Source organism: Komagataeibacter rhaeticus, assembly GCF_003207855.1.
Taxonomy (GTDB): Bacteria; Pseudomonadota; Alphaproteobacteria; order Acetobacterales; family Acetobacteraceae; genus Komagataeibacter; species Komagataeibacter rhaeticus.
The window spans coordinates 56,831-114,501 of sequence record NZ_NKTZ01000007.1; the positions used below are offsets into that span (position 1 = coordinate 56,831).

47 protein-coding genes and 1 tRNA gene (2 of these 48 running past the window's edge) are annotated in these 57,671 nt (G+C 63.6%); 19 read left to right on the plus strand and 29 right to left on the minus strand.

Annotated elements, in window-relative coordinates; all coding sequences use genetic code 11:
* From gyrB to mutM, 6 genes are all read right to left on the minus strand, one after another.
* Positions 1–1,148, minus strand: partial view of a DNA topoisomerase (ATP-hydrolyzing) subunit B gene (gyrB, locus tag CFR78_RS09090; RefSeq protein ID WP_408884603.1) — the beginning only. It extends 1,321 nt beyond the left edge of the window; 1,148 of the gene's 2,469 nt are visible here — the first part of the coding sequence; its start codon is at positions 1,146–1,148; the stop codon falls past the left edge of the window.
* 90 nt (positions 1,149–1,238) lie between these two features.
* On the minus strand, positions 1,239–2,363 hold the full coding sequence (recF, locus tag CFR78_RS09095) for a DNA replication/repair protein RecF (protein ID WP_034932449.1): 1,125 nt from the start codon (positions 2,361–2,363) through the stop codon (positions 1,239–1,241).
* Positions 2,364–2,388: 25 nt separating this feature from the next.
* The gene (gene dnaN / locus CFR78_RS09100; RefSeq protein WP_034932448.1) at positions 2,389–3,513 is read right to left on the minus strand and encodes a DNA polymerase III subunit beta; all 1,125 of its coding nucleotides are present in this window, start codon (positions 3,511–3,513) and stop codon (positions 2,389–2,391) included.
* Positions 3,514–3,628: 115 nt separating this feature from the next.
* The gene (gene dnaA / locus CFR78_RS09105) at positions 3,629–5,089 is read right to left on the minus strand and encodes a chromosomal replication initiator protein DnaA (RefSeq protein WP_034932447.1); all 1,461 of its coding nucleotides are present in this window, start codon (positions 5,087–5,089) and stop codon (positions 3,629–3,631) included.
* 356 nt (positions 5,090–5,445) lie between these two features.
* Positions 5,446–5,715, minus strand: a complete 270-nt coding sequence (gene rpsT / locus CFR78_RS09110) for a 30S ribosomal protein S20 (protein WP_034932446.1) — start codon at positions 5,713–5,715, stop codon at positions 5,446–5,448.
* A 105-nt stretch (positions 5,716–5,820) separates the two neighbouring features.
* Entirely contained in the window at positions 5,821–6,693 is an 873-nt protein-coding gene (gene mutM / locus CFR78_RS09115; protein ID WP_110581086.1) for a bifunctional DNA-formamidopyrimidine glycosylase/DNA-(apurinic or apyrimidinic site) lyase, read from the minus strand.
* Positions 6,694–6,722: 29 nt separating this feature from the next.
* Here mutM and CFR78_RS09120 point away from each other — a divergent pair, with 29 nt between their 5' ends.
* From CFR78_RS09120 to CFR78_RS09140, 5 genes are read left to right on the plus strand one after another with little or no spacing between them, the layout of a single operon-like run.
* Entirely contained in the window at positions 6,723–7,520 is a 798-nt protein-coding gene (locus tag CFR78_RS09120) for a class I SAM-dependent methyltransferase (protein WP_034932441.1), read from the plus strand.
* Entirely contained in the window at positions 7,520–8,755 is a 1,236-nt protein-coding gene (gene coaBC / locus CFR78_RS09125; protein ID WP_110581087.1) for a bifunctional phosphopantothenoylcysteine decarboxylase/phosphopantothenate--cysteine ligase CoaBC, read from the plus strand. The genes CFR78_RS09120 and coaBC overlap by 1 nt, the downstream gene beginning before the upstream one ends.
* Positions 8,752–9,216 carry a dUTP diphosphatase gene (gene dut, locus CFR78_RS09130; RefSeq protein ID WP_034932437.1) on the plus strand — a complete coding sequence of 155 codons (465 nt, stop codon included), beginning with the start codon at positions 8,752–8,754 and terminating at the stop codon, positions 9,214–9,216. The genes coaBC and dut overlap by 4 nt, the downstream gene beginning before the upstream one ends.
* Positions 9,217–9,269: 53 nt before the next feature.
* Entirely contained in the window at positions 9,270–10,931 is a 1,662-nt protein-coding gene (locus CFR78_RS09135) for an ABC transporter permease (protein ID WP_371440470.1), read from the plus strand.
* Between the two features lie 6 nt (positions 10,932–10,937).
* Positions 10,938–12,293, plus strand: coding sequence for an ABC transporter ATP-binding protein (locus CFR78_RS09140; protein ID WP_007400021.1), 1,356 nt, complete (start codon positions 10,938–10,940; stop codon positions 12,291–12,293).
* 110 nt (positions 12,294–12,403) lie between these two features.
* Here CFR78_RS09140 and msrA read toward each other — a convergent pair whose 3' ends face one another.
* The 4 genes from msrA to CFR78_RS09160 form a co-directional block, all read right to left on the minus strand.
* Positions 12,404–12,958 carry a peptide-methionine (S)-S-oxide reductase MsrA gene (gene msrA / locus CFR78_RS09145; protein WP_007400020.1) on the minus strand — a complete coding sequence of 185 codons (555 nt, stop codon included), beginning with the start codon at positions 12,956–12,958 and terminating at the stop codon, positions 12,404–12,406.
* A 39-nt stretch (positions 12,959–12,997) separates the two neighbouring features.
* Positions 12,998–15,691 (minus strand): valine--tRNA ligase, encoded by a 2,694-nt coding sequence (locus CFR78_RS09150; protein WP_034932434.1) that lies wholly within the window; start codon positions 15,689–15,691, stop codon positions 12,998–13,000.
* A gap of 304 nt (positions 15,692–15,995) precedes the next feature.
* A complete protein-coding gene (locus tag CFR78_RS09155) occupies positions 15,996–17,429 on the minus strand; it encodes a TolC family outer membrane protein (RefSeq protein WP_034932432.1) in 1,434 nt (477 codons plus the stop codon).
* 97 nt (positions 17,430–17,526) lie between these two features.
* Complete coding sequence (locus CFR78_RS09160) at positions 17,527–18,213, minus strand: protein-L-isoaspartate O-methyltransferase family protein (protein ID WP_034932510.1); 687 nt, start codon at positions 18,211–18,213, stop codon at positions 17,527–17,529.
* A gap of 182 nt (positions 18,214–18,395) precedes the next feature.
* Here CFR78_RS09160 and CFR78_RS09165 point away from each other — a divergent pair.
* The 4 genes from CFR78_RS09165 to CFR78_RS09185 all read left to right on the plus strand — a co-directional run bounded on the left by CFR78_RS09165 (position 18,396) and on the right by CFR78_RS09185 (position 22,007).
* Positions 18,396–18,469: transfer RNA gene (locus tag CFR78_RS09165), tRNA-Cys, on the plus strand.
* Between the two features lie 334 nt (positions 18,470–18,803).
* On the plus strand, positions 18,804–19,481 hold the full coding sequence (locus CFR78_RS16005) for a hypothetical protein (RefSeq protein ID WP_146221273.1): 678 nt from the start codon (positions 18,804–18,806) through the stop codon (positions 19,479–19,481).
* Between the two features lie 478 nt (positions 19,482–19,959).
* Positions 19,960–20,559 (plus strand): hypothetical protein, encoded by a 600-nt coding sequence (locus CFR78_RS09180; RefSeq protein ID WP_034932425.1) that lies wholly within the window; start codon positions 19,960–19,962, stop codon positions 20,557–20,559.
* 95 nt (positions 20,560–20,654) lie between these two features.
* On the plus strand, positions 20,655–22,007 hold the full coding sequence (locus CFR78_RS09185; protein ID WP_034932508.1) for a purine-cytosine permease family protein: 1,353 nt from the start codon (positions 20,655–20,657) through the stop codon (positions 22,005–22,007).
* Here the strand turns inward: CFR78_RS09185 and CFR78_RS09190 are convergent.
* Complete coding sequence (locus CFR78_RS09190) at positions 22,004–24,193, minus strand: beta-N-acetylhexosaminidase (protein WP_084149770.1); 2,190 nt, start codon at positions 24,191–24,193, stop codon at positions 22,004–22,006. The two genes, CFR78_RS09185 and CFR78_RS09190, sit on opposite strands and share 4 nt — an antisense overlap.
* Positions 24,194–24,202: 9 nt before the next feature.
* Positions 24,203–25,492, minus strand: coding sequence for an MFS transporter (locus CFR78_RS09195; protein ID WP_225063238.1), 1,290 nt, complete (start codon positions 25,490–25,492; stop codon positions 24,203–24,205).
* A 155-nt stretch (positions 25,493–25,647) separates the two neighbouring features.
* On the opposite strand from CFR78_RS09195, the gene CFR78_RS09200 reads away from it, so the two are divergent.
* The 5 genes from CFR78_RS09200 to CFR78_RS09220 all read left to right on the plus strand — a co-directional run bounded on the left by CFR78_RS09200 (position 25,648) and on the right by CFR78_RS09220 (position 30,583).
* Positions 25,648–27,009, plus strand: coding sequence for an aminotransferase-like domain-containing protein (locus CFR78_RS09200; protein ID WP_034932423.1), 1,362 nt, complete (start codon positions 25,648–25,650; stop codon positions 27,007–27,009).
* Between the two features lie 75 nt (positions 27,010–27,084).
* Entirely contained in the window at positions 27,085–27,381 is a 297-nt protein-coding gene (locus CFR78_RS09205) for a putative quinol monooxygenase (protein ID WP_007400008.1), read from the plus strand.
* On the plus strand, positions 27,356–28,546 hold the full coding sequence (locus CFR78_RS09210; RefSeq protein ID WP_034932422.1) for an arabinose transporter: 1,191 nt from the start codon (positions 27,356–27,358) through the stop codon (positions 28,544–28,546). Before CFR78_RS09205 ends, CFR78_RS09210 begins: the two co-directional genes overlap by 26 nt.
* Positions 28,543–29,775, plus strand: a complete 1,233-nt coding sequence (locus CFR78_RS09215) for a Tm-1-like ATP-binding domain-containing protein (protein WP_034932420.1) — start codon at positions 28,543–28,545, stop codon at positions 29,773–29,775. The genes CFR78_RS09210 and CFR78_RS09215 overlap by 4 nt, the downstream gene beginning before the upstream one ends.
* Entirely contained in the window at positions 29,753–30,583 is an 831-nt protein-coding gene (locus CFR78_RS09220) for a phosphoenolpyruvate hydrolase family protein (RefSeq protein WP_007400005.1), read from the plus strand. The genes CFR78_RS09215 and CFR78_RS09220 overlap by 23 nt, the downstream gene beginning before the upstream one ends.
* 117 nt (positions 30,584–30,700) lie before the next feature.
* Here CFR78_RS09220 and CFR78_RS09225 read toward each other — a convergent pair whose 3' ends face one another.
* On the minus strand, positions 30,701–31,246 hold the full coding sequence (locus CFR78_RS09225; protein ID WP_110581088.1) for a Dps family protein: 546 nt from the start codon (positions 31,244–31,246) through the stop codon (positions 30,701–30,703).
* A 328-nt stretch (positions 31,247–31,574) separates the two neighbouring features.
* Here CFR78_RS09225 and CFR78_RS09230 point away from each other — a divergent pair, with 328 nt between their 5' ends.
* Positions 31,575–32,552 carry a hypothetical protein gene (locus CFR78_RS09230; RefSeq protein WP_110581095.1) on the plus strand — a complete coding sequence of 326 codons (978 nt, stop codon included), beginning with the start codon at positions 31,575–31,577 and terminating at the stop codon, positions 32,550–32,552.
* A gap of 104 nt (positions 32,553–32,656) precedes the next feature.
* Here CFR78_RS09230 and CFR78_RS09235 read toward each other — a convergent pair whose 3' ends face one another.
* The 12 genes from CFR78_RS09235 to CFR78_RS09295 form a co-directional block, all read right to left on the minus strand.
* Positions 32,657–33,427, minus strand: a complete 771-nt coding sequence (locus tag CFR78_RS09235) for a glucose 1-dehydrogenase (protein WP_034932307.1) — start codon at positions 33,425–33,427, stop codon at positions 32,657–32,659.
* A 144-nt stretch (positions 33,428–33,571) separates the two neighbouring features.
* Entirely contained in the window at positions 33,572–34,471 is a 900-nt protein-coding gene (gene rfbA, locus CFR78_RS09240) for a glucose-1-phosphate thymidylyltransferase RfbA (RefSeq protein ID WP_007400000.1), read from the minus strand.
* Positions 34,468–35,544 (minus strand): dTDP-glucose 4,6-dehydratase, encoded by a 1,077-nt coding sequence (rfbB, locus tag CFR78_RS09245; RefSeq protein ID WP_110581089.1) that lies wholly within the window; start codon positions 35,542–35,544, stop codon positions 34,468–34,470. Before rfbB ends, rfbA begins: the two co-directional genes overlap by 4 nt.
* 229 nt (positions 35,545–35,773) lie before the next feature.
* Positions 35,774–36,925, minus strand: a complete 1,152-nt coding sequence (locus CFR78_RS09255; RefSeq protein ID WP_110581090.1) for an acyltransferase family protein — start codon at positions 36,923–36,925, stop codon at positions 35,774–35,776.
* A 30-nt stretch (positions 36,926–36,955) separates the two neighbouring features.
* Positions 36,956–37,510: a polysaccharide biosynthesis/export family protein gene (locus CFR78_RS09260; RefSeq protein ID WP_034932314.1), complete on the minus strand. Its 555-nt coding sequence runs from the start codon at positions 37,508–37,510 to the stop codon at positions 36,956–36,958.
* 96 nt (positions 37,511–37,606) lie between these two features.
* Positions 37,607–38,980: an outer membrane beta-barrel protein gene (locus tag CFR78_RS09265; RefSeq protein WP_099963188.1), complete on the minus strand. Its 1,374-nt coding sequence runs from the start codon at positions 38,978–38,980 to the stop codon at positions 37,607–37,609.
* An 8-nt stretch (positions 38,981–38,988) separates the two neighbouring features.
* The gene (locus tag CFR78_RS09270; protein ID WP_007399994.1) at positions 38,989–40,467 is read right to left on the minus strand and encodes a flippase; all 1,479 of its coding nucleotides are present in this window, start codon (positions 40,465–40,467) and stop codon (positions 38,989–38,991) included.
* On the minus strand, positions 40,467–41,618 hold the full coding sequence (locus CFR78_RS09275; RefSeq protein WP_007399993.1) for a glycosyltransferase family 4 protein: 1,152 nt from the start codon (positions 41,616–41,618) through the stop codon (positions 40,467–40,469). The genes CFR78_RS09270 and CFR78_RS09275 overlap by 1 nt, the downstream gene beginning before the upstream one ends.
* 18 nt (positions 41,619–41,636) lie before the next feature.
* The gene (locus CFR78_RS09280) at positions 41,637–43,811 is read right to left on the minus strand and encodes a GumC family protein (protein ID WP_034932316.1); all 2,175 of its coding nucleotides are present in this window, start codon (positions 43,809–43,811) and stop codon (positions 41,637–41,639) included.
* 41 nt (positions 43,812–43,852) lie between these two features.
* Positions 43,853–44,668 carry a WecB/TagA/CpsF family glycosyltransferase gene (locus CFR78_RS09285; RefSeq protein ID WP_181417517.1) on the minus strand — a complete coding sequence of 272 codons (816 nt, stop codon included), beginning with the start codon at positions 44,666–44,668 and terminating at the stop codon, positions 43,853–43,855.
* A gap of 38 nt (positions 44,669–44,706) precedes the next feature.
* On the minus strand, positions 44,707–46,206 hold the full coding sequence (locus CFR78_RS09290) for an exopolysaccharide biosynthesis polyprenyl glycosylphosphotransferase (RefSeq protein WP_240471465.1): 1,500 nt from the start codon (positions 46,204–46,206) through the stop codon (positions 44,707–44,709).
* Between the two features lie 353 nt (positions 46,207–46,559).
* Positions 46,560–48,038: a mannose-1-phosphate guanylyltransferase/mannose-6-phosphate isomerase gene (locus CFR78_RS09295; protein WP_034932322.1), complete on the minus strand. Its 1,479-nt coding sequence runs from the start codon at positions 48,036–48,038 to the stop codon at positions 46,560–46,562.
* Between the two features lie 315 nt (positions 48,039–48,353).
* Here CFR78_RS09295 and CFR78_RS09300 point away from each other — a divergent pair, with 315 nt between their 5' ends.
* Positions 48,354–49,685, plus strand: coding sequence for a UDP-glucose dehydrogenase family protein (locus CFR78_RS09300; RefSeq protein WP_034932324.1), 1,332 nt, complete (start codon positions 48,354–48,356; stop codon positions 49,683–49,685).
* Between the two features lie 196 nt (positions 49,686–49,881).
* Here CFR78_RS09300 and CFR78_RS09305 read toward each other — a convergent pair whose 3' ends face one another.
* From CFR78_RS09305 to CFR78_RS09320, 4 genes are read right to left on the minus strand one after another with little or no spacing between them, the layout of a single operon-like run.
* Positions 49,882–50,847, minus strand: a complete 966-nt coding sequence (locus CFR78_RS09305) for a glycosyltransferase family 2 protein (RefSeq protein ID WP_034932326.1) — start codon at positions 50,845–50,847, stop codon at positions 49,882–49,884.
* On the minus strand, positions 50,844–52,049 hold the full coding sequence (locus CFR78_RS09310; protein WP_034932341.1) for a glycosyltransferase: 1,206 nt from the start codon (positions 52,047–52,049) through the stop codon (positions 50,844–50,846). Before CFR78_RS09310 ends, CFR78_RS09305 begins: the two co-directional genes overlap by 4 nt.
* Positions 52,046–53,191: a glycosyltransferase gene (locus CFR78_RS09315; RefSeq protein WP_007399983.1), complete on the minus strand. Its 1,146-nt coding sequence runs from the start codon at positions 53,189–53,191 to the stop codon at positions 52,046–52,048. Before CFR78_RS09315 ends, CFR78_RS09310 begins: the two co-directional genes overlap by 4 nt.
* 43 nt (positions 53,192–53,234) lie before the next feature.
* Positions 53,235–54,344 carry a GumK N-terminal domain-containing glycosyltransferase gene (locus tag CFR78_RS09320; protein ID WP_034932328.1) on the minus strand — a complete coding sequence of 370 codons (1,110 nt, stop codon included), beginning with the start codon at positions 54,342–54,344 and terminating at the stop codon, positions 53,235–53,237.
* Between the two features lie 366 nt (positions 54,345–54,710).
* Here CFR78_RS09320 and CFR78_RS09325 point away from each other — a divergent pair, with 366 nt between their 5' ends.
* The 3 genes in view from CFR78_RS09325 to CFR78_RS09335 are tightly spaced (each overlapping or abutting the next) and all read left to right on the plus strand, a layout consistent with a single transcriptional unit that may run on beyond the window.
* On the plus strand, positions 54,711–55,841 hold the full coding sequence (locus tag CFR78_RS09325) for an acyltransferase family protein (RefSeq protein ID WP_258366032.1): 1,131 nt from the start codon (positions 54,711–54,713) through the stop codon (positions 55,839–55,841).
* A complete protein-coding gene (locus CFR78_RS09330) occupies positions 55,825–57,180 on the plus strand; it encodes a hypothetical protein (protein WP_034932332.1) in 1,356 nt (451 codons plus the stop codon). Before CFR78_RS09325 ends, CFR78_RS09330 begins: the two co-directional genes overlap by 17 nt.
* Positions 57,177–57,671, plus strand: partial view of a glycoside hydrolase family 5 protein gene (locus CFR78_RS09335; RefSeq protein ID WP_034932334.1) — the beginning only. The gene runs 528 nt beyond the window's last position; the window shows 495 of its 1,023 coding nt (coding positions 1–495); it begins with the start codon at positions 57,177–57,179; its stop codon lies beyond the right edge, outside the window. The genes CFR78_RS09330 and CFR78_RS09335 overlap by 4 nt, the downstream gene beginning before the upstream one ends.

The following is a 57,671-nucleotide window of genomic DNA, read 5'->3' on the forward strand; positions in this document are numbered from 1 at the left end:
CAGTGGGAGATCATGTCGGCTGCGGCCGCATGCACTACCGGCTGCACTTCGGAGGAGACCAGCTTGTCCTTGGTCTGGGATGAGAATTTGGGATCGGGCACCTTGACCGACAGCACGGCGGTCAGGCCCTCGCGCATGTCCTCACCATTCAGGGCGTGGCTGTCCTTCTTGGTGGCGTTCGCTTCGGCATACCGACCCACAACACGGGTCAGCGCCTGACGGAAACCGGCCAGGTGCGAGCCGCCGTCACGCTGCGGAATATTGTTGGTGAAGCACAGCATGGTTTCATGGAAGCTGTCGTTCCATGTCAGCGCGAATTCGACCTTGATGCCATTTTCATCATTCTGCAGGCTGCCGGTGATCGGCGGCTCGACAATGGCGGTCTTGCCTTGGTCCAGCCATTCCACGAAGGCGCACAGGCCGCCTTCGTAATGGAAGTTTTCCTCCCGCGCGGGCTCATGGCGCTCATCGCGCAGGACAATCTTCAGCCCGGAATTGAGGAAGGCCAGCTCACGCAGGCGGCGCTCAAGGATCGGGAACTCGAATTCGACCTTGGCAAAGGTCTGGGCGCTGGGCTTGAAGGTGACCTGCGTGCCGCGTGGCTCGGCACTTTCCCCCACCACGCGCAGCGCCTCGTCACGCTCGCCATGGCGGAAACGGATCACATGCTCCCGGCCTTCACGCCAGATGCGCACTTCCATCCATTCGGACAGCGCGTTGACCACCGCCGCCCCCACGCCGTGCAACCCGCCCGAGACCTTGTAGGAGTTCTGGTTGAACTTGCCCCCTGCATGCAGCTTGGTCAGCACGACTTCGGCGGCACTTACCCCTTCCTCGTGATGCATGTCGGTCGGGATGCCACGCCCGTCATCGCGCACGGTCACGCTGCCATCGCCATTGAGCGTCACGATACAGGTGGTTGCAAACCCGGCCTGTGCCTCATCCACGGCGTTATCAATGATCTCGAAGGCCATGTGATGCAGGCCCGAACCATCATCGGTATCACCAATATACATGCCGGGGCGCTTGCGTACCGCATCAAGCCCGCGCAGAACCGAGATGGATGCCGCATCGTAATCCGCAGCGGGAGGGATGCTGCCTGCGACCTCGGCATCGTGTTTCTGGTCGGGACTGGATTGATCGGACATGCCGGCAGATGCTCCACAGCGGATAACAACAAAACAACAGAATGCATTATAGCCCGAACCGGCCCCCGTAACCAGCATTCCCGGCCGAAATCATGCACCGTGTGCAAGATTGCCCTCACCCGGCGTCACGAATTCGGCGCTCTGGCGGAGCGGGTCAAACTGTTCCCTGTCCGTTCCGGTCAGCATCACCCCGGTCCGCATGCGGCCCATGGCATGGAACAGGGCATCACGCCGCGCCGCATCCAGATGCACCAGCGGTTCATCCAGCAGCAGCAGCGGGGCCTGCCCCCGGCAGGCGGTCAGGATCCGGGCATGCGAGAGTATGATGCCCACCAGCAGCGCCTTCTGCTGGCCCGTGCTGGACTGGCCGGCCGGTCGGTCCGTCAGCCGGTCGGCCATGTGCAGGTCGGCTCGGTGGGCGCCAAAACGGCTGCCACCGCGCTGCCGGTCCACCGCGCGCGTGCCGGCCAGGCATTCGGCCAGCCAGTCTTCCACCGCCAGCGCGGGTTCGTGTGCCAGACGCCGTGCGATCACACAGTCCAGCGCAAGCCGGGCAGCGGGAAAACCATCAAGCAGGGCCTGCCCGTCGGCATTGAGGCGCGCCACCATGTCCGCCCGTGCCGCCGTGGCCGCCACCGCATGCCGGGCCATGGTCCGCTCCAGCGCGGCCAGCCAGTGCGGGTCCGCCCCGTACTGCGCCAGCACGCGGCCGCGTTGCAGCATGGCCCGGTCATGCGCCGCCACTTCCCGCGCGTGGCCGGGTTCCAGCGCCAGGACCAGCCGGTCCAGAAAGCGGCGACGTCCGGCAGCGCCTTCCTGAAACAGGCGGTCCATCTGCGGCGTCAGCCATACGGCGGCAAAATATCCGGAAATACCATCGCGGTTACGCAGGGTCTGGCCATCTACCCGGAACGTCCGACGCTCGGGCCGGAGCGGGTCCGCCCCCGTGGCCAGCGATACCGGCAGGCCATCCGGCCCCGGCAAGTCCGCCACGTCGGCCGCGACCCCCCACAAGGCCGCGCCATGCCGGGGCAGTTCATCCATGCGTGCCCCACGCAGGCCACGACCCGGCGCCAGCAGGGACAGCGCTTCAAGCAGATTGGTCTTGCCGCTGCCATTCGGTCCGGTAATGACCGTGACCGCCCGCTGCGGCCGCCATGAAAGATGGCGGTAATTACGGAAATCCGTCAGCACCAGCCGGTTGACAAAGGCCATGCCGGGGCAGCCTGGCCCGGCGCGCTTACACGCGCATCGGCATCAGCACGTACAGCGCGGAAGGACTGTCCACGTCGCGCACGATGGTCGGGGCCGAACTGTCGGAAAACGCGAATTCGACCTCACGCTCCACCTGATCGGTAATATCGTTGAGGTAGCGGGCCTGGAAACCGATCTCGATTGGACTGGCCGCATAGGAGACGTGGTTTTCATCCAGTTCCTCGGTGGCCGTGCCCTGGTCCTGGCTGGCGGCGGACAGCGTAAGCAGGTTGTGCCCCATGCTCAGCTTGACCGGGCGCGAACGCTCCTGGCTGATCGCGGCCACGCGCGATACGGCATCGGAGAAGATCTTCTTGCCCACACGCAGGATCTTGTCATTGCCGTGCGGAATCACACGCTCGTATTCGGGAAAGGTCCCGTCGATCAGTTTCGAGGTCAGCGTGATGTTGCCGATCGAGAACTGGATGCGCGTGTCGGACAGCGCCACGGCCACCTGCTCCGGGCCTTCATCCAGCAGCTTGCGCAGTTCGGCCACGGTCTTGCGCGGCACGATCACGCCGGGCATGCCCGCGCTGCCCGCGGGCAGTTCGGTCTCGACCCGGGCCAGACGGTGGCCATCGGTCGCAACCGCGCGCAGGACCGGCCCCGTCTCGCCTTCCGCCACATGCAGGAAGATGCCGTTGAGGTAGTAGCGCGTCTCCTCGGTGGAGATGGCAAAGCGCGTGCGGTCGATCAGGCCGCGCAGCACCTGGGCCGGCATACTGAATTCATGCGGCAGCGCCCCGGCCATCATGGAAGGGAAATCATCCACGTCCAGCACGTTCAGGCTGGTGGCGAACCGCCCGGCCCGCAGCCCCAGCGGCGCGTCACCGCCCGCATGGTCAAGTTCCACCTGCGCGCCATCAGGCAGCTTGCGCACGATCTCGTACAGGACCGCAGCCGGCGCCGTCACCGCGCCATCGCGCTGTGTTTCGGCCGCAACGCCCTCCACCACCGCAATTTCCATGTCGGTTGCGGTCAGCGTCATCGCCCCGTCCACGACATTGATCAGCACGTTGGCCAGAATGGGGATGGTATTGCGCTTCTCGGCAACGCTCTGGATATGGGCCAGTGCCTTGAGCAGCGTTACGCGGTCGGCCTTCAACTTCATCGGTACGATATCCTCCACCCCGCGCCACGATCGGGCAACGCCATGACGGGGCCGACATGTCTAGCAGGCGTGCACGACACAGGTAAAGGGGCGCGGGTGCCCCTGTAGCCCGGCATCAGCTTTCCAGCATGCGGCGCAGCAGTTCCACATCCTCGGCAAAGGCCGGGTCTTCCGCCATGAGGCCCGTCACGCGGGAGACGGCATGGATGACGGTGGTGTGGTCACGATTGCCGAACTTGCGCCCGATTTCCGGCAGGGAGCGGCTGGTCAGCTGCTTGGCCAGGTACATCGCCACCTGCCGGGGGCGGGCCACCGCCCGCGCACGGCGCGCGGAAGACATGTCGGTCAGGCGGATGTTCCAGTGCTCGGCCACCTTGCGCTGGATTTCCTCGATCGTGACACGACGGTCATGCGCCTTGAGGATGTCGTGCAGCACATCCTGCGTCGCCTCCAGCGTTACGGGGCGGCCGAACAGGTTGGCATGGGCGATCAGGCGGTTGAGCGCGCCCTCAAGTTCGCGCACGTTCGACGTGATCTTGTGCGCAAGGAATTCCAGCACCTTGGCGGGCACCACCACGCCGGATGCGGTGGCCTTGGCCTCAAGGATGGAAATGCGCAGTTCGAACGTGGTGGCGTGGATATCGGCCACCATGCCGCAGCCAAGGCGGGTGCGCAGCCTGTCCTCCAGCCCCGACAGGTCGGAAGGCGACTTGTCGGCCGAGACCACGATCTGCCGCCCCGCATCCACCAGTGCATTGAACGTGTGGAAGAATTCTTCCTGCGTGTTGTCCTTGCCGATCAGGAACTGCAGGTCATCGATCATCAGCACGTCAACGGAACGCAGTTGCTCCTTGAATTCCATGGTGGACTGGGAGCGGATGGCGGCGATGAAGCGGTACATGAACTTCTCGGCCGACATGTACGCCACCGAAACCCGCCCCTCCCGCACCAGTTCGGCGCCGATGGAATGCATGAGATGGGTCTTGCCCAGCCCAACCCCGCCGTACAGGAACAGCGGATTGAAGCCGGGGCTGGAGGGCTGCTCGGCCACGCGGCGGGCGCAGGCATAGGCGAATTCGTTGGGTTTGCCCACGACGAAAGTGTCAAACGTGAAGCGCTGGTCCAGCGGGGCGGCCAGATCGGTACGCACCTCGGCAGGGCGCGGCTCCTCGGCCACCGGCGCGGATGCCGCCGGACGGGGGGCCGCCCTGTCGGGCGACGGGGCGGCGGGTACGGGGGGCGTATCCTCCCGCCCTGCGGGCGCGGCATCGGTGGCAGGGCGGGCAACCTGCAGTTCCACGCGCCGGATGGCGGGCACTTCCGCGTTCCACAGCGTGCCCAGCCGGTCACCATACTGCCCGCGCACCCAGTCCCGCAGGAAGCGGGTGGGCAGGTAGAGGGTAATCTCATCCTCATCCACCGGGCCGACCGTGATCTGGCGCAGCCATGTGCGGTATTCGACTTCCCCCACCTCGACCTTCAGCCGTTCGCAAATGCGCGACCAGTGAATGGCGAGCACACTTTTCTGCGCGTTGGCTTCCGCCACAGCGTCATAGCCTCCCAGTCCACCCGTCATATCCGCTCCCGGCCATATGGGGCACGGCCGCCATGCGCCCCCGCGCATGCCCCCTGCCCCCTTATTCAACCTGTTCCCCAACGCCATCCGCCCCGCACAGGGCAGGCGGACGGCCGTGCCCCCGACACGACCCACAATCCGGCCCGAACGGGCCGGATCAACGATGACGCTGGAGTTATCCACACAAGCTAGAGCACGGGATGGTACGAAGCAACGGGAATCTGCCGCCCCACCATCAAAACCCGATTACACCTGGCAACAGAAATACAAAAAGGGCTGCAACCGCCAATATTGACGGCGCGCAGCCCCTTTTGTTACTTCCGGAATTCTTTCAGGCGAAAGAAAACGGCCGTATATTACGCGGCAGCAAGCGACTTGATACGTGCGGACAGACGCGAAATACGGCGTGCAACCGTGTTGGCATGCATAACACCCTTGCCAACGGCGCGCTGCAGTTCCGGCTGGGCCTCACGCAGGGCGACAGCGGCCTCGTCCTTCTTGCCGGCCAGAATAGCGGTCTCCACCTTCTTGACAAAGGTGCGCACGCGCGACATGCGCGCCGTGTTGCGGGCGTTGCGGACTTCGTTCTGACGGATGCGCTTGCGCGCGGATGCTGTATTGGCCATTGCTCTCAGTTCATCTGCATAAATCAGGTTACGGCGGTCCGCCACCCGATCGTTGCGGACATCCCCATATCAGGCAGGCGGTCTAGTCCACCCGGAGCCTGTTCGTCAAGACAAGTCTTTGCCCCCATCGTTTTTCATCCCCTGCCGGCGGGGGCAGAAAAAGGTCGAACGCCCGGACTGGGTGATGCGCACCACCCCGTCACACACGGGCGGGCCGGGGCAGTCAGGGCAACCCTGCCCCGCGCGCCCATATACACGCCATGCATGCTGGAAATAACCCAGCTCCCCATCGGGTTGCACATAATCACGCAGGCTTGAGCCGCCAGCGGCGATCGCCTCTTCCAGCACGGCACGGATTTCGGTGGCAAGGCGGTTATATTCCGCCCCGCTCACGTCACCTGCGGCGCGCGCGGGGTGGATGCGGGCACGGAACAGGGCTTCAGACACATATATATTGCCCAGGCCCGCCACCACGCGCTGGTCCAGCAGCAGCGCCTTGATGCTGCTGCGCCGCCCCCTGCCGCGCGCGGCAAGCCATGCGCCATCAAAGCGGTTGCCCAGCGGCTCCGGCCCCATGCCCGCCAGCAGGCGATGGCCTTCCACCGCACTGGCGGGCACCAGGTCGACCATGCCGAAGCGGCGCGGGTCAACCAGCCCGCAGCGCGCGCTCTCGGCCGTTTCAATCACCAGATGTTCGTGCAGCGCGGGGGAAACAGTCCCTGCCGGCGTCGAGAGCAGCACGCGCCCCGACATGCCCAGATGCACGACCAGCACCATGCCACCCGAAAGGGTGATGAGGATATATTTTCCCCGCCGGGCGAATCCATCCACCCCGCGCCCCGCGAGCGCATCAGCCAGACCGGGGGGAAACGGCCATCGCAGCCCGGTATGGTGCGTGCTGGCGCGTGAAATAGTGTGGCCTTCAAGATGCACTCGCATCCCGCGCATCACAGTTTCGACTTCAGGGAGTTCCGGCATGGCCTCATCTGGGGTTATACCTGTGCATCATGACCGACAATAGCCAGCCACACCACCCCTCCCCTTCCGCAGGCCGTCCCGGTGACCGCCCGGCGGATACCACCGATTTCGGCTTCCGCGATGTGCCATTGCGCGAGAAGAAATCCCTGGTCCGCAACGTCTTTGACAGCGTGGCCTCCAAATACGACATCATGAATGACGTCATGTCGCTTGGAATTCACCGCGCGTGGAAGAAGATATTCGTCAACGAACTCGCCCCGCATCCCGACCTGTCGCTGCTCGACCTGGCCGGCGGCACGGGTGACATCTCGTTCGGCTGGCTGCGCGGTGGCGGTGGCCCCGCCATCCTGTCCGACATCAATGTCAGCATGCTGAGCGTGGGCCGCAACCGCGCGCTGGAGCGCGGGCTTGTGTCCGGCCTCAACTTCGTGGCCGTCGATGCCGAGGCCATTCCCCTGGCCGACAATTCGGTGGACCGCGTCTCCATCGCCTTCGGCCTGCGCAACTGCACCGACAAGCTGCAGGTACTGCGTGAGGCACGGCGCATCCTGCGTCCCGGCGGGCGGTTCCTGTGCCTTGAATTCTCCCGCGTGCAGGTCGCGGCCTTCGCCCCGGTCTACGATGCGTGGTCCTTTCACGTACTGCCCCGCATGGGGGCTGCAATCGCGGGCGACCGGGAAAGCTACCAGTACCTGGCCGAGAGCATCCGCATGTTCCCCGATCAGGAAACGCTGGCCGACATGATGCGCGAGGCCGGGCTTGAGCGTGTCTCCTACCAGAACCTGTCGGGCGGGATTGCCGCAATCCACTCCGGCTGGAAGATCTGATGGGGGCACCGGCGGAACGCTCTGTCCTGCTGGTGGTATGCGGGGGCATTGCCGCCTACAAGGCGCTGGAGCTTGCCCGCAGGCTGCGTGAGCACGGCATGCGCGTCCGCCCGGTGCTGACGGCGGCGGGTGCCCGATTCGTCACCCCCATGGCGCTGCAGGCGCTGTGCGGGGAGCGGGTATCGGGTGACCTGTTTTCCCTGACCGAGGAAAGCGAAATGGGCCATATCGCCCTTTCGCGCAGCAGCGACCTGATCGTGGTCTGCCCCGCCACGGCCGACATCCTTGCCCGCATGGCGGCAGGGCTTGCCGATGATCTGGCCACCACCCTGCTGCTGGCCACCGATACCCCCGTGCTTGTTGCCCCCGCCATGAACGTACGGATGTGGGAACACCCTGCCACGCAGGCGAATGTCGCCACCCTGCGCGCGCGTGGCGTGGCCTTCGTGGGGCCGGAGCACGGGCTTATGGCATGCAACGAGACCGGCCCGGGCCGCCTGGCCGAGCCGGAAGCCATACTGGCCGCCATCCTACGTCAACTGGATGGGGATAAACCCCTGTCCGGATACACCGCGCTGGTAACCGCCGGGCCAACCCATGAACCTGTTGATCCGGTGCGCTACCTGGCCAACCGCTCATCGGGCACGCAGGGCTATGCCATCGCCACGGCACTGGCGCAGGCGGGGGCCACGGTCACGCTGGTCAGCGGGCCGACCACGCTGCCCGACCCGCCCGGCGTCACCACCATACGGGTGGAGACAGCGCGTGACATGCTGGATGCCTGCCAGCAGGCGCTGCCGTGTGACATCGCCATCTGCGCCGCCGCCGTGGCCGACTGGCATGTCGCCCCCAGCGCCCAGAAGATCAAGAAAACGGCAGACAGTACGCCACCCGTGCTGCATCTGGTCCCGAACCTGGACATTCTGGCCACCCTGAGCCAGCCCTCGGCGCTGCGCCCCCGTCTGGTCATCGGCTTTGCGGCGGAAACCGAGCATGTCCTGGCCCACGCCACCGCCAAGCGCCTGCGCAAGGGATGTGACTGGATGGTGGCCAATGATGTCAGTCCCGCCACCGGCATCATGGGCGGGAGGGAAAACGAGATCATCCTGATTGACGATGCGGGATCCGCACACTGGCCCCGACTGGACAAGCTTCAGGTCGCCCATCGGCTGGTCGCGCGGATCGCAGCCTTCCTTCACCCAGCCCAAGCGAAACCTGACGGACTCCAGACATGACCACGACCGCCCCCCTTCCCATCCAGGTCCGCCGCCTGCCCCACGCGCACGGCCTGCCCCTGCCATCCTACGCCACGGACGGAGCGGCGGGGATGGACCTGCTGGCCGCCGTGAGCGAACCCGTGACCATACAGCCCGGTGGCCGCGCGCTGGTGCCCACGGGGCTGTGCGTGGCCCTGCCCCGGGGCTTCGAGCTACAGGTGCGCCCCCGCTCGGGCCTGGCGCTGAAGCATGGCATTACGCTACCCAATGCGCCCGGCACGATCGATGAGGATTACCGCGGCGAGATCGGCATCATCATCCTCAATGCCGGCAGCGCGCCCTTTGTCATCGAACGCGGCATGCGCATCGCGCAGGGCGTGCTGGCCCCGGTCGTGCGCGGGACATGGGTCGAATATGCGGAACTGGAAGAAACGGCACGCGGCGCGGGCGGCTTTGGCAGTACGGGCACCGCAGGGTGAGTGAAACCGGACTGCCGGGCAACCTGCGTGTCCGCCCCAACCTGGCGGACCTGATGGGGCTGCTGGCGATCATGGCGGGGGCGGCTGTCATTGCCACTGCCGGCCGCCACATGCTGGTGCCCATTCCCGCCAGCGAGACGGGCACCATACACCTCAGCCCCGCATGGCTGCCCGCCTATGCCGTGCGGACCACGCTGCGCATGTTCGCAGCCCTTGCGGCATCGCTGGTCTTTACCTTCACCTATGCGGTCTGGGCGGCCAAGAGCAGGCGGGCGGCACAGGTGCTCATTCCCCTGCTCGACATCCTGCAATCCGTGCCCATCCTGGGGTTCCTGACCTTTACGGTCGTGTTCTTCCTTGGCCTGTTTCCGGGCCGGATGATGGGGGCGGAACTGGCCGCCATCTTCACCATCTTTACCAGCCAGGCCTGGAACATGGCCTTTGCCATGTACCAGGCGCTACGCACCGTCCCGCCCGATCTGGAGGAAGCGGCGCGCTGCTTCGGCCTGACACCATGGCAGCGTTTCTGGCGGCTGGAAGTGCCCTTTGCCATTCCATCACTGGTCTGGAACACCATGATTTCCATGTCCGGCGGATGGTTCATGGTCGTGTATTCCGAAACGATCACGGTGGGCAGTACCGACATCGCCCTGCCCGGAATTGGTTCCTATGTTGGCGTGGCCATAGAACAGCGCAACATAGGGGCGATTTTCTACGCCATCATCGCCATGCTGGCGGTCATCACCATCTATGACCAGTTGCTGTTCCGCCCGCTGGTGGCATGGTCCGCCCGGTTCAGCACCGATGATGGCGCGACCGTGGCCGCCCCCGACCCGTGGGTGCTGACCCTGCTGCGCCGGACCCACCTGCTGCGTCAGTTCTGCCTGCGGCTGGGTGACACCATGACGCGCATCGGCTGGCTGGCCATAGGCCCGCGCCCCTCGCAGCCCGTCCGCGCCATCATTCCTTCCCGCCTGATGGACGGGGCATGGGGCATGGCACTGGCGGTCTGTGCGCTGACCATCGGCTGGAAGACGTGGACCTACGGCAGTTCCCATTACAGCGTGGCGCAGGTGCTGCATGTGGTCATGCTGGGCGGGATCACGCTGCTGCGGGTCATGGGCACGGTTATCGTGGCCTCACTGGTGTGGGTACCGCTTGGCATATGGCTGGGCCTGTCCCCCCGCCGGGCACGGCATGCGCAGATGGCGGCACAGTTCATGGCGGCCTTTCCGGCCAACCTGTTCTTCCCGCTTGTGGTGATCGGGATCGTGCACTGGCATCTGAACAGCAATATCTGGCTGACCCCGCTCATGCTGCTGGGCACGCAGTGGTATATCCTGTTCAATATCGTGGCGGGTGCCTCTTCCTATCCCGGTGACCTGCTGGAAGCCGCCAGGAACTTCCATGTCAGGGGCTGGCTGTGGTGGCGGCGCATCATGCTGCCGGGCATCATGCCCTATTTCATTACCGGGGCGCTGACCGCATCGGGCGGGGCATGGAACGCGGCCATCGCAACCGAAGTGGCAAGCTGGGGTGACACCACGCTCAGCGCGCAGGGCCTGGGCGCCTATATCGCGCATGCCACCGTGGCGGGTGCGACCGACCGGGTGGGGCTGGGCATGGCCATCATGGCGGGCTTCGTGCTGCTGCTTAACCGCGTACTCTGGCGCCCGCTCGCCAATTATGCCGCCCGGCACTATACCTTTGACTGAGAGTTCATGATGCAGCCCAACACCGCCGCCCCCACCACGGCAAAGACCGGGACGGAGCTTGTCCGGATCGTCAACTGCCGCCAGGCCTATCACAAGGAAAGTGCCACCGACCTTGTGGTGCTGGACGGGGTCAACCTGTCCATACGCAGCGGGGAAATCGTGGGGCTGCTAGGCCGGTCGGGTTCGGGCAAGTCCACGCTTCTGCGCATCATCGCGGGGCTGCTGCCGCCCACGTCGGGCGAGGTGATCTGGAAGGGCAGGAAGCTGGAAGGCCCGGCGGATGGCATTTCCATGGTGTTCCAGTCCTTTGCCCTGTTCCCGTGGCTGACGGTACAGAAGAATGTGGAACTGGGGCTGGAAGCACAGGGTGTGGCGCCCGCCGAACGTGAGAAGCTGGCGGAAGATGCCATTCACCTGATCGGCCTTGGCGGGTACGAGAACGCCTACCCCAAGGAACTGTCGGGCGGGATGCGCCAGCGCGTTGGGCTGGCGCGTGCGCTGGTGGTGCGACCCGACCTGCTTTTGATGGACGAGCCCTTTTCCGCGCTGGACGTGCTGACGGCAGAGAACCTGCGCACCGACCTGGTGGAACTGTGGGCGGAAAAGAAACTGCCCATCCAGTCCATCCTGCTTGTTACCCATAATATCGAGGAAGCGGTGCTGATGTGTGATCGCATCCTCATCTTCTCCTCCAATCCCGGAAGGGTGGCGTACGAACTGCAGGTTCCCTTCGAACACCCCCGCAACCGCGAGGACATGGCCTTCCGCCAGTTCGTGGACCGGATTTACGCACTTATGACCCGTCGCGCGCCGGTCGTGTCGGAAGCGGACATGGCCGATCCCGAGATGCGGCATGTGCAGATCACCGCCGATGCCGTGGCCCTGCCCGCGCTGCCGATCAACACCATTGTGGGCATGATGGAAACCCTGGCGGCGGACCCGCTGCATGGCCGCGCCGACCTGCCGCTGCTGGCCAGCCGGCTGCAGCTTGAACTCGATGACCTGTTCCCCCTGGGCGAATCCCTGCAACTGCTGGGCTTTGCCGAACTGGAGGACGGGGACATCCTGCTGACCCCCGAGGGCTTGCGTTTTGTCCAGAGCGAGCATGACACGCGCAAGACGATCCTGCGCGCCAGCATGCTGCACAACCTGCCCATGGTACGCACCATCCGCGCGGTGCTGGACGAACGGCCCAACCACCGTGCCTCCGCCGAGCGCTTCCGTGACGAACTGGAGGACAGCATGTCCCCCGACTATGCCCGCCAGACATTGCAGACCCTGATCGGCTGGGCACGCTATGCGGAACTGTTCGACTTTGATGAGGAAGCCGACCAGCTTTTCCTTGAGGACGAAACCGAGTAGACGCGTTTGAAAAAATAGAAGTCTTTGGTGAAGCTTTTTTCAAAAAGCTTCAAGGAACGCCGCCTTTTTGAAAAAAGGCGGCACCCGGAAACTTTTATTCCCTTTTCATACTAACCCGCCGTATCCACCAGCCGGTCACGGAACAGGCGGCGCATCTTGGCGATCTTGGGCGGGATGACCGCGTTGCAATACGGATTGCCGGGATTACGGGCAAAGTAGTCCCGGTGATAATCCTCCGCCGGCCAGAAATGATCCAGTTTTACAATCTCGGTCACCAGCGGGTTCGGCCATACGCCTGCCGCCGCGATCTCGTCACGAATGGCGCAGGCAGTCTTTTCCTGCTGCGCATCCTGCCAGAAAATGGCGGACCGGTACTGCGTGCCCACATCATTGCCCTGCCGGTTGAGCGTGGTGGGGTCATGCATGACAAAGAAGATACGCAGCAGGTCGGCGCAGGACAGTTCGGCGGGGTCGAACGTCACGCGCACGACCTCCGCATGGCCGGTGCGGCCCGTGCAGACCTGCTCGTAGGTCGGGTTGGGGGTCTGGCCGCCCGCATAGCCGGGTTCGATCGCCTGCACGCCGCGCAGTTCCCTGAACGGGGCTTCAATGCACCAGAAGCAGCCCCCGCCCAGCACCAGTGTTTCCAATGCCTGTCCGGTCATGTCTGCGTCTCTCCCTGTTCCATGCGGTTGTAGCGGGCCTCAGCCGATACGGGCCAGGGCCGCCTGCAGGCGCGTGCGTTCCGCCATGAACGCATCCAGCCGCTCGCGGTTTTCCGCCACCACTTCCGGCTTGGCACGGGCAACGAAATCCGCATTGCCCAGCTTGCGCTCGACCTTGGTGATCTCGCCCTCCACCTTGGCGCATTCCTTTTCCAGACGCAGGCGTTCCTGCGCGATGTCAATGATGCCCGCAAGCGGGATGACCAGCGTCGCCTCATCCACCACAAGCTGGGCCGCGCCCTGCGGCATGTCGCCTTCCAGCGGCAGCACTTCGGATACGCGGGCCATGCGGCCAATGGCTTCCGACCACTGGGCCGCGCGCACTACGGTGGCAGGTGACGCATCACGCAGCAGCACCGGGGCAAGGCGGGATGGTGGCACGTTCATTTCCGAGCGCACGGTGCGGATGGCGCTGATGAAGCGGATCAGCCACTCCATCTCGTCACGGGCTGCCGCCGCCCCTTCCAGATGTTCGGGCTGCGGCCACGGCGCGGTCATGAGCGTGCCTTCCGCCCCGAAGCCGAAATGCTGCCACAGCGTATCGGTCATGAAGGGGGTCACGGGCTGCATCAGGCGCAGGATGGTACCCAGCACATGGGCCGCCACCGCCCGCGTCTCAACCGCTTCCGCCGTCTCGCCCGCGCCAAAGACCGGCTTGGCGAATTCAAGGAACCAGTCACAGAAGCAGTTCCACACAAAGCGGTAGCAGGTCGCGGCATATTCATCAAAACGGAAGGATTCGAGCGCCTTCGTGGCGTCTTCCACCGCCTGGGCCAGTTCGGCCAGAATCCACCGCCCCAGCGGGGACCGGACGCTGGCGGGGCTGAACCCTTCAACCGGCGCCACGCCGTTCATTTCGCAAAACCGCGCGGCGTTCCAGATCTTGGTCATGAAGGAACGGTATTCCTCCACCCGCTTGCGGCCCAGCTTGACGTCACGCCCCAGCCCGGTCAGCGCGCAGATGCAAAAGCGCGTGGCATCCGCGCCATAGGTGTCGATCATTTCCAGCGGGTCAATGCCGTTACCCTTGGACTTGGACATCTTCTGCCCACGCTCATCGCGCACCAGCCCGTGGATGAACACCTTGCGAAACGGCACATCCTTCATGAAGTGCAGGCCCATCATCATCATCCGCGCAACCCAGAAGAAGATGATGTCAAAACCCGTAACCAGAACATCGGTCGGGTAGTAGCGTGCAAGGTCCGCCGTCCGCTCCGGCCAGCCAAGGGTGGAGAACGGCCACAGGGCGGAGGAGAACCATGTGTCCAGCACGTCCTCGTCCCGTGTCAGCGCCGTGTCCTGCCCGTAATGGCTGCGGGCCTGTGCTGTCGCATCGGCCTCGTCATGGGCTACGAACACATGTCCGTCCGGGCCGTACCATGCCGGGATGCGGTGCCCCCACCACAACTGGCGGCTGATGCACCAGGGCTGGATGTCGCGCATCCAGGCGTAGAAGGTGTTTTCCCACTGCCGGGGCACGAATTCGATCTGGCCACTTTCAACCGCTTCGATCGCGGGACCGGCCAGGGTCTTGGCATCACAGTACCACTGGGTGGTCAGGCGCGGCTCGACCACGGCACCGCTGCGTTCGGCATGGGGTACCTGGTTGGTGTGGGGCTCGATCTTTTCCAGCCATTCCAGGCGTTCCAGCTCGGCCACCATCGCCTTGCGCGCCGCATCCCGCGGCATGCCCTCCAGCGTGCGGACGAAGGCGGGATCGGCCAGCCCTTCCTCCGCCCGCAGTTCGCCCTCGATCTCGGCCAGCGTGATGCGCGCTTCCTCATCCAGCACGCTGGGCATGTCCAGCCTGTGGCGGCGGCCGACCTCAAAATCGTTGAAGTCATGGGCGGGCGTGATCTTGACCGCGCCGCTGCCCTTGGTCGGGTCGGAATGTTCATCGGCCACAATGGGAATGCGGCGACCGGTCAGCGGCAGGATGACGTTCCTGCCCACAAGATCGGCATAACGCGCGTCATCGGGGTGGACGGCCACGGCCATGTCGCCCAGCATGGTCTCGGGCCGGGTGGTGGCGACCGTGATGGTGCGGCCCGGCTGCCCCTCGACAGGGTAGCGGATATACCACAGGCTGCCACGCGTCTCGCGGTTGTCCACTTCCAGGTCCGAAATGGCGGAACGGAAAGCCGGGTCCCAGTTGACCAGACGGCGGTCGCGGTAGATCAGCCCCTCACGGTAGAGGGTGACGAACACCTCTTTCACCGCGTCCGACAGGCCATCATCCATGGTGAAGCGTTCGCGCTTCCAGTCCAGCGAACTGCCAAGGCGGCGCAGCTGTTTCGTAATGCCGCCGCCGGATTCGGCCTTCCACTCCCACACACGCTCGACAAAGGCGTCGCGGCCCATTTCCTGGCGGGACGTACCCTCCTTCTGCAGCATCCGCTCGACCACAAGCTGGGTGGCGATACCGGCATGGTCGGTGCCCGGCTGCCACAGCACGTCGCGCCCCTGCATGCGGCGCCAGCGGATGAGCGTGTCCTGCAGCGTCATGGTCAGGGCGTGACCGATATGCAGCGTGCCCGTCACGTTGGGCGGCGGGATCATGATGGTATAGGGCGCGGCCGTGCTGGCTGGCTGTGCGCCAAAGGCGCCGCTGGCCTCCCACAGGGCATAGAGGGAAGTTTCTGTCCCGTCGGGGGAGAACGACTTGTCAAGCATCACGAAAAACCAGATCCACCATAATCAGACGCAGGGCCGGACAAGATGCCCGACCAAGGGCAGATATACCCCAAACCGACGCGAAGGGAACGCCACTGCCGCAATCTTTATGCGCGCCTGCCGGATGGACGGGTATCGTGCGCTGCAAGGAACCGTTTCCCATCGTCCTGCCAGAAATTGCCGGGTAAATCAGGCAGGCGCTTCCGGGAAAACCTTTTTCATAATGCTTCCGGTTACGTCTTTGAAGAAAGGCGACACCCAGAAACTTTTATCTGTCACCGATTGTCTGTTTTTAAAGACTTCCCTAGCGGCCGGGCTGGCTGGTGGCGTAGTCACTTATCCCCCACAGCCGGTCATGCACGGCATGATAATAGGCACGCTCATCATATAGCGGCACATCAAGGTTGAGATCACGCGCCGTCAGGCGGCCAATGGCCGCCGTGGCCTGATAGGTGGACTGGACAAGGTTGCCCGCGCTGCGGACCAGCGCGATCTGGGCCTGCAGCAGGGTTTCCTGCTGCTGGAGCACGGACAGCGTGGTGGTGGTGCCCACAATGGCCTGACGCTGCATGCCGTGCAGGGCGGTGGCATCGGCGGCCACGGCCTCGCGGTTGCTGTCGATGGCCGCCCGGTTGGCCTGCATGCGCTGCCAGCTTGCCGCGGCCAGCTGCACCGCGGTCCGGCGCTGCACGTCCACCGCCTGTGCGGCTTCCGCCGCCTGCTGGCGGGCCATGCGCACGGCGGCATATTCCCCACCCCCCTGATAAAGGGGCAGGGATGCGGTTACGACGGCATATTTATTGTCCGCCAGCGAACGCCCTTCATCCTGGTTGATGCCGTGCATGTAGGCCGCCTGTGCATTGATGGTGGGCATGAGGGCGGCAAAGGCCACACCGACCGCATCCTTCTTCGCGGCTTCATCAAACAGGGCGGCGATGACCTGCGGGTTGTTCTGAACCGCCTGTGTCATGATTTCCTGTTCGGTACGCAGCGGCAGCACCAGCGGCTGGGGCGGGGTCAGGTCGTCGGGCGCGTCGGTTCCCACGACCTGGCGGTAGGTGGCGCGGTCGGCCTGCAACGTGCCCTCGGCCAGCTGCCGCACCGCCCGCGCATTGGCCAGCGCGCCCTGCGCCTGCGCGACATCGGTATGGGTAATCTCACCACCATGGGCGCGCAGTTCGGTGGCGCGCAGCTGGGCGGCGTAGACCTGTTCGTTATTGATGTCGATGCTCAGGATCTGTTCGTCCTCGACCACGTTGATGTAGGCATTGACCACATCGGTAAAGACCAGCTGCTCCGCCGCGATCAGCCGGGCGCGTTCGGCCATGACCGCATGGCGGGCCTTGTGCGTGGAGGCCGTGGTCTTGCCACCGGTATAGATGGGCTGGGCGATGCTGACGCCACCGGAATAGCCGGGTGTGTCGTACTGGCGGGCATACCCGTCTTCCCCCGCCGTGGGGGCCATGCGGGTCACACCGGAATAATAGGACATGGAGGCGGTACCGGTAATGGTCGGCCGCCAGCCCCCCAGCGCCTGAGGCACCTGTTCATCGGTTGCGCGCAGGCTGGCACGCTCCTGACGCAGGACCGGATTGCTCAGGTAAGCCGCCGCCAGAGCCGCACTGAGGGTATGCGGCACCTCCGTGCCGGGTGTGTCCATATGGGGCGCACGCGCCAGTGCCGTGCCGCAGCACAGGATGGCCGCGCTCCCCGTTCCGATTACCCACTGACCCTTCATTGCCTCACCTGCCACCTGACATGCCATGCAGGGCCCTGGCCCTGACGGCACGTCTAGCAGCAGGATATTGCCCCCACGTTAACCGGGGACACGGGCATCAGAACACGAAGGCCGGGGCCGGTTCCAGTTCGGGCAGGAGGGGAACCGCCGCGTCGAACAGCGGCTGCGCCGCACTACCCTGCGGGGTGGGCAGCACAAGGCTGACCGATGTCACCCCCCCATCGGCACATATGGGCGCGATGATCCGTCCCCCTTCGGCCAGTTGCGCCACCAGTGCCGGGGGCACCTGACGCACCGCGCCATCGATCAGGATCAGGTCATAGGGGCCATCAGCCGCATCCCCCTTTACCAGCGCGCCTTCGTGCCAGTGAACGTCCGGCGCCCATTGCCGGCACAGGTCCCGGCCAGCTGCCGCCAGCCGTGCATCCGATTCCAGTGCCGTGACCACAAGCCCCTGCCTCATGCCGGCCAGCAGCGCGGCCACATAACCCGTGCCCGCGCCCACGACCAGAACCCGTGCCCCGGGTTGGATGTCGGCCACCTGCAGCATGCGGCCGGTCACGCGTGGTTCGGTCAGGTAGCGCCCCTCGCCCAGCGGCAGGTTTTGGTCGGCATAGGCGAAGGCCCGCAATGCGGGCGGTACCGCCAGTTCACGCGGCAGAGCGCGCATGGCGGCGATCACCGCCGGGTTGCTGACCTGCGCGGGACGGATCTGCGCATCCACCATGCGCTGGCGGGCGGCTACGGGATCAAGCGGGGCGTAATCGGGGTCTGTCCTGTCCATAACGTTTCCTTGAAGCATGGCACCCAGGCCCTGGGTATCGCGCTGCGGCCCGGCCGGACGGGCGGGAAGTTCCCGGCTTTTTTCATATTTATGCGCCCCTTTTACACGGAAACAACGCCCGACCCGCACACAACGGCTTGACCTGCACCACATTTCGGCAGATATACCCCCTGTGCCGCTGAGGTCTGGTGGCAGAATGGTGATGCAGCGGACTGCAAATCCGCGTACGTGGGTTCGATTCCCGCCCAGACCTCCAACCATATCCTTAAAGCCCGGATAACCGGGATTTAAGAGCGGACAAAGTGTAAAACATTCTGGAAGTTTTACACTCCCTTCCTGCACCGCACTTCCGACCTTGATTGAAGCGATTGCCGAGCACACGCTAATGGGCATCCATGAACTCCGTAGTGCCGGGAAACCGGCGCGCAAAGCCGTAGGAAACCCCGTATATCCGGCACTGCCGGAGCGGTAAAAGCGTGCCAAGGGGAACTTGTCATGGTGGCCAAGGGACAGAGTCTGTAATCCGCCATGTCAAACTTGACCACTCCAAAACAAAATGCTCGTTCTTTGTCCAAAGAAGGTCAACAGCGATGCAAAATTTATCTGAAGAAGCAAAAAATATTTGTCAGAACATCTACGAAGAAACTCGCAAATACTATTCTGAAATTACTGAAACGCTTGGCGAACATGCGCTCGGCTTTCGTATCCTGTATGGCCCGCCTGTAGTTGATGCTCCGTTTTTGTTCATCGGGTATCAACCGGGCGGCCGAGGAATTGATTGTGCGGCACACCACAATACATGGCCAGAGGTCAGCGACTATGTGACCCAAAATTGGCCTCTCGCTAAGCAAGTCCGTTCTATTTGGGGCCTTGATGTTGTCGAGCGCTGCACCGGGCTCAACGTAATCTTTTTCCGTGCGCCCAGTGTTGCCGCATGGAATAAAATAGCCAAGCCTCTTCGGCAGAAACTTGAGAATTTCAGTCGACAGCATACCGAGCAAATAGTGCGGGCACTCCGACCGAAATGTTTAATTGTCATTGGTCTGGGAACATTCGATTGGCTGACTGAAGGTAAGCCGTCGCTATATGGAGAGAAGGGCCGGGTGCTGACACGCAAAGGCACCCTGTGGAACTGTGAAGCGATTGGAACAGTTCATCTTAGCGGTTCCAGAATAAGCAGGGCAGACCGAGAGCACCTGAGAGCATACTTTGCGGCCATCCAGACACCTCAAGCCCTGCGGCAGACACAGGAAGGATATGCACCGTAAGACGCTACCCTCTTGCCGATGAGTTCCCCAAGTGGCCGGTAATAGATCGGAATTGCTTCCATGAGAGCCTCTTCAGCAAGGTAGGGATCATGATCCCATACCGAGGCTGACAGGATATTAGAGTAGAACGGCCAGCACATCATCCGTATCTATGACCGATACGGGTTTCTGACACAGGATTGGGTACCCCAGCTCACAGCTTCCGCGCCTTTCCACTGACCCTGCAACCGATACGGCGCCAAGGCGTTCTTCGTCATGGCCGTCATGCTGCAGGGCGGCCGTGCGGATGGTGCCCGCCAATAACCAGCATGACGAGGACGTCCTGTCATGCCTGCATGTTGTTCCCTTCTGCCGGAAACGCATTCCCCTGTTCTGCGACTTTTAATGAATTTGAAAATTTTAACCGCGACCATGGTCCCGGATTCATATCAGACAGGAATCATTACAGACATGACGACAAACATATGACAGGAATATCATGAAAAAGATGATCCTGTGCCTGGGCATGCTGGGTATGGCAGGCTGTGCCGCGCAGCCTTCGGCGGTCACTGCGCAATACGTCAATCCCGAACCCTTCATGCGCCGGACCTGCGCACAACTGGCCTGGCTGGACGAGACGGACACACAGGCCCTTGCCACGGCGGGCACCCGCGCACCGGCATATGCCCGCCCTTCAACACCTGGCCAGATCAGGGGGGAACTGGAAGCCGTCCATACCGCCGAACGGGGCAAGAACTGCGTCGGCCGCTATAACGCTACGGATTATGACAGCAGCGGCGTGGTCTATCCCGACCGGATACTGCCAGACAGCACCGCCCCGGCCGCCACGGCCCTGCCACGCTCCCTGCCCGCCCGGCCCGACGTGAATGCAGACACAGGCACAGGCACAGGCACAGGCACAGGCACAGGCACAGGCACAGGCAGCATCACAGCCCATTCCTCGGTCGCACAGCAGAAACTCTCCACGCCGGGCTACACGTCCCCTGCCAGCCGCCCCGCCAGCTACCCCACCCCCACCATGCCGGTACCGGCCGCGGGCTATACATCCCCTTCCTATTCCACCAGTCCGTTCCAGTAACCGCGCCCGCTGCCTGGCCACCGGAACCGGCCGCCTCCGTTCCCGGCCATACGGTGGATATATCCATCACAGGGTTCATCAGGCATACAGTCCTGATGAGCACGGCGTTTGAAAACCATACCATCTACCAGATCCCCCATGACCAGCGGCATGGGCGGATACGTGACCTGTTTGCCGTATGGTTCAGCACGAACCTGACGCTGCTGACCGTCGTGACCGGGACGCTGGGCACCGACCTGTTCGGGCTGTCGCTGCCGCTGGCCATGCTGGCCATCGTGCTGGGCAACCTGGTGGGTGGCGTGGTCATGGCGCTGCATGCGGCGCAGGGTCCGATGCTGGGCGTGCCCCAGATGGTGCAGAGCCGGGGGCAGTTCGGCTCCTTCGGGGCAATGCCCATCATCTGCCTTGTCGTGCTGATGTATATCGGGTTCGTGGCCTCCAACTTTGTGGTGGGGGGAGAGGCGCTGTATACCGCCCTGCCCGCCACCGGACGCACCCGTGCGATCCTGCTTATCGCGCTGCTCAGTTTCGTGCCCTGCTGCATGGGCTACCGTATCATCCATGCGTGGTCCAAGGTGGTGACGTGGGTAGCAGGCAGCGTGATCCTGTATTGCCTGTGGCTGGGCTGCACGGCGCTTCCACCGGGTACCATGGTGGACATGCACGGTTCCGTTGCCGGGTTCTGCAGCACGTTTACCGCTGCCGCCCTGTGGCAGATCGCCTATGCGCCCTATGTTTCCGACTCGTCACGTTACCTGCCCGCCAATGAATCCGGCAGCCGCGCCGCCTTTCTGACCACCTATGCCGGATCAGTCACCGGCACCGTCCTGCCCATGATCCTGGGCGGCATGATCGGGCTGCTGGCCCATGGTGCCCCGGTCGCCACGGTCATGGCCCGTCTGGCGGGAGCATGGGCGACGCCCGTGCTGGTTGTCCTGTCGCTTTCCATTGCACTTGGCAATGCCATGAGCCTGTATGGCGGGGCCCTGTCCGCCATAACCGTGATCCAGACCTTTATGCCCGACTGGCGCGCGGCATTGCGCGAACGCACGCTGGTCACCCTGCTGCTGGTCGGGGCGGCACTGGCCATGGGGCTGGGCATGGCTGACAGTTTCCTGAAATCCTATGCCGCCTTTCTGGACCTGCTCATGGCGGTGATGGTGCCCTGGACCGCCATCAACCTGGCGGATTACTACCTGCTGCGCCGGGGCCGGTATGATGTACCCTCGTTTTTCCGTCAGGACGGCGGGGTGTATGGCTACTGCAACCTTCCCGCCCTGTGGGCATATGCCATCGGGGTGGCGGTGGAACTGCCCTTCATGCAGAACGGGTTTCACAGCGGCTTTCTGGCGCGCGCCCTGCATGGGGTGGACATATCGTGGGCCGTGGGGCTGCCGGTCACCACATGGCTGTATGTCCGCGCGGCCCCGCATCGCAACCGGGACTAGCCCCCGGGCCGGGCCGCCGCCACCAGCGCGGCAATGCCCGGGGTTACGGCCTGCAGCAGGTCACCCGCGGGCTGGGGCATGGTCCTGACGGCCAGAATGGACTGGCTGGCCGCAAACTGGGCCCGGGCCGTGGCCAGCACATCGCGCGCACGGGGCTGCCAGCCGGTATGCGCATTCTCCAGCGCATCCAGCCCCGCCTGCGCCAGTTGCGCCAGCAGGGCCGATGCGGGCAGGGCTTCATCAAGGGCCGTATCAACCCGCGCGGCCTGCCGCAGCCGTCCGTCGTTGTCACGCCACAGCTCCAGCCGGACACGCAGGGTGGCGGCCAGATCACGCCGCCCGGCCAGATAGGCCCGCACGTCGCGCATGAATGCGGCTGCCGCAAAACTGTCAGGCGTTGCGATGTCAGCCACCCGGTCAAGTGGCTGCGGGGCCTCGGTGGGGGGAATACGGCCCGGACCAAAAACGTGGTTAAGGGCGTAATTGCGCACGGGGCTTACGACTGAAAGCAGGGTTGCAAGGGGGGCCGTACCGTGCGGCGCAAGGCGGTCCATCATGCGCTGTCGGTCCAGCGTGGCATGGTTGCCCAGTTTTTCCAGTTCCGCCTGCACCACGGGCAGGCGCATGGCCAGACTGTCCGCATCCGGCACGGATGCCGGTGACCAGAACCGCTCCGCCAGGGCTGCGCTACGCGGCCACAGGCGGGAATCCAGCATATCCTCCGTCACGATTTCGGTCCACAGCGCGGCTTCGGCGCCCATTACGCGCCGGTCCTGTGCCGGGGTCATGCGGGCCGTGGGGTCAAGCGCGAAGGCATCAAGAAAGGACGCATGCGCCTGCGCCACCTGATCTGGCGGCAGGCCATTGCCCTGCGGGTCCAGCGGATCGACGCGGTAGTACTCCTGCGCGGGCAGCAGCAGGTCGAGATAATACCCCGCCGAAACCACAACCGGATGCCCCGCCGCCGTGGCCTGCGCCGTATAGCGTGACCCCCGCCACGGCTCGATCACGATGGAGGCGGGCACCGGGGCCTGGATCAGTTCATCCCACCCCATCATGACCTTGCCCGCCTGCGCCAGCATGGCCTGTATGCGCTGCGTGAAGGCCGCCTGGAGTGCTGGCGCGTCGGCATAGCCATGCTGCTTCATGAAAGCGCTGATCTTCGGGTTGGCGGTCCATTCATCGGGCCGGACTTCATCCCCGCCTACATGGAAATAGGCATCGGGGAACAGCCCCGCCATTTCATGGTACAACTGCGCCAGGAAAACATAGGTCTGCGGGTTGGAAGGATCGAGTGCGGCGCGCACCACCCGTCTGGGGTCCATGGGGCTGGTAACGGGCTGGGCGGCATACTGGGGGTAGGCGCGCAGCAGGGCATAGCTGTGGCCCGGCGCATCAAACTCCGGCACGATGCGGATACCCCGATCGGCCGCGTATCCGACCAGCGCACGGACCTGCTGCCGGGTATAATACCCGCCTGCCCCCGCAACCTGCTGCAGGCGGGGGAACAGCCTGCTTTCCACCCGGAAGCCCTGCCCATCGGACAGATGCAGGTGCAGGACGTTGAGCTTGGTCAGCTCCATCATGTCCATCTGCCGCTCCAGCGCCGTGACCGACATGAAATGGCGGCTGACATCAACCAGCAGCCCCCGCCATGCAAAACGCGGGCTGTCATCCACAACGGCACCCGACAGCACGGCCCCGGTGTCACGCGGCTCCACCAGTTGCAGCAGCGTGCTCAGGCCACGCAGCACGCCCGCCGGACCATCCGCCACCAGGGTTACGCCCTGCGGCCCCGTGCGCAACTGATAGTGCTCGCGCATGTGGATGGTAAGCCAGTCCGGGTCGGGGCTGCGGCAGGTAATGCGCAGGATCAGTCCCGGCCTGCCATCCGGCACGGCATTCCAGCCGGACAGTGCCGTCAGCCGTGCGGCAAAACGCACCACCGCCCTGTCCAGTACGGTCGGGTGGGCGCCCTGCCATTCCACTTTCATGCCGCCGGTCAGGGCCAGCGTGCCGCCCCGCTGGTGATAGTCCATGGGCTGCGGCATGAGCACGGGTGCCGCGCGTCCCCGCCCCATTGCGGCAAACACCCCCATCGCCAGCAGCAGTGGCAGGCGGGACCGGATGCAGCGGGCACGAAACATGGGCGTACTCTTTTCCACGATCAGATGAACAGGGGCCATGCTGCCCCATTACGCCCCGCTTCCCAACCCTTTCGTCACCGGATGCGCCGCCCACGCGGACAGAACGAGCGCATACAGCCCGATCAGCAGGTAGGAGCCGGTCATAAGCCCGATAAACGCCACCTTCATCCCCACGGGACCGATCAGCAGCGCAAAGACCTGCGGCATGACCGCCCCGCCGGAAAAGGCCATGACCAGCAGGGCCGCTGCCCGGTCCTGCCTGTCCCCCGCCGCGTGCAGCACCAGCGGGAACACGATGGGCATCATCATGGCATTGGCCAGCCCGAGCAGGGCGATACACGCAACCGACCCCGCGCCCTGCAGGCAGGCCGCCACAAGGCACAGCACGATGCCCAGCGCCGCGCTCCCTGCCAGATAACGCACCGCACCGCACCGCGCCGGCACGACCAGCGTGCCCACCCCGTAACCCGCCAGCATGGCCCCAAGGGTAAGGGATGTCAGGAACCGCACGCTTCCCAGCGAAAGCCCCATTCCGCGCCCATACAGGCCAATGCCATCCCCCGCCATGACTTCCACACCCACATAGACAAACACGATACCCACCCCCACCCATGCCCGCACGGGCATGCGGCGCATGGCCGCCGGCATACGTGGCGCGGGCAGGCACAGGGCGGGCAGCCCCGCATGACGCAGCCCCACGGCGGCCAGCAGCAGCACCAGCGCCAGACCACGATAGGGCACCACCACGGCCCGGGCGAACGCCGCCAGCACCCCCGCGCGCTGCCCGCCGTCCACCGCCGCAGCCAGTCGGGCCACCACGCCGCCGATATCTGGCATGACAAGGAGTGAAAATACAACAGGTGCGATAATACCAGATACCTTATTGGCAATCCCCATGATTGCAATACGCCCCGCCGCCCGGCCCGGCGCGCCCAGCAACGTGACATACGGGTTGACCGTAACCTGCAGCAGCGTCAGCCCCGCCCCCAGTACGGACAGGCCACCCAGCGCGCCCGGATACCACAACCGCCCCACACATTCGCCAAACAGCAGCGTCCCGCCCGCCATGATGGCCAGCGCCAGGCTGATCCCGCCACGCAGGCCCGTCCACCGCGCCACCGCCATGGCGGGAAAGGCACAGACCAGATAGGACAGATAGAAACACAGCGGCACCAGAAACGCGCCCACCGGCCCCAGCCCGAAGGCGACCTGTACGAACGTGATCAGCGGGCCGTTGAGCCATGTCACGAACCCGATCACGAAAAACAGCCCGCCCATGACCATAAGCGGCCGCCTGCCATATGTTCCCTGCCCCACCGATGCCTGATCCCCGCCCACAGCAGCCTCCTGTCGTTCCCACGCGCCCCCGCACGACGCCGGTTATGACGATATCGTAACATGCGGCCCCGAAACCTGTCCCACCCGCCGGTTCCGTAACGGGGGCCGGGCTGCTATGGCTTGGGCGCCCCATCAACAGGACAGGCTGGCCCGCGATGCGCCTGCGCTCCCCATGGACCCCCCATCTGCCCGCCGGTGACACGCCAGCCGCCGAACGTCTGGCCGATGCACTGGCGGGTGACATACTGGGGGCCAGACTGAACGCGGGCGACCGCCTGCCCGCCCATCGGGACCTTGCGTGGCGGCTGGGCATCGGGATCGGCAGCGTCACCCGCGCCTATGGCATGCTGGAACGCCGGGGGCTGGTGCGCAGCGTGCGCGGGCGGGGCACCTTCGTGGCGTCGCATCCCGGCGGCAATGGCTGCGTGATCGACCTGTCCGCCAACATGCCGCCCCCCATGTTCGGTGACCGCGCGCTGGCACGCACGCTTTCACGGCTGGCCCGCACGGTGGACCCGGCGCTGTTCAACGTCTATCCCCCCGTTGCCGGGCATATCGAACACCGCCGCATCATGAGCCACTGGCTGGCGGAACTGGGGGTGGATATCGCCCCCGACGGGCTGCTGCTGGCCAGCGGGGCACAGCAGGCGCTTGGCGTGGCGCTGGCGGCAAGCCGGCAGGTGGCCCGCACGGTCCTGACCGAGGACCTGACCTATCCCGGCATGCTTTCCCTGCTCCGCCAGGCGGGGCTGCCCCCGCAGGGGCTGGCAATGGATGCATGTGGCGTGCTGCCCACGGCGCTTGAACACGCATTGCGCCGCAACGGCCACGGGCAGTGCGTGCTGTATGTCACGCCCACCATGCACAACCCCACCACCGCCACCATGGACCTTGCCCGCAGGCAGGACGTGGTGCGCCTGTGCCGCGCGCATGATGCCCTGATCATTGAGGACGATGTCTATCACTGCGTGGCCGATGACACGCTGCCCGCACTGGTTACGCTGGCACCGGAACGGACCTTTCATGTCAGCAGCCTGTCCAAGACACTCAGCCCCGGCCTGCGGATTGGCACGCTTGCCCCCCCGGCCCCGTTCATGGCGGCGGCGTGTGAGGCGCTGCTCAACTCATCGCTCATGATCGCACCGCTATCCTATGCCCTGATGGCGCAGTGGATGCTCGATGGCACGGCCGTCTCCGTGCGCCGCGCCCTGCGCACGGAAGCCCGGCGGCGCAGGGAACTGGTCCTGCACAGGCTTGGCCCCTATGTCACCCCGCCGCGCCATGATGCCTTTCATGCCTGGATGCCCATGCCGCAGGAACAGGCCCTGCGCCTTGAGGCGGAAGCCGCACGCCATAACGTGAAAGTGACACCGCTGGCCCCCTTCATGACCAGCCAGCACCCAAGCGGCCATGCGGGCATCCGCCTGTGCCTTGGCCCGGCCCCCCTGCCGGACCTGACGGAAGCCCTGTGCCGCCTGCGTGCGTTATGCGGTGAGCAGGGCAAAAGTGTCACGTGACACTTTACCGATGGAAGAAAAGTGTCACACCCGCCTATCATCGTTCCATAGTCACAGCATCCGGTAGATACACCCATGACGGATCAGCCCATTACGGTCATCGCCACCCTGCGCGTGCGCCCCGGACACGAACGGGCGGCGCTGGACGCCATCCGCCACTGTGTTGCGGCATCACGGCAGGAGGCAACCAATCTTTCCTATCAGTGCCACCGTGACATCAGGGATGGGGACGTGTTCGTATTCGTCGAACGCTGGGCCAGCCCCGAAGCCCTGGCGGTGCATGAAACCACACCGCATTTCCGCGCCATGGCGGATGTGTTCAAAACCGCGCTGGCCGAACCGCTGCATGTCCGCATCACCCGTGAAATCTGACCCGGCGCCGCGGCTGCTGGTCCGTCTGGCCGCTGCCCTGTTCCTGTCCTACATGGCGGTGGCGCTGCCGCTGGCGGCCCTGCCGGTCTCGATCCTGCACTGGCCGGGCTATGGCAACGGGCTGGCGGGGCTGGCGGTGGGGATTGCGTTCTTCTCCACCATCCTCAGCCGCAACCATGCCGGCGCCTATGCCGACATGAAGGGCGGGCGGCCGTGCATGCGCGCGGGTCTTGCGCTGTATGTCACGGCCAGCATGATCTGTGTACTGGCCGGATTGTCCGCACTGCCCTTTACCATCCGTTACGCCATACTGATCACGGGCCGCCTGCTGCTGGGTGTCGGTGAAAGCCTGACCATTGTGGGCATGCTGGGCTGGGGCATCGGGCTTATGGGGCACGAACGCGCGGGCCGCGTGCTGGCCTGGACGGGGGCGGCCATGTACGGCGCCTTTGCCGCCGGTGGCCCGATCGGGCTGGCGCTGTATGAACACGGTGGCATCGCAACCCTTATGGCGGTATCGGCCCTGCTGCCGCTGGCAGGGCTTGCCCTGGTGCATGGCGTGCCCGCCACCACACCACATGCCGGGGCAAGGCCACCGTTCTGGCGCATACTGGGCACCATTCGCTGGCAGGGCATGGCGGTTGCCCTGCAGGGGGTAGGATTTGCGGCACTGGGCGCGTTCCTGCCGCTGCGTTTCATCCATGCGCACTGGTCCCATGCCGGGCTGGGACTGACCTGCTTCGGGGTGGCGTTCGTGGCCGGACGGGTTGCCTGCGGGCACCTGCCCGACCGCATTGGCGGGCTGAAGGTGGCGCTGTTCTCGCTCATGATCGAGGCGGCAGGGCAATACCTGCTCTGGTGCGCGCCTTCCCCGCTGCTGGCCTTTACGGGTGCGGTCCTGACCGGGGCGGGGTGTTCCATGGTCTATCCCTCGCTTGGGGTGGAGGTGGTGCGCCTGGTGCCGCCGCACATGCGCGGCACGGCACTGGGCGGTTTCGCCGCCTTTCAGGATCTGGCCTATGGCGCGACCGGCCCGCTGGCGGGGCTGCTGGCGGACCGCTTCGGGTATGACATCGTATTCCTGCTGGGCGGCCTGTGCGCCACCGGGGCCGTCACCATCGTCCTGGCGCTGCTGAACGCCCCCGTGGCGGAGGGTACGCGGTGACGGCAGGCTGCGTGTACGTTCTGGGCACCTGCGACACCAAGCTGCCCGAACTGACCTATATCCGCCAGATCCTGCATGACAGCGGGGTGGACGCACGGATCGTGGATGTCAGCACCCGCGGCCACGCGGGCCATGCCGATATCAGCGCCCGCACGGTGGCCGGTTTCCACCCGCAGGGGGCAGGCCACGTATTTGGTGATGACAGGGGCCGTTCCATCGCCGCCATGGCGGAAGCACTGCGCTGCTACCTGACCACGCGGGAGGATAGGCTGGGCGTGATCGCCATTGGTGGTTCAGGCGGCACGGCGCTGGTGGCCCCGGCGCTGCAGGCGTTGCCGCTGGGGCTACCCAAGCTGGTCGTCTCCACCGTGGCCTCGGGCAATACCGCGCCTTATGTGGGTGGGGCGGATATTGCCATGCTGTATTCCGTAACGGACATGGAGGGGCTGAACCGCCTCTCCCGCATCATCCTGTGCAATGCCGCCCATGCCATGGCGGGCATGGTGCGCACACCCTGCCAGCCTGTGGCCGACCCGCGCCCGGCCATCGGGCTGACCATGTTCGGGGTCACCACGCCATGCGTGAACCATGTGCTCCGGCACCTGTCCGCCCGCTTTGACTGCCTGGTATTCCATGCCACGGGCACGGGAGGCCAGGCCATGGAACGGCTGGCGGACGCGGGCATGATACGCGGCTTTGTCGATACCACCCTGACCGAGTTCTGTGACCGGGTGGCAGGCGGCATATTCCCGTGTGACAGTGACCGGCTTGGTGCCGTGATCCGCACCCGCCTTCCCTATGTGGGCAGTTGCGGCGGGCTGGACATGGTCAATTTCGGCGCGCGCGCCACGGTGCCCGCGCAGTACCGGAACCGCGTTCTTGTCGAACACAACCCCCAGATCACCCTCATGCGCACCAACCCAGCGGAATGCCGGGCCATGGGCCACATGATCGGCCATCAACTGAACCGGTGCGAAGGCGAGGTCCGTTTTCTCTACCCCGAGGGCGGGTTCTCCCTGCTTGACCAGCCGGGCGCGCCTTTTCATGACCCGGCGGCGGATGAAGCCTTTTACGCGGCCCTGGCCGAAACACTGGAACAGACCCCCCGACGCCGCCTGATCCGCCTGCCCCATGCGATCAACGACCCGGCTTTCGCCGCCGCGCTGGCGCATGAATTTTCACGCCTATTCACGGAGAATACAGACAATGCCCCGCATCCCACGCAGTGAGATCCTTGCCAGGTTCCGCACCCTGATCGCTGAACGCAAACCCATCGTGGGCGGTGGCGCGGGCACCGGCCTGTCCGCCAAATGCGAGGCGGCGGGCGGCATCGACCTGATCGTGATCTATAATTCCGGTCGCTACCGCATGGCCGGGCGTGGTTCGCTGGCGGGCCTTCTGGCCTATGGCAACGCCAACCAGATTGTCATGGACATGGCGCGCGAAGTCCTGCCCGTGGTGCCGCATATTCCGGTCATGGCCGGTGTAAACGGTACGGACCCGTTCGTGGATTTTGACGTGTTTCTGGACGACGTGAAGCGCGTGGGCTTTTCGGGCATCCAGAACTTCCCGACCGTAGGGCTGATTGACGGCACCTTCCGCAAGAACCTGGAAGAAACCGGCATGAGCTACAGCATGGAAGTGGATGTGGTGGCCCGCGCATGCCGCAAGGACCTGCTGACCACGCCCTACGTGTTCAACGAAGCCGAGGCGGTGGACATGGCCAAGGCGGGTGCCGATGTGCTGGTGGCGCATATGGGCCTGACCACCGGCGGCGCCATCGGTGCGGAAACCGCGTTCACGCTGGAGGATTCGATTGCCCGCATCAACCAGATTACCGAAGCCGCGCGTGGCGTGCGCTCCGACATCATCGTGCTGTGCCATGGCGGCCCGATCGCCATGCCGGCGGATGCGCAGAAAGTGCTCTCGGCCTGCCCGGACTGCCACGGGTTCTATGGGGCGTCCAGCATGGAACGCCTGCCGGTCGAGGTTGCGCTGACCGAACAGACGCGCAACTTCAAGGCCATGACACGCTGAACATCAAGCCTGTCGGACAGAGAACGTTTCCGGGAACCGCCTTTTTTCAAAAAGGCGGCGTCCTCTGAAGCTTTTTGAAAAAGCTTCACCAAAAACCTTTATTTCCTATTTAATTCTTTAACTATTGTGCCCAAAGGCCGGGCGGGTAGCCTCAAACAGGAACCATGTCCGGCGTTCGGTCTCGTCAATCCAGGTTTCCAGCAGGCTGGCGGTGGCGACATCGTTGCCTTCGTCGCACACCGCATGCACCGCGCGCAGGCGGGCGGTCAGGGCCAGGTTGTCCTCACGCAGTTCGGCCAGCATGTCCTCGGGCGTGACGTATTCCGCATCATTATCGGCCACCCTGGTCAGGCGGCTGATTTCACCCACCGAATGGAGCGTATTGCCCCCGATCTTGCGCGCGCGTTCAGCCAGCGGGTCGGTCATGGCGAAGATCTGCTCGCCCTGCTCATCCAGCAGCAGGTGGTAATCACGGAAATGCCGGCCACTCATGTGCCAGTGGAAATTCTTGGTCTTGATGTAAAGCGCGAACACATCCGCCAGGACCGATTTCAGCCCGCCGGCTATTTCCCGCACCGCTTCGTGCTTCAGGTCCGTGGGCGTACCCAGATAGGTCCGGACATGGGCCTTGCCCGCTTCTGCCGCCGCCTTGGTTGTCATCATTGTCTCCACTGCTTGTGTTCCATCGGGGAAACAGGCGTGCCGACGTCACGATGTTTTTTCTGTCCGTGCGGCGGCCTGCATGCGCACCCATAACGCCCATCTGGCGGCAAGTTGCATGCATGGCGGCCCTGCGGTGGAGAAAGGGCGGAAAGACCATTTTTCAGTTGCAATTGATATTCGTTTGCAATATCAAAAAAACACTCACGGCTTTCTCAGACAGTTTTCCCAACCGTCGATTTCCCAGCACCCGGCCGTGAAAACTCATGCGGCATCACCACACGCAGGGTGATGCCGCACTTCTTCCTTTCATGCAGGGATCATGTCCATCATGAGTGAAACCACAGGATGCACGGCCGACTGGCACCTTGAACACTCCGGCCCCGCCCGGTTCCTCCGCTATCTTGATCCCTGCCGTCCCTTTGCCCGGCAGATCAACATGCTGGCCGGGCGCTTCCGTGATGTACAGGCCCTGTGCAGCGCGGGTACGCACCCGCCGGAACTGACCCGGCTGCGCAATGCACTGGCGTTCCACCTGGTCAAGATGTCACGCTGGTGGCGGTTTGACTTCTGTCCCCGTGGCGTGACCGGGGTACGCAACCCGCTTTTCCTGACCTATGTGAAGGCCCATGCCGAACGGGTGGTGGAAGATGAAGCCCTGTTCGACCTGTTTACCATGCAGCGCCACATGCATGCGGGCGATGGCGGGCATATCCTTGTATTGGGGCGTGACGGGGCGACAACGCCCGCCCTGTCCATTCTGTATGGCGTGGACGGGCAGCGGAATTTCCGCTTTGCCACCGGCTCCCACGGGGTTGAGCCGTTATGGAACGGGCAGGCCTACCCGGATTTCGCATCCGCATGGCTGGCGGCACAGGCCGTGCATGCCCTGATCCGCGATGACAGTACCGGCCTGCATGAATACGAGACCGCCAACCGCGAGCATCTGTGGGCACGGGCGTGGCACCAGCAGCATTTCCACCGCAGTGGCCAGCTTCCCCTTATCCGGCTTTACGCACAGGCCCATACCCAGTTGCAGAACTGCCAGTCCGCTTTCGGCAAGGCCGAGATGAAGACGGTCGTGGACCGGCTCGCCTTTGAAATCACGCGCGCGGCCTACCACCGCCACATGACCGTGGCGGACATGATAGAGGAAAGCGACATGCTGGCCATCAACCTGCGCTCGGCCAACATGATCAAGCAGCGCGCCCGGGCCTATGTCGCCACCTGCATGGACCCCGTGACCCGGCCGGAACTGGATATCCTGCTGGACCGCGTGGTGTCTTACATCCCGCGCCGCTGCCCCTGAGTGCCGGCATCGGAAAGTTTTTGGGCGTCGCCTTTTTGAAAGAAGACGACGCCCAAAAAAATTTTACTTCTTATCTTCAGGAATACAGTGCAGAACAACCGCCTTTATTGTGCGGTATAGCCACCATCAATAACCAGTTCGCTTCCGGTCATGAATTTGGATTCATCGGATGCAAGGAACAGGATTCCGTAGGCAATGTCATCCGCCTCCCCCAGATGGCCAAGCGGATGCAGGTCGATCAGCTTCTGGCGGGCGGCTTCCTGGTCCGGTGTCCCGGACGTAAGCCCCTGCACCATGGGGGTCCAGATATAGCCGGGGTGGACGGAATTGACCCGGATCTTGTAGCCAGAGCGCGCGCAGTGCAGGGCAGCGGACTTGGTGAACAGCCGTACGCCCCCCTTGCTGGCGTTATAGGCGGCCAGCGTGGGATCGCCCACCAGCCCCTCGATGGACGAAAGATTGATGATCGACCCGCTACCCTGCGGCTTCATGGCCTCCACCGCGTAACGGGTGCCCAGGAATACGCCATCAAGGTTGACCGCCTGAACCCGCCGCCAGTCCGCAAGGGAAGTGCTCTCGACCGTGCCGGTATAGGCAATACCGGCATTGTTGACCGCAATGTCCAGCCGGCCGAAGCGGGCCTTGATCGCGGCCATGGCCTTGCTCCAGTCCTCCTCCACCGTCACGTTGAGGGGCACGAACAGGGCTTCTCCGCCCGCTGCCTCGATCTCGGCCACCACGGCGTGACCTTCCTGCGCCTTCATGTCGGCCACGACCACCCTGGCCCCTTCACGCGCCAGCAGCAGGGCCGTTGCCTTGCCAATGCCCAGCGCAGCCCCCGTAACCAGCGCCACCTTTGCCGATACCCGTCCCATGATTCTCTCCCCGGTTTCAGGTCCTGTCAAAACAATGGGCGGAGCCTGCCCCCTTTATGCGAAGGACACACTGATCCAGCCCCGACAACACCACTTTATGATATGCATGCCCCTGTATCCGGGTGGCCGGAACGGGACGGATGTTCAGAATTCCCCCGTGGCGATTTCCATAAGGATACGCCCGAGTTCGGTCTTGATCATGCGCCGGGCATACGCCTCCAGCTGGGTGGCATCGATAAAGCCCATGCGGAACGCCACTTCATGCGGGGACCCCACCAGCAGCCCCTGCCGGGACTGGATGGTATGCACGAACTGACCGGCTTCCATCAGGCTGTCGGGCATGCCGGCATCAAGCCATGCACAGCCGCGCCCCAGACGCTGCACATGCAGCGCCCCCTTCTGCAGGTAAATCCGGTTGAGGTCGGTAATCTCCAGCTCGCCCCGGGCGGATGGCCTGAGACCGCGCGCGTATTCACGCACGTTGCCATCATAGAAATACAGACCGGTCACGGCCCAGTTGGATTCCGGGTCGGTAGGTTTTTCAACAATATCGTGCGCATGGCCATCCTCGCCAAAACTGACCACGCCATACCGTTCGGGATCACGCACCTGATACGCAAAGACCGTGGCCCCCACCGGCCGCGTGGCGGCAGCACGCATCTGCTTGCCCAGATGGTCGGCAAAGATCAGGTTGTCACCCAGCACCAGCCCGCAGGGCGCGTCATCCAGCCAGTCATCGGCTATGACAAAGGCCTGGGCAATGCCATCGGGTGACGGCTGTTCACGATAGGTGAAGGTAACACCCATATCCGACCCGTCCCCCAGCAACCGCTGGAACTGCGGCAGGTCGGCCGGGGTGGAAATGATCATGATATCGCGTATGCCCGCCAGCATGAGGGTGGAAAGCGGGTAGAAGATCATCGGCTTGTCATAAACCGGCAGCAGCTGCTTGCTGACCGCGAGCGTCATCGGGTGCAGGCGGGTGCCCGACCCGCCCGCCAGCAGGATACCCTTGGTCGGCTTCTGCTGTATCTGTTCGTTCATGCTGCTGTTCCCATTGTCTTTCCTGCCTGCCCCAGGCGCTGGCCCGCATAGCGGGCGGCCCGGATGGCTTCCCACCATTCCCGGTTATTAAGATACCACTGTACCGTACGGCGGATGCCGTGTTCAAAATCATGCCGCGCGCGCCAGCCCAGCGCGCGTTCGGCATGGGAGGGATCGATCTCGTAGCGGAAGTCATGCCCCGGCCGGTCGGCCACATGCCGGATCAGACGCGCATGCGGGCCGGACGGGTCCGGGCGCAGTTCATCCAGAATGGCGCAGATCGCTTCGACCACCTGCATGTTGGTGCGTGGCTGGCGGGCCCCTATGGCGTAGGTCTCGCCCGGCTGGCCATGTTCCACCGCGCGCACCAGTGCCTCGGCATGATCTTCCACGAACAGCCAGTCCCGCACGTTCTGCCCCGCGCCATAGACCGGCAGTTCCTGCCCTTCGATCGCATTGATGGTGACAAGGGGGATCAGCTTTTCGGGGAAGTGCCAGGGGCCATAATTATTCGTGGTATTGGTAACAAACGTGGGCAGCCCATAGGTATGGTACCAGGCCCGCACCAGATGATCCGATGATGCCTTGCTGGCCGAATAGGGGCTGCGCGGGTCATAGGCGGTCTGTTCGGTAAAGGGCGGATCACCGGGCCGTAGCGCGCCAAAGACTTCATCGGTGGAAATGTGATGGAAGCGGAAGGCCCCGCGCCGCGCCGCATCCAGCCCCGACCACCAGCGCCGCGCGGCTTCAAGCAATGTATAGGTGCCAACAATATTCGTACTGACAAAGGTGCCGGGACCATCAATGGAACGGTCAACATGACTTTCAGCCGCCAGATGCATCACGGCATCGGGCTGGAATTCGGCAAAGACCCGATCCATGGCCGCCGCATCGATGATATTGGCGACTTCCAGCCGGTAGCGCCCGCTCTCGGCAGCCGCCTGCGTGGCCTGCGTGCTGGCGGCATAGGTCAGGGCATCCACATTGAGGACGTCATGCGCGGTCTGGCCGATCAGATGCCGCACGACTGCGGAGCCGATAAATCCGCAGCCTCCCGTTATGAGTATACGCATTCCTTGCTTCCTTCCTCCCTTGGGACGCCGCACATTATCCTGCCCTGCCGGACCGGAAAAGCCGGGCCGGCCCATCCGTCAGGCCCGCGCGGGAAAAGGGCAGGCCCACCCGCGCGTTGATATGAATCGTGACACTGTAATGTGCGGTGTGTGTCAGAAATGTGGGCACCATGCCCCTGTCTGTCAAAAAGGGAAAAGCGTGCCATGGCATGATCGTCTGAACGGGCATTCATGCAGTCCGCTGCGCCCCGGTCAGGGCATCATGTGCCTCAACCCGCTGCATGACCCGCCGCCCCAGGCGCTGCGATGGCCGTTCAACCAGATGGTAACACGACACCCCCACCAGCAGGCATACGGCGAATATGGCAATCGTTGCCATCATACCCCCGACAGTCCCCAGGCCGCGCAGCCAGTTCCCCATGGCCCAGGACAGGATGCCGATGATCAGGTAATGCGTCAGGTAGAACGAAAACGATATGCGGCCCAGCCACATGACCAGCCCCGAGCACAGGAACGCATTGATCGCCCCGCGCTGATAGGCCAGACCAAAGACAAGGGCCGCAAAACCAAATACATCACAGACCGGCAGCACCGGAAAGAACAGTGTAGCGGCAATAAACGCCACCGCCCCGACCGTAATGGCCGCCCCGTACCGGGCGGTACCTTCGGGGGCGAGATGATAGGCGCGGTACAGCATGATCCCGGCGGCAAAGCAGAAGAACATGCGGATGGCGCCAAACGTGCCGGTCGGATTGTTATTGGCATGATGGCAGGCAAACAGGATGGCAACCAGCGTGACCAGGCTTGCCACGCACAATGCCAGCGCGCTGCGCATGCTGGCCACGCGCATGGCCATCATGGCCAGTAGCGGGAACAGGATATAGCCCAGCACTTCCGCGCTCAGCGTCCATGATACGATGTTCCACTCCCCCAATTTCAGTACCGTCCAGCTCTGCACAAGCAGCAGGGTCTGGATGAAACCGGGAACCGAAAGGTTATGCGCGCGGTAGGCAAAGGCGGGATCGGTATAATGGCGCTGCATGGCAACATAACCGGGTGCAAACAATACAAGCGGCACCAGCGCAAGCAGGACAAAAGTATTGAGCGGATAGACGCGAAAGAAACGGACAATGAAAAAATCACGGATGACAGGCCAGCGCAACTGTACGAACTGCCCCTCATGCACATGCATGAGGATAAAGCCCGACAGCACGAAAAACAGGTCAACCCCACGAAAGCCATTGAACAGGAACAGCGAGTTCATCAGCCATGGCTGATGCAGCATGTCGGCAGCAAGACCATAGAAATGGGTCATGAAAACCCACAGCGCCGCAACACCGCGCACACCGGTCAGGCTGGGGATGGAACGGGCCCTGGGCATGTTATCCCCTTATGCATATGGGTTCGGGTTCTAGAAAAATCTTTCGTCAATCGTTACGACATCGCCGGGCAGCAGTTCGGTCGCGCGTGTAATGCGGCCTTCATGCGGCGCGGTATTCAGGTCCTCGTGGCGCACATCGGTCGCATGGCCGGTTATGGCGCGGTAGGTAAACCCGCCCGCCAGGGCTACCGCCGTCAGCATGGTCATGCCCGGCTGGTAGGGATACTGCCCGGGATGGTTGACTTCCCCCAGGATGTAGATGGGACGGTACTGCGCCACCTCCACCGAAACGCTGGGCTGGAACAGGATGCCCCTGCTTTCCAGGCTGGAGGAGATGCGCCGCGCCAGGTCCCGTGGCGCGGCCCCTGCCGCGGGCACCACGCCCAGCAGCGGGAAGTCGATGTTGCCGTTGTCACTTACAGTAAAGGTATTGCTCAACTGCGGATCGTTATAAGTAATGACACGCACCTGGTCGCCGGGGCCAAGATGGTAGGCGCGTGCATCAACCGATGCAAAGGACTGTTCCCGTGCCGATGCACATGACCCCAGTGCCAGCAGGGCTGTAGCGGCGATTGCCTGCGTCATTCCAGGCCGACACGTATTCCGTATCATTGCAAACATGGCCACTCCCAAATCATTGAATGCGACTTCTCCCGTTCCGGTGCCCCGCCGGGGCTCTCCCTAACCGGAGAAGGAAAAGCCCAATAGTACCGTATTGCTCGTAAACGTCGAAAGGCGTCCGGGGATGTTCAGATAATTCACGTTTCCGCCCGATGTGGCGTTATTGACATAGTTATAGGTCAGGGAGGCGCGAATATGGCGGTCGATGTTCCAGAAAACCGATCCGCCAAAATGGATCTGCTTCTGCAGCCGGCTGCCCGCCAGTGTGGTGGAGGTCGTGCCGGACACCTGCGTGCTGGACTGGGAATCACTCTCGCCAAACTCGCCATAGGCGCGCAGGAACACGTTATGGCGCAGTTCATGGTCCCATTGCAGGCGCACGTCGGTAATCACCTGGTTACGGGCAAAGGGGGTTTCGGGGTCGCTCAGGTGGCGGCCGGCCGTCAGGTTGACCGTGTCGATCCTGCGCGGCATCCATGATACGTTGACCTCGAACGTGGGCGTGCTGACGGACGGGCTGTAGCCGTTGGCAAAGCTGCGCGTCTCGCCCCCCACCAGCAGCCGGTACTGCCAGACCTGTCCGCTGCGGAAATCCACCCCGGCAAAGCCTGCCCCGTCGGCATAGTTGTTGGTCGAGGCCTGGAGGGCCGCATCATACTGCGCGGCGGAACCCCGGAAAACCACAACCGCCGAATTCCCCGGCGAGAACGCGAAGCGCGAGGTCAGTGAGCCGGTTTCCACCTTGTGGCTGATGGTGCCGTAATCAATGGAGATCGGCCCCGGTGCCGTCCCGAACGAGAAATCCTGATAATCAAAGGCCGGGATCAGGCTGAAGCGCCCGAACACCTTGGTATAGGTCAGCCGCCCGTCATTGACCTGATAGGGCACGGGATAGACCACGCCGTACACGCCCAGATTGGTCGCGGAAAGATGATACTGATAATGGGAAAAAGCGGCACTGAGCGTGTCATGCCCCAGGTTGAGCGTACCCCCGATGCTGCCATGCCAGTTGGTGTAGCTGGCGATGGACTGCGTGGGGTAGCGATGGTCATCCATCCCCACGGACGCGCCCAGCGCGTGCCTGCGCCAGCGCGAGCTGGCGCTGACATTCGCCGATGTCTGCACCGCCGGGCTGCCCGAACCCGGAATACCCAGCGTATTGGTGTTGTAGCCCACATTTTCCGATGCGGTGGGCCGCAGCAGCCAGCTGCCCAGACCGATCCCGTCGCCCTGCTGGCCCATCATCTGCCGCGTCACGACCGAGCCGGTCATGTCCGTGGCATAACCCGGCACATCGGAAGGAAAAAGCTGCTGGATCAGCTGTGCATGCGCCTTGCCCGCATGCAGCCCGATCCCCAGAACCATCACACTGACGGGCCCCCACGACAGGCAACGCCCCACCGTGGCGTTGCACCGCAACCGCCTGACCTTCATACCGCATCCTAACCTGTGATCGTAAGACGGGGATTGCCCCCCGCGCGCTGGACAAACCGGTGCACGACATCACGCAAACCCGGGTCCAACCGGTATGCAGCAAAAGCCATGGCAAGTCCCGCTACCGTGGCCGCACAGGCGGAAACCACAAGGTTCATGGGAACCAGCAGACTCACAATCAATGCCCCTGTCATGACTATCATTCCCGGCACAAGCCGCCAAGTCTGCCTGGAAAGGCAATCCGACAGGAGATAAAGGGCAATTAAATTAATCGTGACCCGTAACGTCCAGGCCGCGGCGGCCCCCGGCAGCCCCCACCATTTTATGAACAGCCACAGCACGCAGAAGAAGGGCAGGATCTCCACCATGGACACCTTGGCCGTGATATGGGGCCGCCCCTGCCCCTGCAGCAGCCCGTAGGGCAGGAAGGCAATGCCGTTGGTCCAGGCGCCGAACATCAGGATCTCGGCAACCGGGCGGGAGACCTCGGCAAAGCTGCCGCCCACCCACATATGCAGGAACGCGCCCGAAAACAGCACACCCGGCGCGCAGATCATGCCAAACCCGTAGGTGAGCGAGGCCGTGGCCCGGCGGGTCAGGTCAACCGCCTCCCCCCGGTCAGCGCGCGACAGGCGGGGGAACAGCGTGCGCGCAAGTGCGGTAGCCACCACCTGCGAGCGCATGGCCAGGTTCATGGGCACCGTGTACTGCCCCACCGATGTCACCCCCAGCGTCGCACCGATGATAAGCTGGTTGGAGGTATCCAGCAGCGGGTTGATCAGGCTGGAAATACTGACCCACGACCCGTAGCCCAGCAGGCGCTTGAGCCATGTCACGTCAAAGTCCAGCGGGCGGATCGGCCATTCCAGCGCCATGACCACGCAGTAGGACAGCATGATCATGCCCAGCCGGGACAGGACGATGGAGGGCAGGACAACCGTAAGTTGTGGCCCCAGGAAATGGATGCAGATCAGCGGAATGATCTGCCCCGCCATGGTGGTACTGGAATTGAGCATGTTGGAGAGCAGGAAACGCTCCCGCGATTCCATGGCCCCCGTGGCCACGCCATTGATCATGCCCAGCGGCAGCATGACCGCCATCCATGGATAGGCATGGCGCGTTTCGGCCATAAGGTCGGGCGGGATGCGGACAAAATGCAGCAGCACCATATCCCCGATGGGGTACAGGATCAGCCCCCCCAGCGCGCCAAGGCCAAGATTGCTGTAGAATGCCGTCATCAGCACCGGCGAGCGCTCGCGCGACGTGGCATGCCCCAGCTGCGCCAGCGCATTGGCCGAGGCACGCGACAGCCCGAAATCCAGGAACCCCAGATACCCCAGCAGGATCCACGATATCGCCACGATACCGTACCGGTCCGTGCCGATCAGGCGCAGGTAGAAGGGCACCGTACCCAGCGAGACGACAATGGGGAAAATGGAACCGAAAACGTTGAAAAGGAAATTGGTGGAAAATTTGCTCTGTGCCATTACTCCGCCCCTGCCGTCAGCATGGCGGACCGGGGCCGGGAATGGCCAAGGACCTGCTGGTACACACGCACATATTCCTGGGCCACGCTGTTCCAGTCATACCGGCTGGCCACATCGATGTTGCGTGCCCGCAGGGCCTCCCCCGTTTCGGGCAGGGAGGCGGCCAGGGCTTCCACATCCCGCGCGCCGGGGGCAAGGTTGTCCGGGTCGATCATCACCCCCGCCGCCCCCTGCTGCATGAGCCGGACAAACGGGGTGATGGTGCTCAGGATGGGTACAAGCCCGGCCGACATGGCCTCGACCGCCGCAAGGCCAAAGCCTTCATGCGCGGAAAGACAGCCAAAGAAACTGGCCTCCGCCATCAGGTCCCGCAATGCCGCATCGCTCGGGCCGGGCACGATGCGCATGCTGTCCCCGATCCCGCAGGCACGGGCCTGCTGGCGCAGGTCATCGGCGGTCAGGTTGGAATCCTGTCCCGCCACGATCAGCTTCCATTGCGGATTGTCACGGCGCAGGCGCGCGACCAGTTCAAACAGAAGCCCCAGCCGCTTGTGCACCGCAAACCGCCCGAATGCGAGGATGGTGCGGTTGGGCGTGCGCGATGCGGCATCGCGGAAGCGGGTCTGGTTGATCCCGTTCTCGATTGTCTGCAGCCGTCCTTTCGCAACCGTGGCAAACATGTCGGCATCGCTGTAACTGCACGCCACGATGCGCGAATAGGCATGGACCGAGACGGGGGTGATGGTGCGGAACCAGACTTCCTTTACCCGCCGCAGTGCACCGGTATGGAAAAAGCCGCCATGGGTTGACGCGATCATGGTCCTGCGATGCAGCGGCCAGGTCCAGGCAAGAAAATCGAAGAAGAAGTCGATTGCATGCACATGCAGCAGGTCAAACCCGCGGATGTGGCGCAATACATCCGGTGCAAAGGGGTAGCGTGTCGAACCACGCCACGGAATGCGGGTGACGGGTATGCCATCAACCACGTCGCGGTGCGGCAGCTTTCCGGGACGGCCGAAAACACTGTCGAGTGTCAGCACCTGCGCATCCACGCCCAGCTTCTGGCGCTGGCTGCGCGCCAGGTTGAGCAGTGAATCTTCTAACCCGCCAACAGAGGGACTGAACTGACGGCAAATATGCAGGACTTTCAATGTTTCATCCCCCTTCGTTCATTTCTCGTCAAAGCGGCTCAGGATCTTGATATCCCGGTTGCCGTAGCTGTAACCCATCACATCCATGGCGTTGTCCTCCACCATGGTGGCGACCACGCCTGCCAGTGGCGCGCCACTGGCCTCCAGGCGTTCAAGACAGGCCATGACGGCACGCTGCGCCGTGCTCTTCCAGCGGCAGACAAAGATCACCTGATCGGCCATGTTGGCATGCACCAGCGCATCGCTCAGCCCCAGCAGCGGCGGACAGTCGATGATGATCAGTTCATATGTCCGCTTCAGTTCCACCAGCATGGCGCGCAGGCGGCGGATCTCGACGGGGCTGAAGGCGTGCTCCATCGTGCGGCCGGCGGGAATGTAGTCAAAACCGGTATCGGGGTCGGTACGGATCACCTCCTCCACCCGCGCGCCCGTGGTCACAAGGTCGCTCATGCCCAGCGACGGGCGGCCCGTCGTCACATCGGTCAGGTACTGGTCCAGCATGCCGCGCCGGTGGTCCGCATCAATCACCAGCACCTTCTGTCCACCCCGGCGGGCGATGGTCGCCATCCACAGCGCCAGCGTGCTCTTGCCTTCCTCCGGCCCGGCGGAGGTAATGGCAAGGCAGAGCGGCTGCCCCCCGTCATGCACCCGCATGGACAGTTGCATGACCAGGCTGCGCACCGCTTCCGTGGCACGGGAATAGGGATGGTCGAGCACATGCCGGCGTACGCCCTGCTCGGTGCGGGCACGCACCTTGGGTATCACGGCCATAAGAGGCAACGGCACGGCGGCGCGCAGGCGCTCGATCTCGGTAAAGCCCGCGGTGAAGTAATCCCGCAGCAGTACGATGCCCGCACCCGCCGCAAGGGCCACGGCAACAAGGCCCATGCCGATCTTCCTGCGGTTGGGGAAGCTGGGCACATCGGGAGCCGAAGCGTGCGAGACAAGGGAGATGGGCGGCTGCAGCAGGGCCGCGCGATCGACCACTTCCTTGGCATGTTCAAGGAAGGTTTCGTATACCGTGCGCGCGCTCTGCGCTTCCTGGTCCAGAGTGCGGTATTCGGCCTGGGGCGCGCTCTGGCCGCCTGCCTTCTGGCGCAGCAGGTCAAGGTTCTCGTTCAGGCGGTCCACTTCCGCCCTGGCGGAAATCTGGTCTTCACGGATGGAGTTCAGCGCCGCCTGCGTCTCGGCCGCAAGGCTTGCGCGCGTGACCGCAATCTGCTGGTCCAGCGCGCGCAGGCGCGGGTGCTGCGGGCCATAGGTTGCCGCTTCCTCCTGCCGCGTGCTCTGCAACTGCATGAGCGCATTGGCGGTGCTAACAAGGATCGGTTCCTGCGACAGGGCGACCGCCGCCCGCGCATCCCCGCGCGATGCGGCGTCGCGCAGCGCGTCCGCCCGTGCCTGGGCTGCGGCAAGCCGGCCCTGTGCCTGGCTGAGATTGGCGGCCGTATCGGCAATCTGGCGTTCGATCAGCGGGCTTGAGGTACTGCCCTCACTGGTATTGGTCAGGCCATGGGCGGTATCGAAGGCATTGGCCTTTTCCACCGCATCCATCCAGCGCTGGCGCAGTTCCGCGGTGCGGCTGTCCAGCCATGCGGCCACGCGGTTGATGTCCGCCGTCTGGCGCGCCAGGGCCAGGCGCTGGTAGTTCGTCACCACCGCATCGGCCAGGGCGGCGGCACGCGCGGCATCGCCGTCCACCACGTTGATGTCGAGGATCTGGGTATGGGCCTCGGGGGTGATGGTCAGGTTGTTGAGGAAGGCATCCTCGTCCCGCGCGCGCTGCACCGCGGGGTCCACCGGCTGTGCTGCGTGGCACAGGAAGCCAAGCCCCATATGGCACAGCCTGTCACGCAGCCCGACATGGGGGGCGGCAGCCGGGGGCGGCAGCTGGGCCAGCACGGCGGCGGCCACGTCACGTGAATGGATCATCGCCGCCTCGGTCTGGACCAGCGAGTCATCCGGCGGGGCCTGGTTCTGCTGCTGGCCATTGGGGGCCAGCGGGTCCTGCTGCGCACGACCGGACACCACCACCGTGGCGGTGGCGGTATAGCGCGGCTTGAGCGTCATCATGACTGCCCCCCCCGCGACCAGCACGCCAAGCACCGTCAGCACGAAAAGCAGCCGGTGCCGCAGAAAGGCCCGCACCGTCTGGCGGATGACGAGACCCACGTCCTGTGCTGTCCATGACATTGAAGTGGCCCGTCCCTGTAAGGAAACATAATTCATGCTGATTACCCGGCAAGTTTCCGCGAGATGGAGGATGCAGACGTGGCGCGCATCCTGCGCTGCAGATACAGCAGCACGTAAAAACCGAATACCGGCAGCCCCAGCAGGTAACGCCGCCACAGCCTGCGCGGTTCACGCACCAGCCGCACCAGCCATTCCAGCCCCATGTTCGCCACCCATCGCGGCGGGCGGTGCACATGGCCTGCCGCATGATCGACCAGCGCGCCCGCCGTCAGCATCACACCGGAGGGGATATGGTCCATGTTGTCGCGCAGCCAGCTTTCCTGGCGTGGCATGCCCATGGTCAGCAGGATGATGTCGGGCCGGGTTTCATGCAGGCGCGCCAGCAGCTGCGTGGCCTCAGGCGAACCGGGCGTCTGGTCAAAGAAACCATGCTGGGTGCCCGCCGTGCGCACGCCATAACGCGCGGAAAACGCGCGGGCCGCCTTTTCCACCACGCCGGGCTTTCCGCCAATCCAGAACACCGAGGCCTCCGGCCCCAGTTGCGACAGCACCGGCCCGATCCATTCCGGCGGCGTGGTGCGCGGCAGGTGGCGGCCCGTCAGCATCATGCCGGCAAGCTGCACCCCCGCCCCGTCACAGAACGCGATATCGGCCCGGCGGAACAGGGTACGCAGCCAGGTCTGGCGTTGTGATACCACGGCCATATGCGCATTGGCATTGACGATGACCAGCTTCTGGCGTGCCCGGACAGCGGTGACGACGCGTTCGATGATGTCCTCGCGTGATATGTCGCGCAGGGGCAGGCCCATGACATCGACAACCGTGTCATCCACCATGATTTCAGTATTTGCGTTCATTTTGAATACACCGTTCATCATCGGGTGAAATTGGGAGTTCAGAATGCATTGCGGCTAAAGATCTCGCGCTTCACGGTCAGGAAAATGATCTTGATGTCCAGCCAGATCGACCAGGCGCGTATGTATTCAAGATCCAGCACGACACGGCGGCGCAGGTCATCGCGCGTGACCAGTTCGCCACGCGATCCGTTGATCTGCGCCCAGCCGGTAATGCCGGGCTGCACGCGATGGCGCGCAACGTATTCTTCCATCGCCTCATGCAGGAGCTGGCCGCCGGCACGGGTCTGTGGCGCGTGCGGGCGCGGGCCGACAAGCGACATATCGCCACGCAGCACGTTGAACAGCTGGGGCAGTTCATCAATGCTCAGGCGCCGTATCCATCTGCCCACGCGCGTCACCCGCGGGTCGGTACGCGATGTCTGGCGGGCCGCGTCACGATCGGCCATGTCCGTATACATCGAACGGAACTTGAATACATCGAAGTAAAGATTGTTGTATCCCAGACGCGGCTGGCAGAACAGGACCGGCCCGCGGGAGTCCAGCTTGATCGCCAGCGCCACCAGCACCAGAACGGGGGAAAGCGCCAGCAGCAGCAGCATGCTTGCCGTAAGGTCGAAGGCGCGCTTTTCCAGCATGTCCCATTCACTCAGCGGGCGGCGCTGCAGCACGGTAAGCGAGAACGGCCCGAACCGTTCAACCGGCCAGCCATGGCAGTCTTCCGTCATCAGGGTCGGCACGACATAGACATCCGCCAGCATGCCGCGCAGGCGCCACAGTTCCTCCATGACATGCTGCTGGCCGCCCTCCTCGGGGGAGAAGTTCATGATGACCGCATCAATCCCCTCCTCACGCGCCCGCACGACCAGTTCCTCTACCGTGCCATCCACCTTCCCGCCCCGGTCATCAAACAGGCCGACCAGACGGAAGGAACGCTGCATGCCGGCATTGATGCGCGCGGCCATGCGGAGTGCCGCAGGGCCGGAACCGATAATGGCGACCCGGCGCGCCAGGCGGTGCGCCACCGCATCGGTATGCAGCAGGTAGGTCCCCACGATCCGTTCCGCCGCCAGCATGAGCGCCACGAACACCAGCCATTCCGATGCACGGCGCAGCGTGACCCCCATGGGCCAGGACAGCATGAGCAGGACACCACAGAAAACCATCGCGCCGAACAGCACGGGCGGCAGCAGGTAACGCAGCTGGGCGGAGAGCCGCGTCACATCGGGAATGTCAAGCAGCGGGACATTGCGGGGGAACAGAAAAAACGCCCCTGCCGCCATGATGTTGGCCAGCAGGAGCGCCCCGGACAGTTCAGGCATGTCATAAAGACGCTGCCAGGCAATGCACGCCATGACGGCAAGGCAGACACACAGCGCATCCGACAGGATCACGATCTGCGGCAGGACGGGGTGACGGTAGGAAAAGCTGCCGTCATCAGCCCGGCGCCCCAGATGCGGGAGCCTGAGCCTGCTTTCACCCATCGTGGATAGCGACAGGTCGGGTTCGCCGTTCTTCAACTGCCTGAGTGCCTCGCTCATCTTGAAACATCTCCTGTCGACGCGGAATACGACCTGACGCCGGATTAAGGCCTTGCCCGTCATTTTCCGCACTGCACAATCGAGTGCGAAAAAACCCCCGTTTTATTGTTATTATTCCAGACTCGGTACTACCCGGCCCGATCTGGCAATACTCTGCCTGTTTTGGGGCCAAAATATGTCATGCACACAATACAGTAACATAAGTCCCCCATCCCTTCATTTTCATAAAAAATTAACCAATCCGGCAAACCGTTATTATTACGTAACGAGTAAGCCCGCACGACCCTCCGCCATCTTCTTTTCCACGCTCACCGCTTCCCCACAGGTCCATGCGAACCCATGGGGGCCCTGCCCTACTGCCGGCCGTACGTGTCCTCGAAACGGACGATATCGTCTTCCCCCAGATAAGGCCCGGACTGCACTTCGATCAGGGTCAGGGGAATACGGCCGGGGTTTTCCAGCCGGTGCATACACCCTAACGGCAGATAGACACTTTCGTTTTCCTGCAACAGAAGTTTTTCATCGTCGCGCGTCACCACTGCGGTACCGCTGACAACAACCCAGTGTTCCGCGCGATGGAAATGTTTCTGCAACGAAAGTTTCTGCCCCGGATACACCACGATCCGCTTGACCTGGAAACGCTCGCCCTGGATCAGCCCTTCGTAAAAACCCCAGGGCCGGTAACAGCGGTTGTGAATATCGGCCTCCGGCCTGCGGCTGGCCTTGAGCTGAGCGACCAGCGCCGATACATCCTGCGCGTAGTCACGATGGATGGCCAGCACCGCATCGGATGTGACAACCAGCGCCACATCCGTCAGCCCCGCCACCACGGTCAGCATGCCCTCGCTGCGCACGTAGCAGTTATGGGACTGTTCCAGCACCACATCGCCCGCCACCACATTGCCCCGCGCATCCTTGTCACCCAGTTCCCACAGCGAATTCCAGTTGCTGACATGGCTCCAGCCCAGATCCGCCGGTATGACGACGGCCCGGTCGGTACGCTCCATCACCGCATAGTCAATGCTGACGCTGGGGCAGCGCAGGAATGCCGCCGCATCAAGACGGCGGAAGGTCAGGTCGCTCTGGCTGTGGGCCAGCGCCGCGCGCACGCATTCCAGCACAGCGGGTTCATGCCGCGCCAGTTCCGCCAGCAGAAGCGAGGCCGGGGCCATGAACATGCCGGCATTCCACAGATAGCCCCCATCCTTGAGCATTTCGGTAGCCCGCAGCCGGTCCGGTTTTTCAACAAAACAGGCCACCCGGTGCGCATCCATAACGCCACCATCCGGATGCAGCGGCGCACCGGTCCGTATGTAGCCATAGCCGGTTTCCGGCGCGTCGGGCCGGATGCCGAATGTCACGATATAATTCTCACGCGCGGCCTGTGCCCCTTTTTCCAGTGCCGCCGCCAGGCGTTCGGGGTGGCGGAAGGACGCATCGGCCGCCATGATCCACAACAGGGTGTCAGGGTCCTCGCGTGCCGCCAGCAGGGCGGCGGCGGCAATGGCCGCAGCCGTGTTGCGCGCGGCGGGTTCAAGGATGATGCGCCCGTCCTCGCAGCCACTTTCACGCAGGCTTTCAGCCACGAGGAAGCGGTGCTCGTTGTTGCAGACCACGATCGGGGGGGCAAAGTTTTCCCCCGTCGCGCGCCGCAGCGTCTCGCCTATCATGGTGCGCTCCGATGTCAGCGCCCAGAACTGCTTGGGGTGGCTGGCACGCGAGACAGGCCACAGGCGCGTGCCCGTCCCACCCGACAGGATGACGGGCGTGATGGTGCGCCCGCTGGCCTGCGCGGGGGGAATGTGTACATCCGTTACTGTCATAAAAGTCATGGATCGCAACTCCGTCGTGCAGATTTCATGATATGCGTATCCGCGGCCATGGCCACGGAACGGCATCTTTCGTGCCAGCCATTCCTGTCGGGGAGGAACTTAGGCCTATTTTTTTTGTCAAGAATGTGGTGCGCAAACATATTTTCGTCGTGTTCATGCCCTTGTGTAGCTTTTGCATGACACATTCCGCGTTACGGAACATGCACCCGTCATTACTGTGGGTTTCATTCAAACTGCTTTGAAAGCTTTGGGTTCGCGCCTGTTAGGGATAATAGGGCGCGGGACATAATCAGGGAGGTCCAGGTGCGAATTGCTATGATCGGTGGGGGCTACGTCGGGTTGGTCTCCGGTACGTGCTTTGCTGAATTCGGCACGGATGTTGCCATTGTTGAAACCAACCCGGACCGGCTGGCCGCCCTGCGGGAAGGGCGCATACCGATTTATGAACCCGGCCTTGACCGCCTTGTGGCGGAAAACGTGGAGGCGGGCCGCCTGACCTTTGGCGATGACATGGCCGCCGCCGTAAAGGGGGCGGATGCCGTGTTCGTGGCGGTAGGCACCCCTTCGCGCCGGGGCGACGGGCAGGCCGATACAAGTTACGTCTATGCGGCGGTCGAGCAGATTGCCCGCGTAGCGGAAGGCTATACCGTTATTGTAACAAAATCGACGGTCCCCGTGGGCACCGGGCGCGAGATTGCGCGGATCGTGCGGGAAACGCGGCCGGACCTTGATTTCGACGTGGCCTCGAATCCTGAATTCCTGCGCGAAGGCAACGCCATCGTGGACTTCATGAAGCCCGACCGCGTGGTGATTGGCACGGATCAGGACAAGCCCGGCGGCACCCAGCGCGCGCAGGACATCCTGCGCAAGCTCTACCGCCCGCTTTACCTGCTGGAGCGGCCGATCGTCTTTACCGGGCTGGAAACGGCGGAACTGATCAAATACGCCGCCAACTCGTTCCTGGCGATGAAGATCACCTTCATCAATGAAATCTCGGACCTGTGTGAAAAGGTGGGCGCGGATGTGAACGATGTTGCCCGCTCCATCGGGCTGGATGGACGCATTGGCAAGAAATTCCTGCACCCAAGCCCCGGCTTTGGCGGGTCGTGCTTCCCCAAGGATACACGCGCCCTTACGGCCATCGGGCGCAATGCGGGCTCTCCCGTGCGGCTGATCGAAACCACCGTCTCGGTCAATGAAGCGCGCATGAAGGCCATGGGCGAGCGCATTATCGCCTTTGCCGGTGGCGATGTGCGCGGCCTTACGATTGGCGTGCTGGGGCTGACCTTCAAGCCCGAGACCGATGACATGCGCGAGGCGGCGTCCATCGTGATCCTGGACCAGCTGGACAGGGGCGGCGCGCATATCCGTGCATTCGACCCCGCCGGCATGCAGACCGCCCGCCCGGTACTGCCCAAGGCGGTTACTTACTGCAGGGATGCGATGGATGCGATGGAGGGCGCGGATATTCTGGTCGTTCTTACGGAATGGAACGAATTCCGTGCCTTTGCCCCTGAAAAACTCAAGAAGCAGATGAAGGGCCGCAAGATCGCGGACCTGCGGAACATCTGGGACCCGCAGGCCATCAGGGAAGCGGGATTTGACTATATCTCGCTTGGCCGGCCCGACGTGCGGGCCGCGTCCTGATTACATGGGCAACCCGGGCCATGGCAGCATGGCCCGGACCGCCCGGGGACTGCTTCAAAACCACATTGACAAACACGAATCTTATGAACGCCGCCTTTCCCAAAAAAGGCGGCGTTCCCTGATGCTTTTTGGAACAAGCTTCAGCATTCCGGATCGGGCGGATCACACCAGGCGGAAATCTCGCCCACCAGACGGATCAGGAATGACAGAGCCTGCGCCGGAGCGCCATCGCCACCTGACGGATCATGGCGGGCAGGAAGGCAGGCCGCCTTATGATCCGCCGCACGATCGCCCCCACCGCGCCCGCACGCAGGGCCACGGATACGAAATGGGAATCATCCAGCCGCTGCAGCCCTGCGGCGCGCCGGTGCAGCAGGTCAACCAGCACCGGGTCATCGCAGATCCGCGGATCACGCGCCAGCGCCAGCGCGGTATCATGCATGTCCCGATAGGCGATGGTGGTGCGTGACATGCCCGATGCCCGCCCGCTCACGCTTCCCTGGCGCTGGGTATAGAGATAGCTCGCGTGGTCCGTCAGGCAGAACCGCCCCCCTGCCAGCAGGAAGGAGACCATAAGTAGAAAGTCCTCCCCATGGCGTACCAGGGGATCGTAACGTATGGCCTGCTCACGCAGGAATTCCCGACGGAAAACCGGCTTGAGCAGCCCCCAGTCGAACCCTTCCCCGCCCGACAGGTTATGGCCAACATAGTCGCGCAGGCTGACCGGTGCCTGCGGCACCCTGCCCGCGCCCATTGCCCGGCCCGTGACCTGACCCGCAGCCGCGTCGTAATAGGCCAGGTCATCGGCTACGCCATCACAGTCGCCCTGTGCCGCGCGCGCCATGATCACATCCAGCCGGTCGGGTGCAAAGGCGTCATCCGCGTCCAGAAAGGCGACCCAGTCCCCCTTTGCCGCATCCAGCCCCACATTGCGTGCAAGCGACGGGCCACCGTTGCGGGGGGTGGAAAGCAGCCGGATACTGTCATGCCCGCGCTCCAGCCTGCGCAGTATCTCGGGCGTACCATCCGTGGAGCAGTCATCCACCACGATTATTTCCAGTGGCGGCCTTGTCTGTTCCAGGGCCGAACCGATGGCCCGCATGATGAAGGCCTGGGCATTGTAGGTGGTAATGATAAGGCTGACGGACATGGGCGTGTTCATGATGGGCGTCCTGTCATGCTGTCGTAGATGTCTTCCAGTTTTCCGGCCCAGCGTGACAGGTCATGCTGTTGTGCCACAAACGGGGGGCCGGCTGCGGACAGGCGCGCGGCAAGACCGTCATCGCGCAGGATGGCCAGCAGATGGGCACTGAGGGCCGCCACATCCCCTTCGGCAAAGGCAAAGCCGGTTTCACCATTCAGGATGCCTTCGGTCGCGCCCCCTCGCGCGGATGTCACGACCGGCACGCCACTGGCCTGCGCTTCCAGCAGCACAAGCCCCATGCCTTCCGCATCCCCATTGCGCGCCGTGACACTGGGCAGGCAGAACACGCGCGCTTCCTGCAGCAGGGGCTGCATCTGGGCTGCCGAATAGCGGCCGTGGAAGGTGATCCCTTCCATATCCGCCGCCATGGCGGACAGTGCGCTACGCTCGGGGCCATCCCCCGCAATGACCAGACGTGCCTGCGGCATCTGCGCGCGCACGGTACGGAAGGCCTCGATCAGATAACGGCAACCCTTCTTTTCCACCAGCCGGCCCGCGAACAGGATGACCGGCTCCCGTTCGGCCACGGGCCTGCCCGTATGCCGGAAGCGCTGCACATCAATCCCGATGGGGCAGACATGGATGCGCTGCGGGGGAAGCCCCGCGCGGATGGCGGCCTCGCGGATACTGTGGGAGACGGCAACAAAACTGACCCGGCGTTCGGCCGCAAGCCGTTCAAGCCTGCGCGGATAGGCCCGCCACCGCCGCCCGCCGCCGCCAGAGGCAAACCAGTGCATGTGGGTTGTGATGTCGGAACCATGCAGCGTAACCAGCAGTGGCACGCCAAGCGCGCGCGCCACCGGCCATGCCTCCACCCCGTCAAAACCGAAATGGGCGTGCACCAGGGCGGGCGCGACATCACGCATCAGCCGCAGCATGCCGGGCACCGGGCGGTCAAGATAGCGCGAACCCATGCCGATCAGGCGCTGCAGCAGGGTTGGCGGCCCGTCATGCAGCGCACGCACCGCCATGCCATCAAGCGGAAGCTGCCCGATCGTGCGCTCACCGGTCAGCACCGGCCGCCAGCGCCGCAATGCACGGGCCTGGTCGCGCACGAAGGTTTCCGAAATGGGCAGGATCTGGGTCCGGTAGATCGCAACATAGGGCCGGGACGGGCCGGATGCCAGGGCGCCATCCCCCGGGGACACTGCCACGGTCATGCCGCCACGGCCTGCGGGCTGGCCATGGTGGAGGCGCTGCCCCGGTGGCATGCCCGGTCCGTGCGCGAGGATTCACGGCCAAAACGCCGTACGACCGGGGCAAGCAGCACGCCCAGCACCGCATCCTTTTTCATGGCCCGGGGGCCAAACGTCCAGAACGAGCGTTCACTATAGCCGCCTGCGCGCACCAGGCGGGCAAAGGCCGCGATCCGGCGCGGCAGGCTGGCGGAGCAGACCTCCGCCCGCGCGCTGTAGAGAGGTTCCAGCGACCGCCATGCCGCCGCTGCCGCGCGTGCGCGCGTGCGCAGTTCCTCCGGCAGCGCCGCATCCTGCGCCAGGTCGGCGAAAAGGTTGCTGTCCTGCACGGTCATGCGGGCAAGATAGCGGTAGGTATCGGCCCGGTCTTCCAGACGGTAGCGCCAGCGGTCGATGAAGGTGGGGCTGGTGCGCTTGCCCGAACCGACCGTATTGCCGCCATGTATGCGGTATTCGGCCAGTTCCTCGTCCAGATAGGCAATGCTGCCAAGGCCGGATGCGACAAGGAAGAAATACAGGTCATGCCCCATCTCCTTGCCCGGATTGTAATGGTCGCGCATGCGTGGCCACAGCGCCGCCGCAGGCTTGAGCACGCTGCGGAAAGTCTGCATGAAGCCGTATGAAAAGCTCCAGGGCTGTAGTGTCAGCGGGCGGGCAATGGCGGGCATGGGCGCAGTGGCGTAGAAGGTGGAGATGTCATTGCGCCGCGCATCAACCAGACGCGCGTTGTGAAAGACCATCATCACATCGGAATCATCCGCGAAGGCACGCCGGACCTTTGCCAGATTGTCGGGTTTCCAGAAATCATCCTGATCACAGAACGAAATCAGGTCCCCCGATGCAAGCCCGACGGCCCGCATGAAGTTGCCCTTGTAACCCAGCCGTTCGGGATTGCGATAAATCCGGACGGGGAAAGGCGCGTTACGCGCGAAATCCGCCGCAATGTCCAGTGTCGCGTCGGTTGATCCGTCATCGGTTATGATCAGTTCAGCGGGCAGGCACGTCTGCGCGGCCAGGCTGTCAAGCTGCTCGCGGATATGGGCCGCGCCATTATAGGTTGCCATGACAACCGAAATGCCGGACCCGCCCTTACCTGCCTCACTCATGTCCATCGCTCTTTCCTCTACTCGGCGCAGGCCATGCCTGCGGTCATACATGCGTGTCGGGATAGTCCTGCGGCGTAAGGATGCGCTGCACGATCTCGGGCCAGCTATGGGCCTCGAGTTCTATCGGGTCGGAAAACCGCAGGGCATCCCCGATCGCCTGCCCGATGGATCGCGCATCGCCCGGCCGGTAGCCAAAGCGCCCCGCGGTCTCATTCAGCGCGAAATCCGGGCAGACGGCAGGAATGCCGAACAGCGCGAACTGGCGCAGCTTGAGCGACGTATCCAGCAGGTAGCGCGGCGTATTGGCGTCACGATACGGGGCCACGCCAAAACTGGCATGCTGCAGATAGGCCAGCGTGCGCTCGAACGCCATTTCGGGATGGATGATGATGTTGGGCGCGTCCAGCCCGTCGGCGGCGTGCCCCGCGCCAATGATGTGAAAATCGATATCGGGGCGCAGCTGCGCCGCAAGCTGGAAGAATGTCCTGTCAAACAGCATCGAACCGATCGAGACACAGCTGATGCGCCCCGGCCGGTAGGGATCGGGATATGTTGCATCGGCAATGCTGCGGTCAATGCCGTGTGGCGCGAAAACGGCCGAACGGGCATGCGGCAGGCGCTCCAGCAGGTAGCGCGAGGGCATGCGAACCGTATCGATCATGTCGAAATTGCGCACGAAATCCTTCTTGATCGTATCCGCACAGCCTACGACCTCCAGATCATCGGACATCAGGTAAATAATACGCGCATCCGGATTAAGTTTCCTGACATCGGCAATAAATATTGGTGCCATGCCGGATTCAATAAAAACGGTATCCGCACGCCGTATCCACCTGCGCGCGATGGCGGGCAGCATCCGCCGGTAAAGCCAGAACAGCCCCCGTTCCACCGGGGCCAGCGCCGCCCGGCGCAGGTTGAACGGGTGCCAGGGCATGCGCCACAGATAACATTCGACCCCGTCAACCACTTCCACCCGGTTGGCGCGTTCCACCAGGTTCGCGCGCGTGTCACCGCGCCGCAGCGAAAGGGCACTCAGCCCTATGGACAGGAACGCGACCGGCCCCCTGCGCGCCATTTCCGCCGCGATAAAATGGATACTTGCCTTACGGAGACTGCGGAAATCATGAACGGAAATAAACAGGGACCGTGTCATGGAAAAGGAGACTCCTGTCTTGCGCCGTCCCGCACGCATGCGGGCATGACGGGGCAGCGGCATGCGGTTCAGCCGCGACTGCGTGGTTCATCCAGGGCCACGACACCCCCGACCCTGTGGAACGCCTGAATCGACCCCCGGATTAAGGCAGCATGATGACAAGTTCGTGCCCTGATGGTGGCGTCGAGACAAAGAACTGTGTGAGCATATTTTACGTGTTTTCCACATTTATATTCTGTTAGGCTCTGCCGGCCATTGCATAAACACTGTCTTCGCCTCAACCACGCCATATCTTGCGCCGGGGGAAACCGAATAATGCCATCCGTGACAGAAACGTCGGGAACGGAACGGAATTATCTGCACCAGTTGACATCCCTGCGCGGTGTCGCCTGCCTGATCGTGCTGTTTGGCCATGCCATACAGGTGTTTCGTTACAACCAGCCCCGACGCCCGGCGCCACAGGCCATGATGCATGATCTCGTGACCTATGCCTTCAATGCGGAAGCGGCTGTTGTCCTGTTCTTTGTATTGAGCGGATGCGTGCTGTCGCTGTCGTTACGAAAATATACACATATGACCGGACGCATTATTGGCAGTTTTTATGTAAAGCGCATCTTCCGCATCTACCCGCTGCTATGGTTTTCCATCATCCTTGCCATTGCCAGCATGGTCATTGCGCGCGGCTGGGCGGGCGATGGCGTATTTGTGGGCTGGCTGTCACGCAACCTGCAGACACCGGTTTCCATCCGCAATACCGTTGCCTCAGTCACGGGCCTGTTCACCCGCTATAACGGCCCGATGTGGTCGCTGCGTGTTGAACTGATGTATTCCGTGGTGTTTCCGCTGCTGTTCGTGCTGGTCCGCACGCCCCGGCTGCGCGTCGTGACACTGGTGGTGCTGGCTGCCATTGCCCTGCTGCCCCTGCCGCATGAGGTGGGAACGGTCTTTGCCCTGTCCTTCGGGCTGGGGGCGCTGATCCCGCTTCTTCCCGCCACCCTGCCCCGCCGGCACGGACTTTATGCGCTGCTGGCGGTCGGCGTACTTTTATATGACCGTTACGCCCTTGCGCCATTCGCCCTGCCCGAACGCATTGCCGACATGATCGAGACGGCAGCCGCCTTTGTCGTGATCCGCGACCTGTATGCATCGGGGCGGCAGTACCGCTTCCTGCTCAGCAAGCCGGTCATCGCGGTGGGTGAACTCTCGTATGGCATCTACCTTCTGCATCTGCCGGTCATGCTGATCGTGTTCAGCCTGGCTGGCCACGTCCTGGGCACGCCTGCCATTCTCTCCCATCCCACGCCTGCGCAGTTCGGGCTGGGAATGGTGACGGCTGTCCTGACCACGGCGCTGGCGGCGCTGACCTATACGGTGCTGGAACTGCCGCTGCATAATATGGGGCGCCGCCTGGGCCGGAGCATACTCAGCCCGGCGGCGGCCAGCCCCGCCCCCATTGCTTCAGGACAGGGGGCGGATACGCATGTCTCTCGCGTCTGACACCCCATTCCTTGCATTCGCGGCCGCCCCCGCGCGCGCCGCTGCCCGTCCCGCCACCCGCGCGCCAGCGCTGTCACGGGCGGATGGCGTCTCATGGCTGGTGGTGGCGGGGGCGGTGTTCAACCTTGCCCTGTGCTTCATCAACACGCGACATGTCATCACGGTCCACAGTTCCGAAATCGCCCTGTGCGAACTGGCCATAATCTTCCTGGCCTTTATCGAGGTCCGCAATACCATATCCCCCGCCGTGGTGCGGATCACGGCGGTCATGCTGTGTTTCGAGATCGGGGCAAAACTCATCAATCCCCGGCTTGACCTGAAAATCCTGCATGACCTTGCCATCGCCTACCTGTTCTACCAGCTGGGCACGCGCTCCACCCTGCGCTCGGGGGAACGGACCATGTGGGTGCTCATGGCGATGATCCTGTTCATCGGATTTTTCGAGCTGCTGTTCACCAACCTGTTCGGCATGGTGTTCGATGTCTGGACCTATTACGTCAACAAGGGCGTGATCAGCACCAGCACCGTCAATTACAGCAATACCAACCTGTTCATCAGCGGCAACCGGGGGGCGGCGGCGTCGCGTACCTTCTTCCAGTCCATATTCGGCTCGCACCGCGTGTCCTCCCTGTTTCTGGAGCCGGATTCACTGGGCAACTTCTCGGCCATAGGCTTTGCATGGTGCCTGAGCACCAGCCTTGGCTCTCGCCTGCGCCATGCGTTCCTGTTCTTCCTGTCCGCGCTGTGCTTCGTGCTGGCGGATTCCCGCTTCGCCTCGGGCTGTGCCATGGCCATGATCGGGCTGCGCATGACGCCGCTCTACCGCTCGCGCTTCGTGGTCTTTGCCATGCCGGTCGCGGTCATGATGGGGCTGATGCTGCAGGGTGCCAATCATGAAATGCCGGGCATCCTGCCTTCCATCATCGGGGATAATTTCTCGGGACGGCTGCTGTTTTCGGGGCGGCTGCTGGATTACTGGTACCTGCCGCAATGGTTCGCCATGGCCCCGTCACAGGTCTATACGGCCGATACCGGCTATGCCTACATCATCAACAATCTGGGCCTGCCGCTGACGCTGTTCCTGCTGGCGCTGTTCGCCATGCATCCGGCGCGCACGGAATCCGCCGTGTCGATGAAGGCGATGATTTCGCTCTATTTCGCCACATCGCTGTGCATCGGGGCCTCGGTCTTCACCATCAAGACGGCGGCACTGCTGTGGTTCCTGTATGGCACCACAAACAGTGTCGTAACCCCGGCGGACGCGCCCGCGGCCACGACGGCACGCCTGAAATATTTTCGCTTCAACCGCTTCTCCCCCTCACCGGAGCATGGTGCATGAAACGACCTTTTCCCGACCGCATCGGTCGCTGGCTTGCGGGCTGCGTGGGGGTGGCGGCACTTGTGCTGCCCACCCTCCATCCCGCCATGGCCCAGACCTGGCGGGGCGTGAACCTGGCAGGAGCGGCCTATTCATCCTCCAGGCTGCCGGGGCGGTACGGGTACGACTATATCTACCCAAAGCCCAGCGAAGTGGACTATTTTACCCAGGCGGGCATGAACATATTCCGCCTGTCAGTGCTGTGGGAGCGCCTGCAACCCGGCCTGAATGGCCCGCTGGATGAAGGGGAACTGCGGCGCGTGCGCCAGTTCGTCAGCTACGCGCGGGACAGGGGGGCCAGCACGGTTCTCGACATTCACGATTATGGCCGTTACCGGGGGCAGGAAGTCGGTTCCACCGCCGTGCCGGATGCGGCCTTTGCCGATCTGTGGTCACGGCTGGCCCAGGCATTCGGCACGGATAGCCATGTGCTGTTCGGACTGATGAACGAA

Excerpts from the sequence above, each read along its gene's own strand:
- recF (WP_034932449.1), bottom strand. The coding sequence starts at position 2,363 with ATGGCCTTTGTCAACCGGCTGGTGCTGACGGATTTCCGTAATTACCGC.
- dnaN (WP_034932448.1), bottom strand. The coding sequence starts at position 3,513 with ATGAAGTTGAAGGCCGACCGCGTAACGCTGCTCAAGGCACTGGCCCAT.
- dnaA (WP_034932447.1), bottom strand. The coding sequence starts at position 5,089 with ATGACGGGTGGACTGGGAGGCTATGACGCTGTGGCGGAAGCCAACGCG.
- rpsT (WP_034932446.1), bottom strand. The coding sequence starts at position 5,715 with ATGGCCAATACAGCATCCGCGCGCAAGCGCATCCGTCAGAACGAAGTC.
- mutM (WP_110581086.1), bottom strand. The coding sequence starts at position 6,693 with ATGCCGGAACTCCCTGAAGTCGAAACTGTGATGCGCGGGATGCGAGTG.
- CFR78_RS09120 (WP_034932441.1), top strand. The coding sequence starts at position 6,723 with ATGACCGACAATAGCCAGCCACACCACCCCTCCCCTTCCGCAGGCCGT.
- coaBC (WP_110581087.1), top strand. The coding sequence starts at position 7,520 with ATGGGGGCACCGGCGGAACGCTCTGTCCTGCTGGTGGTATGCGGGGGC.
- dut (WP_034932437.1), top strand. The coding sequence starts at position 8,752 with ATGACCACGACCGCCCCCCTTCCCATCCAGGTCCGCCGCCTGCCCCAC.
- CFR78_RS09135 (WP_371440470.1), top strand. The coding sequence starts at position 9,270 with ATGGGGCTGCTGGCGATCATGGCGGGGGCGGCTGTCATTGCCACTGCC.
- CFR78_RS09140 (WP_007400021.1), top strand. The coding sequence starts at position 10,938 with ATGATGCAGCCCAACACCGCCGCCCCCACCACGGCAAAGACCGGGACG.
- msrA (WP_007400020.1), bottom strand. The coding sequence starts at position 12,958 with ATGACCGGACAGGCATTGGAAACACTGGTGCTGGGCGGGGGCTGCTTC.
- CFR78_RS09150 (WP_034932434.1), bottom strand. The coding sequence starts at position 15,691 with ATGCTTGACAAGTCGTTCTCCCCCGACGGGACAGAAACTTCCCTCTAT.
- CFR78_RS09155 (WP_034932432.1), bottom strand. The coding sequence starts at position 17,429 with ATGAAGGGTCAGTGGGTAATCGGAACGGGGAGCGCGGCCATCCTGTGC.
- CFR78_RS09160 (WP_034932510.1), bottom strand. The coding sequence starts at position 18,213 with ATGGACAGGACAGACCCCGATTACGCCCCGCTTGATCCCGTAGCCGCC.
- CFR78_RS16005 (WP_146221273.1), top strand. The coding sequence starts at position 18,804 with ATGCAAAATTTATCTGAAGAAGCAAAAAATATTTGTCAGAACATCTAC.
- CFR78_RS09180 (WP_034932425.1), top strand. The coding sequence starts at position 19,960 with ATGAAAAAGATGATCCTGTGCCTGGGCATGCTGGGTATGGCAGGCTGT.
- CFR78_RS09185 (WP_034932508.1), top strand. The coding sequence starts at position 20,655 with ATGAGCACGGCGTTTGAAAACCATACCATCTACCAGATCCCCCATGAC.
- CFR78_RS09190 (WP_084149770.1), bottom strand. The coding sequence starts at position 24,193 with ATGGCCCCTGTTCATCTGATCGTGGAAAAGAGTACGCCCATGTTTCGT.
- CFR78_RS09200 (WP_034932423.1), top strand. The coding sequence starts at position 25,648 with ATGCGCCTGCGCTCCCCATGGACCCCCCATCTGCCCGCCGGTGACACG.
- CFR78_RS09205 (WP_007400008.1), top strand. The coding sequence starts at position 27,085 with ATGACGGATCAGCCCATTACGGTCATCGCCACCCTGCGCGTGCGCCCC.
- CFR78_RS09210 (WP_034932422.1), top strand. The coding sequence starts at position 27,356 with ATGTCCGCATCACCCGTGAAATCTGACCCGGCGCCGCGGCTGCTGGTC.
- CFR78_RS09220 (WP_007400005.1), top strand. The coding sequence starts at position 29,753 with ATGCCCCGCATCCCACGCAGTGAGATCCTTGCCAGGTTCCGCACCCTG.
- CFR78_RS09225 (WP_110581088.1), bottom strand. The coding sequence starts at position 31,246 with ATGATGACAACCAAGGCGGCGGCAGAAGCGGGCAAGGCCCATGTCCGG.
- CFR78_RS09230 (WP_110581095.1), top strand. The coding sequence starts at position 31,575 with ATGAGTGAAACCACAGGATGCACGGCCGACTGGCACCTTGAACACTCC.
- CFR78_RS09235 (WP_034932307.1), bottom strand. The coding sequence starts at position 33,427 with ATGGGACGGGTATCGGCAAAGGTGGCGCTGGTTACGGGGGCTGCGCTG.
- rfbA (WP_007400000.1), bottom strand. The coding sequence starts at position 34,471 with ATGAACGAACAGATACAGCAGAAGCCGACCAAGGGTATCCTGCTGGCG.
- rfbB (WP_110581089.1), bottom strand. The coding sequence starts at position 35,544 with ATGCGTATACTCATAACGGGAGGCTGCGGATTTATCGGCTCCGCAGTC.
- CFR78_RS09255 (WP_110581090.1), bottom strand. The coding sequence starts at position 36,925 with ATGCCCAGGGCCCGTTCCATCCCCAGCCTGACCGGTGTGCGCGGTGTT.
- CFR78_RS09260 (WP_034932314.1), bottom strand. The coding sequence starts at position 37,510 with ATGACGCAGGCAATCGCCGCTACAGCCCTGCTGGCACTGGGGTCATGT.
- CFR78_RS09265 (WP_099963188.1), bottom strand. The coding sequence starts at position 38,980 with ATGAAGGTCAGGCGGTTGCGGTGCAACGCCACGGTGGGGCGTTGCCTG.
- CFR78_RS09270 (WP_007399994.1), bottom strand. The coding sequence starts at position 40,467 with ATGGCACAGAGCAAATTTTCCACCAATTTCCTTTTCAACGTTTTCGGT.
- CFR78_RS09280 (WP_034932316.1), bottom strand. The coding sequence starts at position 43,811 with ATGTCATGGACAGCACAGGACGTGGGTCTCGTCATCCGCCAGACGGTG.
- CFR78_RS09285 (WP_181417517.1), bottom strand. The coding sequence starts at position 44,668 with ATGAACGCAAATACTGAAATCATGGTGGATGACACGGTTGTCGATGTC.
- CFR78_RS09290 (WP_240471465.1), bottom strand. The coding sequence starts at position 46,206 with ATGAGCGAGGCACTCAGGCAGTTGAAGAACGGCGAACCCGACCTGTCG.
- CFR78_RS09295 (WP_034932322.1), bottom strand. The coding sequence starts at position 48,038 with ATGACTTTTATGACAGTAACGGATGTACACATTCCCCCCGCGCAGGCC.
- CFR78_RS09300 (WP_034932324.1), top strand. The coding sequence starts at position 48,354 with ATGATCGGTGGGGGCTACGTCGGGTTGGTCTCCGGTACGTGCTTTGCT.
- CFR78_RS09305 (WP_034932326.1), bottom strand. The coding sequence starts at position 50,847 with ATGAACACGCCCATGTCCGTCAGCCTTATCATTACCACCTACAATGCC.
- CFR78_RS09310 (WP_034932341.1), bottom strand. The coding sequence starts at position 52,049 with ATGACCGTGGCAGTGTCCCCGGGGGATGGCGCCCTGGCATCCGGCCCG.
- CFR78_RS09315 (WP_007399983.1), bottom strand. The coding sequence starts at position 53,191 with ATGAGTGAGGCAGGTAAGGGCGGGTCCGGCATTTCGGTTGTCATGGCA.
- CFR78_RS09320 (WP_034932328.1), bottom strand. The coding sequence starts at position 54,344 with ATGACACGGTCCCTGTTTATTTCCGTTCATGATTTCCGCAGTCTCCGT.
- CFR78_RS09330 (WP_034932332.1), top strand. The coding sequence starts at position 55,825 with ATGTCTCTCGCGTCTGACACCCCATTCCTTGCATTCGCGGCCGCCCCC.